Origin of the sequence: Scandinavium sp. (assembly GCF_036271055.1) — a bacterium.
Lineage (GTDB): Bacteria > Pseudomonadota > Gammaproteobacteria > Enterobacterales > Enterobacteriaceae > Scandinavium.
The window spans coordinates 1-57,671 of the sequence record NZ_DATBBJ010000059.1 but is presented as its reverse complement, the minus strand read 5'-3'; the positions used below and the strand labels follow the sequence as shown (position 1 = coordinate 57,671).

The following is a 57,671-nucleotide window of genomic DNA, read 5'->3' as shown; positions in this document are numbered from 1 at the left end:
CGACAAGCGATCGAGCGTGGCGGCCTGGCGTGCGGCAACGGTAGGGGAAATCACGCTCGGGCGAAGTGCGACTAAAAATTTGAGGCGCTGCGTCACCGGGATCATCGACGCGGCGACCAGCCAGGCGTCTTCGCAGGAGCGTCCGGTTGGGATCAGTACGCCAGTGAAGCCAAGTCGATCCGCAGTTTGGGCGATCTGCTGGAGATAACCGTGATCAACCGGGCGAGCGTTCTCTTCACTGCCAAGATAGTGACCGTCGCCGTGCGTCGGTAAAAACCAGAACATATTCAGGCTCATGATTTAGCTCCTTGTTGAGCGGTTGGCTGCCAGATGCGGCTTTTGATATCGACTTTTTTCGGCACCAGGCGGTTGTCATAAAACAGATCGGCGGTTTGCTGCTGACGGCGAGCGGTTTCAGCATTGACTGGGCCAATCACCGTCGGTGGGCGATGGCTCAGATAACTGGCGATCACCGCTTCCGGCAGTCCCATCGTTTTCGCCAGCAGTTCGGTGCTCTGTTGGCGCTGGCTGATGGTTAGCGCATCGGCCTCGCTAAAGGTGTTGAGAACACCTTCAATAAAGCTGCCGTTTTTCTCAGCGTAAGGCCGGGAGGCTAAATAGAAGGAACCGGTTTGTTGTAACTGGCTGCCATCGGCTAACACTCGCACCCCACCTTGCAATAACGCTGCGGAATAATAGGGATCCCAGATAGCCCATGCGTCGACGTCACCTTGCTGGAATGCCGCGCGAGCGTCGGCCGGTGTCAGATAAGTGGGTTGAATGTCCGTGAATTTCAGCCCTGCTTGCTGGAGCGCACGCAGTAAAAGATTGTGCGAACTGGAGCCTTTCTGGAACGCAACTTTATGGCCTTTCAGCTCGGCGACGGTTTTGATCGGGCTGTTCTCTGGCACCAAAATCACTTCCGCTTTTGGCTTAGGCGGTTCCGCACCGACATACACCAGGTCTGCACCCGCAGCCTGAGCAAAAATCGGAGGGATATCGCCAGTGCTGCCCAAATCGATACTGCCGACGTTCAGCGCTTCGAGCATCTGTGGGCCTGCGGGAAATTCGACCCACGAGATTTTGGTGTTCGGGTAGCGTTTTTCCAGCAGTGCATGACTCTTCGCCAGCACCATACTGACGCTGCCTTTCTGATAGCCAATACGTAGCGCGTCCGGTGCCGGTTCTGCGGCATGGCTCCACGCGGAAAGCGTCAGTAAACCGGTCAGCGCAAGTGTGCGAAAGTGAGGGCGGAACAGATTAAACATGGGCGGCTCCTTGCTTAAGGTGGAAAGCCGGAACACGGATGTCACGGCGATGCAGCGCTTGCCAGAATGTTTCCAGCGCGCTGTCGAGGCGTTTTTCAAGGTTTGGGCTGAACTGGGGTTTGTGCTGATAATCCTGAACCTGACTGTCATCGGCGAACACACCGTGGAGGATCTCCTGCGCTTTTAGCGCATTGAGCACAGGTTTCAACGCGTAATCCACGGCCAGCATGTGAGCCACCGTGCCGCCTGTTGCCAGCGGTAAAACAACTTTGCCTTCCAGCGCGCGTTCCGGTAACAGGTCGAGTAAGGTTTTTAACGCGCCAGAAAAAGAAGCTTTATAAATCGGAGTGGCGACAATCAGCCCATCGGCCTGGGCCAGTTGTTCGATGAGCGCTTGCAGGGCAGGGCTATCAAAACGGGCATACAGCAAATCTTCCGGTTCAAAGTTTTGCAGGTGCCAGTGGCAAACTTCAACATCCACCCGTGAGAGGGTTTCTCTGGCGTATTCCAGCAGGGCGCTGGAACGTGAAGGAAAACGTGGACTGCCCGCTAACGTAATGACACGCATAACCTCTCCTTATAACTAAATGTTTGCTATTATCTAACATTGATAACATTTGTCTGAAGTGTGTCAGAGGGTAAGGCGTTCGCTAAATGATTTTTCCGGCACTGGATTACCGAAAAGCGCAAATAAGTAAACGTTTGCGCTTTAATAGGCATTATTTGCGACAGGTCAATTCCCTTTCGTGACCGGATCGAACATAATACGGCCCCGGTTTGCTACCGGGAATCCAGGAGAGTTCATGTACTACCCCTTCGTTCGTAAAGCCCTTTTCCAGCTCGATCCAGAGCGCGCTCATGAAGTCACTTTTCAACAATTACGCCGTGTATCGGGTACGCCATTTGAAGCGCTAGTGCGCCAGAAAGTGCCGTCAAAACCGGTGACGTGCATGGGCCTGACGTTTAAAAACCCGCTGGGGTTAGCCGCCGGACTCGATAAGAACGGGGAGTGCATCGATGCGTTTGGCGCAATGGGCTTCGGTTCGATCGAAGTCGGCACCGTGACGCCACGCCCGCAGCCGGGGAATGACAAGCCGAGGATCTTCCGTCTGGTCGATGCCGAAGGTTTGATCAACCGTATGGGCTTTAACAACCTCGGCGTAGATAACCTGGTCGAGAATGTGAAAAAAGCCCATTTTGACGGCGTGCTTGGCATTAACATCGGTAAAAATAAAGATACACCCGTTGAACAAGGCAAAGATGACTATCTGATTTGTATGGAAAAAGTCTATGCCTATGCAGGTTATATCGCAGTGAATATATCCTCACCGAATACACCGGGTTTGCGTACGCTACAATATGGTGAAGCACTGGATGATTTATTGTCAGCGATTAAAAATAAGCAAAATGAACTGCAAGCGGTACACCATAAATATGTTCCTGTGGCGGTAAAGATCGCCCCGGATCTTTCACCTGAAGAATTGATCCAGGTGGCCGACAGTTTAGTTCGCCATAATATTGATGGTGTTATTGCGACCAATACCACACTCGATCGTTCTCTCGTCCAGGGAATGAAACATTGTGATGAAATCGGTGGATTAAGCGGTCGTCCATTACAGTTAAAAAGCACGGAAATTATCCGAATGCTGTCTGCCGAATTAAAAGATCGTTTACCGATTATCGGCGTGGGCGGCATTGATTCTGTGATCGCCGCACGTGAAAAAATGGCAGCCGGTGCGTCTCTGATTCAGATCTATTCTGGGTTTATTTTTAAAGGCCCACCACTGATTAAAGAAATCGTTACCCACCTCTAATCTTTCTTGCGCAATTTACAGCCAGGGCTTTATTTCTTGCCCTGGTTGTTTTATATTCCGTAAACGTTGCTAATTTAAACTTTATGGTCTTTTCTTAATTCAGGCAAATTAACGAAATGGAACCAGGTTGTTCCGGGCATGGAATGCTTAAAAGGACGGGGGAGAGAAATGCGAATTAAACCTGACGATAACTGGCGTTGGTATTTTGATGAAGAGCACGATCGTATGATGCTCGATTTAGCCAATGGCATGTTGTTTCGTTCTCGTTTCGCGCGCCGCATGTTAACGCCCGATGCCTTTGATCCTACAGGCTTTTGTGTCGATGACGCTGCACTCTATTTCTCCTTTGAAGACAAATGCCGTGACCTCGAATTATCGAAAGAACACCGCGCAGAGCTGATTCTTAACGCCCTGGTCGCGATTCGTTTTCTGAAACCGCAGATGCCAAAAAGCTGGCACTTTGTGGCGCATAGTGACAACTGGCAACCGGTAACTGGTGATGCTGCGGCTGTCTGGCTGAGTGATAGCGGCGAACGCGTCAACTTGCTGGTGGTGGAGCCTGGCGATAACGCAGCACTATGCTTGTTGGCACAACCGGGTTTGATGTTAGCCGGCCGTACCATGCAATTAGGCGATGCCATCAAGGTGATGAACGACCGCCTCCAGCCGCAGCCGATTTCGGCGGTGCTCAGTTACGGTCAGGCCGTTTAACGCGCAAGTCGCAGTGCGGTTTTTGGCACACAACTGCAGCAAAGAATGGTGCCATCTTCTGCCACGGCGCTTTTCTTCATCGGGCTGACTTCCCCTTCGACCAACGTGATTCTGCAACTCCCGCAAATTCCCGCCCGGCAAGAATAGGGCACACGAATGCCTTGTTGTTCCAGCTGTTCCAGTAAAACCTGCTGATTATTGCCTTTGAACACTTCGCCCTGCCAGTCAATCTCGACGACGGCATTTTGCTCAATTTCAACGTCCAGCGTTTCTTCTGTTTCGCCTGCACCGTAAATTTTACCTGGCCCGGTCGAGAGGATTTCGAGTTCGTCGCCCACACGCACGACGCCGCTATTGCGGGCAATCAGGTTCTGACCGAAATCGACATCACCGTTATCTTGCGCGGTGCGGAACGTCTGTAACGTTGCCAGCGGTTCACCTGACGGGTGTTTTTGCCCCCTCGCCGGACTGACAGTCGTGAAAATACAGCGGCTGCAAGGCTTGACCACATCAAAGACGACATCGCCGATGCGCACGACTTTCCAGCTATCTTCTTCCCATGCTTGAGTGCCGGTCACGACCAGATTAGGGCGAAACTGTTCCATCTGTACGCTCGCCGGGCAGCGATTTTGCAAGTCACGCAGCGAGGCTTCCGTGGTCAGCAAATAAGGGAAGCCATCGGCGAAGGAAAGCGGTACGGCATCAAAAAGCTTAACGCGGCGAGTGGGATCTGGCCCAACCCAACGCAACTGGACATCACGTTTGAAAAAGCCAGATAGCCACTGGTTGATAGCCGCAGGGGCAATAAGCGCGGTAAAATGCGCGCTCCAGACCTGAGTCGGTTCAGCGTTCACGGCAAAATCCGCAAAGCGTACGAGAGCGGTGCTGCCATCGGGCGCAGTGAGATGCAAACCGTCATGCATCGGAACCGGCGTGAATCGAACCATTTGCGGATACTGACGCGCGGTAATGAACGTCCCGTCGGGCTCAGTGACCATAAAAATACGGTCAAACGCCATGCCGCTGATGTTGGCCAGCGCGTGCGTTACACCGATCCCTCGCATCGATTTTACCGGGTGAATAAAGAGCCGTGATAACGTCGCCATTCCGTTGTCCTGTGCATTTGAAAAAAGTCGCTTATATGAAGCCCAGATTCGCTATAATGCGCAACAATTTTCTGCGAGTAATAAGTGACGATATGAATTCTCTGTTTGCCAGTACGGCCCGTGGGCTGGAAGAGCTGTTAAAAACTGAACTGGAAAACCTCGGCGCCACCGGCTGCCAGGTGGTTCAGGGTGGTGTCCATTTTGAAGGTGACACACGACTGCTGTACCAGAGCCTGATGTGGAGCCGCCTGGCGTCACGTATCATGATGCCGCTCACCGAGTGCAAGGTTTACAGTGATTTAGACCTGTACCTCGGCGTGCAAGCCATCAACTGGACAGAGATGTTCAACCAGGATGCGACCTTTGCGGTGCATTTTAGCGGTGTGAACGAAGAAATTCGTAACAGCCAGTACGGTGCGTTGAAAGTTAAAGATGCCATCGTCGATGCGTTTACGCGTAAAAACCTGCCGCGTCCTAATGTCGATAAAGAAAACCCGGACGTGCGTATCAACGTTCGCCTGAACAAAGAAGTCGCGCATATTTCTCTCGACCTGAGTGGCGAAGGTTTGCATCTGCGTGGCTACCGTGATGCCACGGGTATCGCGCCAATCAAAGAAACCCTCGCAGCAGCGATTGTGATGCGTTCCGGCTGGCAGCCTGGCACGCCGATGCTGGACCCAATGTGCGGCTCCGGTACGTTGCTGATTGAAGCGGCTATGCTGGCAACGGACAGAGCGCCGGGCCTGCATCGCGGTCACTGGGGCTTTAACGGCTGGGCGCAACATGATGAAGTCGTCTGGCAGGAAGTGAAAGCCGAAGCGCAAACCCGTGCGCGCGCTGGCCTTGCCGCCTATGAATCTCGTTTCTTCGGTTCAGATAACGACAGCCGTGTCATTGAACGTGCGCGTAGCAACGCTCGCCGCGCTGGTATAGCCGATCTCGTTACGTTTGAAGTGAAAGACGTTGCGAAGCTCGACAACCCGCTGCCAAAAGGACCTTACGGCACAGTTATCAGTAACCCGCCGTACGGTGAACGTCTTGATAGCGAACCTGCGCTGATTGCGCTGCATAACCTGTTGGGTCGCATCATGAAAACCCAGTTTGGCGGCTGGAACCTCTCGCTGTTCAGTGCTTCCCCTGAATTGCTGAGCTGCCTGCAGCTGCGCGCTGAGCGCCAGTTTAAAGCCAAAAACGGCCCGCTGGACTGCGTGCAGAAAAACTATCATCTCGCAGAAACAGATGGTTCTGCGACGGTCATGATGGCCGATGATTACGCCAACCGTCTGCGCAAAAATATTAAGAAGCTGGACAAATGGGCGCGTCAAGAAGGTATTGAATGCTACCGCGTATACGATGCAGACTTGCCGGACTACAACGTGGCGGTCGACAAATACGGTGAATGGGTAGTGGTACAGGAATACGCCCCGCCAAAAACGGTGGATGCCACCAAAGCCCGCCAGCGTCTGTTTGACGTGATTGCTGCTACCATTTCTGTATTGGGCATTGCGCCTAACAAGCTGGTGCTGAAAACCCGCGAACGTCAGAAAGGGAAAAACCAGTACGAGAAAATGAACGAGAAGGGCGATTTCATGCAGGTCAGCGAATATAACGCGCGCCTGTGGGTGAACCTGACTGATTATCTCGATACTGGCCTGTTCCTCGATCACCGCATTGCTCGTCGCATGCTCGGTCAGATGAGTAAAGGTAAAGATTTTCTTAACCTGTTCTCCTATACCGGCAGTGCCAGCGTTCACGCAGGCCTGGGCGGCGCACGCAGCACCACGACCGTGGATATGTCCCGTACTTATCTGGAGTGGGCAGAACGCAACCTGCGTCTCAATGGCCTGACCGGGCGTCCACATCGTCTGTTGCAGGCTGATGTGCTGGGCTGGTTGCGCGATGCGGATGAACAGTTTGACTTGATCTTTATCGATCCGCCGACATTCTCCAACTCTAAGCGCATGGAAGATACCTTCGACGTGCAGCGCGATCATCTGAAGCTGATGGCGGATCTGAAACGTCTGCTGCGTAAAGGCGGGACGATCATGTTCTCCAACAACAAACGCGGCTTCAAACTCGATACCGACGGCATGGCAAAACTTGGCCTGAAAGCAGAAGAAATTACTCAAAAAACGCTTTCAGCAGATTTCGCCCGTAACCGTCAGATCCATAACTGCTGGCTGATTACTGCAGCCTGAAGGAAAGAATAAATGTCTTTAATTAGTATGCATGGTGCCTGGCTGTCATTTAGCGATGCGCCACTTCTGGATAATACCGAACTGCACATCGAAGATAACGAACGCGTTTGTCTGGTGGGGCGTAACGGTGCCGGTAAATCGACCCTGATGAAGATCCTCAATCGCGAACAGGGTCTCGACGACGGTCGTATCATCTACGAACAGGATTTGGTTGTGGCCCGTCTGCAACAGGATCCCCCGCGCAACGTTCAAGGGAGCGTATACGATTTTATCGCCGAAGGGATTGAAGAGCAGGCGGAATATCTCAAGAGCTATCATGAGATTTCGCATTTGGTGATGACTGACCCGAGTGACCGCAATCTCAATGAAATGGCGAGACTGCAGGAACTGCTGGATCATCACGGCCTGTGGCAGATTGAAAGCCGCATTAACGAAGTGCTGGAACAGTTAGGACTGGAAGCGGATACCGCGCTGAGTTCTTTGTCCGGCGGCTGGCTGCGTAAAGCGGCACTTGGACGTGCGCTGGTCAGCGGCCCGCGCGTTCTGCTGCTTGATGAGCCGACGAACCACCTGGACATCGAAACCATCGACTGGCTGGAAGGGTTCCTGAAAAGCTTCAAAGGCACGATTATCTTCATTTCGCATGACCGTTCCTTCATCCGTAATATGGCGACCCGTATTGTCGATCTCGATCGCGGTAAGCTGGTGACTTATCCGGGCAGCTATGATCAGTATCTGCTGGAAAAAGAAGAGATGCTGCGCGTAGAAGAAATGCAGAACGCGGAGTTCGATCGCAAACTGGCGCAAGAAGAAGTCTGGATCCGTCAGGGCATCAAAGCGCGCCGTACGCGTAATGAAGGCCGTGTCCGTGCTCTGAAAGAGATGCGCCGTGAACGCAGTGAGCGCCGTGAAGTGCTGGGCAGCGCTCGTATGCAGGTGGAAGAGGCGAGCCGCTCAGGCAAGATCGTGTTTGAGCTGGAAAACGTCGATTACCAGGTTGACGGTAAAGTGTTGGTCAAAGATTTTTCTGTTCAGGTACAGCGTGGCGACAAGATTGCGCTTATTGGCCCGAACGGCTGCGGTAAAACTACGCTCCTCAAGCTGATGTTAGGTCAACTGGAAGCGGATAGCGGTCGCGTACATGTCGGCACCAAACTGGAAGTTGCTTATTTCGATCAGCATCGCGCAGAACTCGATCCGGACAGAACGGTGATGGACAACCTGGCGGAAGGGAAGCAAGAAGTGATGGTCAACGGGAAACCGCGCCATGTGCTCGGCTATCTGCAAGACTTCCTGTTCCATCCGAAACGTGCGATGACACCTGTGCGGGCGCTGTCCGGCGGTGAACGTAACCGTCTGCTGCTGGCGCGCTTGTTCCTCAAGCCAAGCAACTTGTTGATCCTCGATGAACCGACCAACGACCTGGATGTCGAAACACTGGAGCTGCTTGAAGAACTTATCGACGGCTATCAGGGGACCGTCATGCTGGTGAGCCACGATCGTCAATTCGTTGACAATACAGTGACAGATTGCTGGATCTTCGAAGGCAACGGCAAAATTGGTGCTTACGTTGGCGGCTATCACGATGCGCGAGGACAACAAGCGCAATCTCGTGAAAGAAAACAGAATGTCGACGCGAAGTCTCCTAAAGAGCAGGCGAAAGCAGGAACTGTCAAACGCGCGACTAGCAAACTAAGCTATAACCTGCAGCGCGAATTAGAGCAGCTTCCTCAACGTCTTGAAGAACTTGAAGCAAACCTGGAAGGTTTGCAGGCGCAAGTCGCGAGTCCTTCCTTCTTTAGTCAGTCTCATGACCACACCCAACAGGTGCTGGCGGACATGGCGCAGGCAGAGAAGTCACTGGAAGAAGCCTTTGAACGCTGGGAATATCTCGAAGCGTTGAAAAACGGCGGTTAATTAAGAGGAACGTTCATGTGCGAGCATCACCCTGCGGCAGGGCATATCCTGTGCCCCCAATGCGATATGCTGGTGGCGTTACCGCACCTTGAACACCGCCATAAAGCGTTGTGTCCTCGTTGCGGCACAACGCTGACCACCGAATGGGACGAGCCACGGCAGCGTCCCACCGCTTATGCGCTGGTAGCACTCTTTATGCTGCTACTGGCCAACCTTTTTCCCTTCATTTATATGAAAGTCGGCGGGATCAGCAGTGAAATCGAACTGCTGGAAATCCCGAACGTGCTGTTCACGGAAGACTATGCCAGCCTGGGCACTTTCTTCCTGCTGTTTGTGCAGCTGGTCCCGGCCTTTTGTTTGCTGACCATCATTGTTTTGGTCAACCGCGTCCCTTTGCCGGTCAAGGTCCAAATTTTCCTCGCGCGTATTTTGTTTCACCTAAAAACCTGGGGCATGGCTGAAATATTTCTTGCCGGGGTGCTGGTGAGCTTTGTGAAGCTCATGGCTTACGGCGATATTGGTGTCGGCAGCAGTTTCATCCCCTGGTGTATGTTCTGTCTGCTTCAACTGCGCGCATTCCAGTGTGTCGATCGCCGCTGGCTTTGGGATGACATCGAGCCAATGCCGACAATCGACCAGCCGTTGAAAGTGGGTGTGACAGGGATCCGGCAAAATCTGCGTTCCTGTTCATGCTGTACAGCGGTATTGCCCGCCGATTTGCCCGTTTGCCCGCGCTGCGGAACGAAAGGTTTCGTGCGCCGTAAGCACAGCCTGCAATGGACGCTGGCACTGTTGTTCACCTCGATTATTCTTTATCTCCCTGCCAATATCATGCCGATCATGATTACCGATCTGCTGGGAGAAAAAATGCCGTCGACCATTATTGCCGGCGTCGTTTTGCTCTGGAGCGAAGGATCCTATCCGGTGGCGATGGTGATTTTTATCGCCAGTATTATGGTGCCGACGCTAAAAATGATTGCGATTGGCTGGCTGTGCTGGAATGCCAACGGCAACGGGCAGCGTGATAATGAACGAATGCATTTGTTGTATGAAGTAGTTGAATTTGTTGGCCGCTGGTCAATGATTGATGTCTTTGTGATAGCAGTGCTGTCTGCGCTGGTACGCATGGGAGGGTTAATGAACATTTATCCGGCGATAGGCGCAGTGATGTTTGCGCTGGTGGTTGTTATGACGATGTTCTCCGCCATGACCTTCGATCCCCGTCTGTTGTGGGATCGTGAGCCAGAATTAAGCCATGAGGAAAAGTAACAACATGGAAAACAAGAGTGGAGAGGCCAAAGTGCAAAAGGTGAAGAACTGGTCGCCGGTGTGGATCTTTCCCATCGTTACCGCGCTCATCGGCGCATGGATCCTCTTTTATCACTACAGTCATCAGGGACCGGAAGTGACACTGATGACCACCAATGCTGAGGGGATTGAAGGCGGTAAAACCCGCATCAAGAGTCGCAGCGTGGATGTGGGTGTCGTGGAGAGCACAACCCTGACCGACGACCTGACGCACGTTGAAATTAAGGCGCGTCTGAATGCCGGTATGGAAAAACTGTTGCATGGCGATTCGGTGTTTTGGGTCGTGAAGCCGCAGGTAGGGCGTGAAGGCATCAGTGGCCTGGGAACACTTTTATCCGGTGCTTACATTGAACTTCAACCGGGCACGAAAGGCGCTGAACCGGCCCAATTCCAGTTACTGGATTCACCGCCGCTGGCACCGCCGGATGCAAAAGGTATCCACATTGTGCTCGAAAGCAATAAAGCGGGGCAGTTGTCTCCGGGCGATCCGGTACTGTTCCGTGGCTACCGTGTGGGGTCTGTCGAAACCAGCACGTTCAATGCTGATAAGCGTAGCATCAGCTACCAACTGTTTATCAACGCGCCGAACGATCGTCTGGTGACAACGAATGCACGCTTCTGGAAAGACAGTGGCATTGCCGTTGATCTGACGTCTGCCGGGATGCGTGTTGAAATGGGATCGTTATCCACTCTGTTTGGTGGAGGCGTAAGCTTTGATGTGCCTGATGGGCAAGATTTGGGTGAACCGGTCGCCAATAAAACGGCTTACCACTTGTTCGACGATCAACGCAGCATCCAGGACGCGATGTATACCCAGCACATTGACTATGTCATGTTCTTCAAGGATTCGGTACGCGGGCTTCAGCCTGGCGCGCCGGTCGAGTTCAGGGGCATTCGTTTGGGGACCGTGGGCAAAGTGCCGTTCTTTATTCCAGGGCTGCATCAGCGTCTGAATGATGACTACCGTATTCCGGTGCAAGTGCGTATCGAACCAGAACGTCTGATTAACCAGCTTGGCGGCGATCCAGATATTCGTGCGCACCTTGATCAACTGATCGATCGTGGTCTACGTGGCTCCTTAAAAACCGGTAACATTGTGACGGGCGCATTGTATGTCGATCTCGATTTCTATCCGAAAGCCGAACCTCGCGGTAAGTTCCGTGAATTCGGTGGTTTCGAGATCATCCCGACGGTCAGTGGTGGTTTCGCGCAAATTCAGCAACGCCTGATGGATGCGCTGGATAAGATTAATAATCTGCCAATTAATCCGTTGCTGGAGCAGGCGACAAATTCACTGGCTGAAAGCCAGCGAACCATGAAACGCGTGCAGACAACACTGGATAATCTGAACAAGATAACCGCGAGTCAGTCGATGCAGGATTTGCCATCCGATATGCAGAAAACATTGCGTGAGCTTAATCGTAGTATGCAGGGCTTCCAGCCTGGTTCCGCCGCCTATAACAAGATGGTGGGCGATATGCAGCGTCTGGATCAGGTACTCCGTGAACTGCAGCCGGTACTGAAAACACTCAACGATAAGAGCAATGCATTGGTGTTTGAAGCGAAGGATAAAAAGGATCCGCAGCCGAAGAGGGCAAAAGAATGAAAAAATGGCTACCCGTAGTAATGGCCTGCCTGCTGTCGGCATGCAGCAGCAGCGGCAGTGACAGCAAAACGTATTATCAATTGCCTCTTCCCCAGGCTGGCGTGCAGAGCACAGCCAGTCAGGGCAGCCGTCTGCTGTGGGTCGAGCAAGTGAGTATTCCTGACTACCTCGCCGGTAACGGCGTGGTTTATCAGACCAGCGATGTGCAGTACGTTATTGCCAATAATAATCTGTGGGCCAGCCCACTGGATCAGCAACTGCGAACGACACTTGTGGCGAACCTCAGCAATCAACTGCCAGGTTGGGTTGTAGCCTCCCAGCCTCTGGGTAGCGACCAGGACACGCTGAACGTCAACGTCAGCGGTTTTCATGGGCGTTATGATGGTACGGTCGTAGTAAGCGGTGAGTGGCTCCTGAACCATCAGGGGCAGCTCATCAAGCACCCATTCCACATTGAGGTTAAACAACAGCAAGACGGCTATGATGCGATGGTGAAGGTCCTGGCGCAGGCCTGGAGTCAGGAAGCCGCTTCTATTGCTCAGTCTATTAATCGCTTGCCATAAGTAAACATAAGTAAAATTCATCACCCAAAAAACCGTAGCAGAGGCATTTCTGTTGCGGTTTTTTTGTTTTTGGTCTCAGGCGGTTAGTTGTTCGGGCTCACATTTTTTGTACAAATGAACTTCTGAGTAGCTCACAAATATGACACTGGCGTGAATTTTGCGCATTGACGCTGTCGCCGATTCAGGTTATCCCTAATATGTGGTCGCATATTTAGTGACCATTGTTTTCTTTTCCACCAGATCAAAAAATGAGGGAAACGAGGCATGAAGAGACAAAAACGTGATCGCCTGGAACGGGCACATCAACGTGGGTACCAGGCTGGCATCGCTGGCAAATCAAAAGAAATCTGTCCTTATCAGACCTTAAACCAAAGGTCACACTGGCTGGGAGGCTGGCGAGAAGCCATGGAGGACAGGGCAGTAATCGCCTGATGCTGTCTCTTTAAAACAAAGAAGCCTCTGCATGCAGAGGCTTCGCCGTATCAGGTGCCTTTAAAGGCAACGCAACGGATTAGAACGTAGAGGTGTCCTGGAACAGGCCCACTTTCAGGTCGGTTGCTTCATAAATTTTATGACCGTCAACCAGCACTTCACCATCAGCGATACCCAGAATCAGACGACGGTTGATCACGCGTTTGAAGTGAATACGATAAGTTACTTTTTTCGCCGTTGGCAGGATTTGCCCGGTGAATTTCACTTCGCCCACGCCCAGTGCGCGGCCTTTGCCTTCACCACCGAGCCAGCCGAGATAGAAACCAACCAACTGCCACATGGCGTCCAGGCCGAGACAGCCAGGCATGACTGGGTCGCCAATGAAGTGGCAACCGAAGAACCACAGGTCCGGATTGATATCCAGCTCTGCTTCCACGTAGCCTTTATCGTAGTTGCCGCCCGTTTCGGTCATTTTGATGACACGGTCCATCATCAGCATGTTCGCTGACGGCAGCTGTGGGCCTTTTTCGCCAAACAGTTCACCGCGTCCGGAGGCAAGAAGATCTTCTTTTGAATAGGATTCGCGCTTATCTACCATGTTTTCAGTATGCCTTATTTTGAGTTCGCGACGCAGGATAGCTAACACGTGTACGCTGAACAAGTCCGATCAGTTTGAATGAAACCAGTTTAACCAACGCATTGCCCATGGGCGATGACGGATATCTTGCTGATTTGCCTGAGCAATACGCTCCTGAATGGTCTGGAGGAGCGTCGTTTGACCTTCGCCGTCCCAAACCAACTGGGTAAGCAGCGGTAACGCATCGGTCACATTATCGATAGCCCACAGGGAAAATTCTCCGGCTTCAACTGCCTGCTGAACATCCTGCGCCAGACTAAGGTGACGGACGTTAGCCGCCGGGATGATAATCCCCTGTTTACCGGTCAACCCACGCTGTTGGCAGATAGCGAAGAAGCCTTCGATTTTCTCATTTAAGCCACCAACGGGTTGTGCCCGGCCGAACTGGTCGACAGAACCCGTGATAGCCAGGCTCTGAGTGACGGGAACATTCGACAGAGCGCTTATCAATGCGCAGAGTTCGGCCATAGAAGCACTGTCACCGTCTACTTCACTATAGGACTGTTCGAAAGTCAGTGAGGCAGAAAATGGAATTTGTTGGTCCAGACCCAGTTCAGACATCAGGAATGCCTGCATGATCATCATGCCTTTAGCATGAATGTTGCCCCCGAGTTCGGCTTTACGCTCGATATCAGTGAACTCACCGTCGCCAATGTGAACCACGCAACTGATACGTGAGGGTTCCCCAAAGGCCCGCGGGTGACCCGGGAATTCGACCACGGAAAGGGCGTTAATCTGACCAATTTGCTCACCCTCCGTTTCAATCAGGATCTGCTCGAGCAGGATTTCGTCCTGCATGCGTTCGGCGAGATAACCTTCACGCCACTGGCGCTGATTGAGCATGGTGGTCAGTTGCTCTGCGGTAAAGCTTTCACCTTCACAGAAGGCGGCAACTTCGCGTAGTTGACGGGCAATCCACAACACAGAGAGCGGTAAAGCTTGTTGGTCACCGGTATATCGAGCGCCTTCCTGAATAAGAAGGGGCCACGCATCAGCATCCGGACCCGGTAAATTCAAACCGCGGGCGATGTGCCACACCCACTGACACCAGAGTTTCTGCGAGTCTTCATCCACGACTTGCAGGTTATCCTCATATTCGCTGTAGAGCGCTTTTTCACACAGCTCCGGCTCCATTTCCTGGAAATCTGCCAGTGATTCGCGTTCACCCACAAGCAAGACCTTCAGCGACAGCGGCATTGAAGGAATAGTGACGGGCAGGGGGCGGGAATCATCAAAAGTGAGCCAATCAAAACGCTGACGAGAGACGATATTCTTCAGGCGCATCCACAGCAGCGGCTGAGATAACAGGCTGCGAAGAGAGAGGATCAGTACGCCGCCGTTGGCTTGATGAACAAGACCCGGCTGTAGCGTGATTTCGCCATTGAATTGACGAACACAACCAAATAGCTGCTCAGCCTCTACCCAGTCGGCGTGGATGACCGGGCCCAGGCTTGCGAAATTGTCGTCAGGTTGTGTTGCCGCGGCCATGCTGATTTCATTCGCGTTGACGGCATAGCGAACCCCACAAAGCGTTTTTGGTTTTTCCCTGCGCTCAGTGGTGGCATCAGCCAATAATTGCAAATATTCTGGTTCTTCTGGTGCTTTGACCAGCAAGAAGTCGGAGATGGCCTGCGGGTAAAGGAATTGGTCCAGCGCATAGTGCAGACGTGCCTGCAATTCGCCAGGTAAGGAATCGGTCTCGGTTGCCAAATCAGGCTGGGTAAACAGCGTTTGATAAGCCTCGAGATCCGGGGCTAAATCGCGCTGTGAAAGTTTTGTAATCGTCAAAGTCGCTGTTTTTTAGTCAGATGTAAAGCGGGTGATTATACCTCAAGGCGCCAGTCAGCACACGGGGATTAGCGGGCAACTTTCAGGATAGGCTTAGCCTTACGTGTTGTCAGTGATTTCTTCTCAGCACATCAGCAAAAACCTGTTATCCTGAAATGAGTTACACGGTCACATTGAGATCGCAATGAAATATCAACAACTGGAAAACCTTGAAAGCGGCTGGAAATGGAAGTACCTGGTAAAAAAACACCGGGAAGGTGAGTTTATCACCCGCTACATTGAGACCAGCGCTGCACAGGACGCGGTAGAAACCTTGTTGACGCTCGAAAACGAACCTGTACAGGTTAATGACTGGATTGAGCAGCACATGAATCCGGCATTGTTCAACCGTATGAAGCAGACGATTCGAGCACGACGTAAGCGTCATTTTAACGCTGAACATCAGCATACCCGTAAGAAGTCTATCGACCTGGAATTTATTGTCTGGCAACGTTTGGCTGGTCTGGCACAGCGTCGCGGTAAAACACTGTCAGAAACGATAGTGCAGCTGATTGAAGATGCGGAAAATAAAGAAAAATACGCCAGCAAGATGACAACGCTCAAGCAGGATTTACAGGCGATGTTAGGGAAAGAGTAGCGTAACGCGTTATTTCAGAATAAAAAAAAACCCCGCGATGCGGGGTTTTTTATTAGACGATAACTTAAGCCTGTGGCTGAGTTACAACGTCTTTGATACCTTTAACTTCGATCTCAACGCGACGATCCGGAGCCAGGCAATCGATCAGTGCAGCACGAGCTTTCACGCTGTCACAGGTGTTGCCAGTAACTGGGTTGGATTCGCCCATACCACGTGGGGAGATCTTGTTAGCCGGGATACCTTTAGATACGAGGTAATCGACAACAGACTGTGCACGCTGCTCAGACAGTTTCTGGTTGTAGGCGTCAGAACCGATACGGTCGGTGTAGCCCAGAACCACTGCGGAACCGTCTTTAGGATCCATGTTGCTCAGCTGGGTGTACAGCTGATCCAGAGCCTGCTGACCTTCTGGTTTCAGGGTAGATTTGTTGAAGTTAAACAGAACGTCAGACTTCAGAGTGAAGTGCTTGGTCTGTACTTCTGGAGCTGGAGCTGGAGCTGGTGCGATAACTGGAGCTGGAGTTTCCTGACCGAAACGGTAAGAAACACCTACGCTCAGCATGCCGTTGTCTGGACGAACGCCAACAGTGCCTGCATCGCCGATATTGTTAACCCACTGGTATTCCAGACGGGTAGCGATATCACGAGTCATTGCCCACTCAACACCGCCAGCGAATACTGGAGAAACGCCAGTGTCGTGGTTGTCACCAACACCAGGGGTGTTGTTGCTGGAGTCAGCGCGCCATACCATGCCGCCCAGACGGGTGTAGATGTCCAGATCGTCGGTTACCGGGTAACCCAGTTTAGCAGTCAGCTGAACGCCCTGAGCTTTGAATGCGCCGTTGATAGCATCGCCTTTATAAGGCATGCGGCCCAACCAGTCATAACCCATTTCGAAACCAACATACGGGTTTACCTGGTAACCACCGAAAGCACCAGCGCCAAGCTGACTTTCGTGGGTTGGACCGTTGTTGTTCAGGGAGCTGTTATACCAGCCAGTATCATGGAACTGAGACCAGCCCAATTTACCACCAGCATACCAGGTGTTGTCCATCGGAGCGGCCTGCGCTACGGTAGCGAAGCCTGCCAGTGCCACTGCAATCGCGATAGCTGTCTTTTTCATTTTTTGCGCCTCGTTATCATCCAAAAATCGCCATGAAAATCCATTTAGAAGTTCACGGTTAAATCCTTCACCGGGGGCGGGACCTAATATAAGTACGCCATAATCTGTGGCTTAAGCCGATCACCCCTGGCGATGTAAAGTCTACAACGTAGTTGAAAACTTACAAGTGTGAACTCTGTCAGGCATATGAAAAAAAAAGAGTTGTATACACAATATTTAACATTTATGTTGAATTTTTGTTCCGAGGAAAATGCTGAGAACCGCACCACACAAGCACTTTCCTAAAATAGCCCGTATGAAATAGCGGGTTATCGTTCAGGTAAAAAAAATACCAGGAAAAATCCCAATTTTACTCAATGATACAAATTTGAATGAATTTTTAGGCCAGATAGCTGTCTCGTGAGCTGAGAACTTGCACTAACGGGACGCATAATAAAGCCCATCGCGTTCCCTTCTTCTGCCGCATTTGCCAACCGGAGTTGATCAACTTCACTCAATTCTTCCGCCATCCAGCCGATCACGACACTGTAGTTTCCAGTCCGTAATGCACGAATCATGGATTCAAGTGCCGCCCCTGGCAGCATCTGGTTCACTTGCATGACTTTGGAAAGGGGTAGACCTGATGACTGAACCCACTGGCGACTCAATTTCTGCCGAGGCGTTAGCCACAGCTGCCAGCGTTCCTGCTGACCTAACTGCTGTAAAAGAGGGAGCAACAGCAATTGCGTCATCATTGGCTGATCCTCACGATACAGCACTTCGCTGATTAGCCCAGTTGAACTGTGCTGTGGTTGGTCAGCTGTCGCTGCAGTGGCCATTAATTTGCGATTTGCATAACCTGAAGTGTACATAGTGAATCCCGCCCTGTGGGTTACTGTATGAATATACAGTATACCTGGTGAGACTAAAGATCAACCTCATTTTCTGAAAGCTCCTCGCAAAATTGCACAGAACTGGCGGCCAGAGAAAAGAACCACTTGCCCCCGGAAATGAAGTTCCCTATGTTCCTCATTAACGGATCCGCTACCAAAACCCTTTCATCTAACTGCATGATTACAGGATATAATCATGGGAAAACTATCATATAAACGGATCTATCAGTGTGAAGAATGTTTATCCTCTTTAGGGAGGGTTCATCACCGCGCATTATTTGGAGGATACAGTCTTTCAATTGATGACACGGTGTTTGCAATGGTGGCTCATGGGGAGCTTTATCTCAGGGTTTGTGAGGAAAGTGCTGTCTATGACACCTCTAAACCTCAACGGTTACTGACCTTAAATAAGCGTGGCCGTCCGGTTTCGCTCAATTATTATCTGGTCGATGACGGTCTTTGGCAGGATCAATCTTTATTGTTGCGGATGTCTACGATCGCTTTGCGCGGAGCTCAAAACGAAAAGTTACAGCGGTGCAACGCTCAACGGATGCGCAATTTGCCCAATATTACATTCCAGTTGGAGCTATTGCTTTCTGAGGCGGGTATTCATGATTTGGATACACTGCGGGGTTTGGGCGCGGCGACCGCCTGGTGCCGACTTCGTTCTATCCGCAAAGATCTCAGTATGAATGTATTGTTTGCCCTGGAGGGCGCGATTCTGGGTATGCATGCGGCCATCATACCGCTGCAACGCCGTCAGCATCTCCAGGAGTGGGCGGAGATGCTGATGGAGAAAACAAAAATTATGCCGGCTGAGGAGTAACCTGCTGTTGCAGGCGGCAAAATTCCGGTAACAGACTCACCATTAATCCAATCTGCTGTAGGACCAGCGGCGCTTTACTTTCAGAACCGGGTTCAAGATGGCGGATCCGTTCCATCAGCCCTGCCAACGCCCTTTGCACGCGTAATTCGTCAGAGGGCGTGTGGTGGAAGGCATCATCGACGTAACAGACGGCATCATCCAGTAAAGTAAGGATGTCAGCATTCGTGAGCCTTTCCCGATGGGCACCGAGCGCGGAAATGTAACTGGTGAAAGTGTGATTGAGGCACAGCAGGCGGAAAGCTTTCTCGCGCATTTCATCCGTGACACGCGGTTCCGTCGACATATTAGACACAACGGAGGCCAGTTCTGCATCACGGTTGTGTGCATCACGGCGAGCAATTCGATAAGCCAGACGGTTATCGCGGCCCTGATGATATTGCTCCAGAATCGCATCCAGATAACGACAGTTCGCGTCGACAGCCTTTGCCATTACTGTTGGGAGATTGCGGAATTTCCAGTCAGGCCAAATAAAGCTGACAGCCCCCCAGGCGATAGCACAGCCAATGAGCGTGTCGATAATGCGCGGCAAAGCGACCTCAAACCCTTCTCCCAACAGGTTGAAGCACAGCAATACCAGCAGAGTAATGAACATGGTGGCATGGGCATACTGAATATTGCGGAAGGCAAAAAACAGTACACCTGTCAGGACAATCAGTACCAGTTGTCCTTCCACCGACGGCACCAGGAGCAATACGGGCAGGCCAATCGCTACACCCACTAATGTGCCGATCACACGCAGAGCCAGTCGATGACGGGTGGCATTATAGTTCGGCTGGCAGACGAACAGGCTGGTCAGCAAGATCCAATAGCCGTGATGCATCCCGGTGAACTGGATAAACGCATAGCCCGCGCACAGAACAATGGACATCCTCACTGCGTGGCGGAAAAGCGCGGAATCCGGTGAGAAATTGCGGCTCAAACGCAGCCAGACATCGCTGAATCCGTGCAGACGATCGTCCGCCAGTTGGGTTTCTGTCTCACTCTGCGGCATCTCCAGTTGCTGTTCTGACTCAATCGTCGCGAGCTGTGCGTCAATGGCGCGCAGATTATTGAGCAAAAAACCGAGGGCTTTCATCTGTTCTTTATCTGCTCCATTGGCACTCACGCGATCCAGTGCAGCATCCAGATGCGCAAACGCGCGTTCAAAACGCGAATCGTGCTGATACGGCGTGCGGAGTAAAATAGAGCGAGAGAGCTGTTGGCAGGCTTGCGATTGCATTGAGAGCAGGCGCTGGAAACGGAACATCACGTCGCTGTAGCGGAAGTTATCGCGCAACGGCTGATATTGCACGTGCGATGAACTGGCGCGTTCATGAATATCCTGCGCCGCAAAATAATAATGCAGTGTGCGGCGAGTACCACGTTGACCACGGTCGCCACGAAGGCGCGTCAGTAATGAAGCTTTTGTCTGGTTCAGTGTGGCGACCAGTTGCCCATTAGCCATTGCCAGTTCAACCATTGGCGCCTGAGTTTCATTTTCAATATCGGGGTCAAACAGGCGAGATTTTAATTCAAGGTAATGCGACAACTGTTCATAGCTACGGGCGAGATTATCCTGCAATGGACGAATGGGAAAAATCAGATGTCCCGTGAGGGTCAGCAGGTTGTACCACACGGCACCGGCTATCAATAGTAAGGGTTGCTGATACCAGTGCTCATAAAGCGAAACGCCGAGCATGGTGTAGATGGCGATGAGCAGCGCGCCAAACGCGATTGTGGCATAGCGTTGCCCAAGACCGCCGAGCAAAATAAAGCCACTGGTTGAAACCGTCAGACCCAGTGCAAACGCCCATGGCCAGGGGAACAACAGTTCTACAGATGCCGATGCGATAAAAAAGCAGATCAACGTGATCAATAGGTTTCGCAGGCGTCCTGCCAGTCTGTCATCGAGATCCGCAAGTGCAGCGGCAACCACCCCAAGCGTCAGGGGGATAGTCAGTTTGACTTCGCCCAGCCACCAGGGCAGGGCCGCGGTGCCACACAAAGCAATAAAGATGCGCGCGTTATAGAGCCACGCGCTGTTCCAGGTATAGCGGCGTAAAAGAGGACTCAACATGTGTTATTCAGTCCCGATCACTGAAAGCGACGACGAGCATTGGCTTCGCGCGCGGCACGGGCCGTTTCAACGGAAACCACACGGCGGCCCACCGGCCAAAGGGCGATGGCTGCAATCTTGAAGTTAGCAATGCCGACCGGAATACCGATAATAGTGATGCATTGCGCAATGCCCGCGACGATATGCGTTAAACACAACCACCAGCCAAACAGCACGAACCAGAGAATGTTGAGCACGGCGCCGCCGGTATTCATCAGGCCATTTTTTTCACCAGGGTTCAGTTCATCGACATGAACGGCCTCATTGCCAAACGGCAGCAGAGAAAGTTTGGTGATTTCCCAGCACGAGCGAGTCAGGGGTAAGGTGATGATCAGCACCATACTGACAACCGTTGCCAGCAACCAGCCGAGGGTAGTGACAAAGCCACCTAACACAAAATTCAAAATATTCAGAACGGTACGCATATGATCTCTGTTCAGTCCTGTGAAAAGAAAGACCTGACGATTGTAACGTTTTTTAGCGCTGGAGCACCTGTAATCTGACGGTTACACTGTCATAGATAAGTCTACATCCGGGATTTGGCAAGACATGGAACTAAAAGCAACAGCCCTCGGCAAGCGAATGGCCCAACACCCTTATGATCGGGTGGAACTCCTTAATGCAGGCGTAAAGGTTTCCGGCGATCGCCATGAATACCTGATCCCTTTCAATCAGTTGACGGCGATCCACTGCAAACGCGGTCTGGTATGGGGCGAACTGGAATTTGTCCTGCCGGATGACAAAGTTGTACGTTTGCACGGCACCGAATGGGCCGATACCCAACGCTTCCATCATCATTTGCAAAGCCGCTGGCAACAGTGGAGCGACGAGATGAGCACTATCGCCGCCGAAGTGCTGACGCAGCAGTTGACGGTGATTTCCCGCTATAGCGCGGAAGGTAAATGGTTGACCCGTGATGCTATCGCGCAGTTAAAGCAAAAAATACGCGGTGCGCTTGAAGGGCTCCCGGTTCCCGTGAGCCGTCTTGAGAGCTTCGATAACTGCCGTGAACTTTGGCAGCAATGCCAGGCATGGTTGAAAGATATTGAAGCCAGTCGTCTGAAGCACAATCAGGCGTTTACGGAAACCATGCTGAACCAGTATTCGGCTTTCTTCCAGGGGATTGAATCTTCACCGCTTAACAGTGCCCAGGCTCGCGCAGTGGTGAATGGTGAGCGTTCGTTGTTGGTACTTGCTGGTGCGGGAAGTGGCAAAACATCTGTGCTGGTGGCCCGAGCGGGCTGGTTGTTGACCCGAGGCGAAGCGAGCGCTGACCAAATTCTGCTGTTGGCGTTTGGTCGTAAAGCCGCGCAGGAGATGGACGAACGTATTCAGTCCCGCCTTAACACCGACGCCATCAGCGCTAAAACCTTCCATGCTTTGGCTTTGCATATTATTGAGCAAGGCAGCAAAAAAGTGCCGATCATCAGTCAGCTCGAAAATGACGCTCAGGCCCGCCAGAAATTGCTCACCGACTGCTGGCAGCAACAGTGTCAGGAGAAAAAAGCTCAAGCTAAAGGATGGCGACAGTGGCTTGAGGAAGAGATGGAATGGGATGTTCCGGAAGAAGAGTACTGGCACGACCCGAAAATTCTGCGCCGTATGGGCACCCGACTTGATCGTTGGGTGAGTCTGATGCGTTCGCACGGTGGTTCGCAAGCAGAGATGATCGACAGCGCGCCAGAAGAAGTCCGCGAGCTGTTTGGCAAACGCGTCAAATTAATGGCGCCGCTGTTGAAAGCCTGGAAAACGGCGTTGAAAGACGAAGGCGCGGTCGATTTTTCCGGATTGATTCATCAGGCCATCAACGTGCTGGAAAAAGGCCGGTTTGTCAGCCCGTGGAAACATATTCTGGTTGACGAATTTCAGGATATCTCGCCGCAGCGCGCGAGTTTACTGGCCGCGCTACGTAAACAGAATTCGCAAACGACGTTGTTTGCCGTGGGTGATGACTGGCAGGCGATTTATCGCTTTAGCGGCGCTCAGTTGTCACTGACGACCGCTTTTAGCGAGAACTTTGGCGAAGGCGACTGCTGTGCGCTGGACACTACGTATCGCTTTAACAGTCGAATCGGTGAGGTTGCGAATCGCTTCATCCAGCAGAACCCGCATCAGCTTAGTAAGCCTCTGAACAGTCTCACCGTCGGCGACAAAAAGGCGGTGACATTACTGCCGGACGATCAACTCGATGCGTTGCTCGATAAGCTCAGCGGTTTTGCGAAACCGGAACAGCGTATTTTAATCATGGCGCGTTATCACCATCTGAAACCTGCTGCGCTGGAAAAAGCTGCAACGCGCTGGCCGAAATTGCAGATTGATTTTATGACCATTCATGCCAGTAAAGGCCAGCAGGCCGATTACGCGATAGTGCTAGGATTGCAAGAAGGGCAGGACGCATTTCCGGCACCGGCACGTGAATCGATTATGGAACAGGCACTGCTGCCACAACCGGAAGACTTCCAGGATGCGGAAGAACGGCGCTTGTTGTATGTCGCGATGACGCGAGCCCGCCAGCGCGTCTGGCTGCTGTTCAACAAACAACAGCCATCAGCGTTTGTGGATGTGCTGAAAAATTTGGATATACCCGTCGTACGTAAGCCGTAACAAAAACCCCTCTGACGAGGGGTTTGAATTTTTACTTCAGGCGTTCAGCCAGATAACGCTGGTAGTCGGGAATCTGGATTTCTACCGGGGCATTGAAATTCGGTGACTGGATGATGAAATCCGCCGTGGCCACGTTGGTGGCGACCGGAATGTTCCACACGGTTGCCAGACGCAGCAGGGCTTTAACATCAGGATCGTGCGGGACAGCATTCAGCGGATCCCAGAAGAAAATCAGCACATCAATTTTGCCTTCGGCGATCATCGCCCCGACTTGCTGATCGCCACCCATCGGGCCGCTCAACATCGCCGTCACGTCCAGGCCCGTCGCGCGCTGAACCAAATTCCCGGTGGTGCCTGTGCCGTAAAGTTCATGCTGCGCCAACAATGGCTGGTGACGTTCAACCCAGGCTTTCAGCATCTGTTTGCAGTGATCGTGTGCGACCAGGGCGATATGTTTGCGGCCTGGCAGGGTTCGGGTGGTCTGTTCCATAATCATTTTCCACTATTCAACATGCGGACAGATTACTGGAAGTGACTGTCGCTGCAAGCGGCAACGGTGATTTTTCCTGCGCTATATCATTATTCAGGAAGAAGGCTGCGATTTAGCCCACTCAAGAAAACGGTGGCGAGTCTGCGGATCGGCTAACTGAAACCAGTATTTGAGGCGCTGTTCGGTCAGTGTTTGGGATTGATATGCCGGGTTATCCAGCTCATTGGTTTTCGATAACAGCGTGCTGTCGTCAGGTACAGGTGCGCTGAACTGGGTGCCCGAAGCCTCTTTATTTGCCAAATTATAGGCCTCAGTCGCCTTTTCATAATCAATGTTGCTACCTACCTGGGTGATAGCGAGAATATTGAGTTTGACCGGGATCGGCATGGCATTGCCATCAAGGAGGCTGACGTGCGGAGTGCTGGTGAAGGCCTGGGTTTCTTCCAGCGTTTCCAGCCGAGGCAAGTCAAAGTTAAGCTGACCCACTAACTGAGAATTAAAGTTGGCGATAAGCGGGGGCGAGACGTACAACTGACGATTCTGATCCGGCAAAATAATCATTTTTTCCACGCGAAACACCACCTGATGTGGCCCATTATCCACCTCAAGGCTTTCTGCCCCACGCAGCAACAGGCTTGACACTTTTTTACCGTCCAGTACCAGTAAATCAATATCACCCGAAAGCCGAAGCGTCGTGGCTAATACGCTGACAGGCATCAGAAGCAACAGACATACAAAGACCATCCCCGTTTTCATCGCTATCTCCTGATAACATCCTGCCTGTAGAGTGTATCAAAATTTTACGAAATTGCTTTTCATTAACATATAGACATAATCCATGATTCTGCCCTCATACTCTGGTATGACTGAATGGCTGGCTTGTCAGGATTGTCGTACACTTTGCAAAATTGCCCGGAGGACATCATGAGCGAAAACGAAATTGCAGGCATTTTGAACGAGACTAAGGTCATCGCGCTGGTGGGCGCCAGTGACAAACCGGATCGCCCGAGTTATCGCGTGATGAAATACCTGTTGGATCAGGGTTATCGCGTTATTCCGGTTTCACCGAAAGTAGCAGGTAAAACGCTGCTGGGACAACCGGGCTACGGCACATTGGCCGAGGTGCCTGAAAAAGTCGACATGGTTGATGTTTTCCGTAACTCTGAGGCTGCCTGGGGTGTGGCGCAGGAAGCCATAGCCATTGGCGCAAAAACACTGTGGATGCAACTGGGTGTGATCAACGAACAGGCGGCCGTGCTGGCGAGCGAAGCGGGGTTGAAAGTGGTGATGGACCGCTGCCCGGCGATTGAAATACCGCGGCTAGGTTTGGCCAAATAGAGTAAGCCCCGCATTTGCGGGGTTTTGTCTTTTAGTTGCGCAGGTGAGGGGCCTGAAGCTGTTGCCGGATGGATTGCGCGAGTTCATCCAGAGACGGTTGCTCCGGATGCTCGTCGAAACCTTCACTTTTCAGTTGGGCCTCCGCGAGGTAAGTATGAACGGGTTCGCCGTCATCATCTTCCATCACTACGTGATACCACGGAGAAGTACGCAGCTCATCATTCACCGCAACGTCGTCTTCATCGGGATCGTCCAGAGAATATTCTGGATCGATATCGACAATCACACCAAGATACCCTAACAGGGAATGGCGGACCTGCTGGCCGATACCGAATTTGCTGGCAATCATCATAGTTACCTCCCGGGAAACATTACTTACAGAGAATATGTGGGCAATGTTTCGCTTTTCAACTTACATGACGCGACAGGCAAACCCTTTCAGATAAAGCCCTTCCGGGTAGGTCACGATCACCGGATGATCGGCTGCCTGACGGAACTGCTCTATAAATTGTACATCACGTCCGGCATCAATAGCGGCATCGGCGATGATTTTCTGAAATAAATCGGTGGTCATCAGGCCGGAGCAAGAGTAAGTCATCAGCACGCCACCTGGGTTGAGCAACTGGATGGCCAACATATTGATATCTTTATAACCGCGGCATGCGCCCTGCAACTGGTTCTTGTTTTCCACGAATTTCGGTGGATCCATGACGATCACATCGAACTTCTCGCCCTGCTCACGATATTTGCGCAGCAGTTTGAACACGTCGTCGCGCACGAACTCGGCTTTGTTCAGGTCGAGCTTGTTGAGCTCAACGTTCTGTTTCGCCACGTCCAGCGCTTCTTGCGAGGTATCCACGCTTATCACCTGGCGGCAACCGCCCATCAGCGCCGATACGGCAAAACCGCCAGTGTAAGAGAAGCAGTTAAGCACACGTTTGTCGGCAACATAACGACGTGTAGCCAGACGACTGTCGCGCTGATCAAGGTAATAGCCCGTTTTGTGGCCGCCCTGAATATCGACCAGCAGCTTCATGCCGTGTTCTTCAATCGGCAGCAGGGCTGGTGGCATTTCACCCGTCACCGGCCCTTGGGTCAGTTCCATGCCTTCTTTTTTACGGACCGCAACGTCGCTGCGATCGTAAATGGCGCATTCTGGATAGCAGGATTGCAGTGCGCTAATCAGTGCCGCACGTTGATATTCGGCCCCTGCACTGAGCAGTTGCAGGACAAGGAAATTGCCGAAACGGTCGATGGTCACGCCCGGCAGGCCATCCGACTCACCAGCAATCAGGCGGTAGCTATCAAGCCCGTCTTTTTGTGCCAGCCAGTCACGCCAGGTTTGTGCTCGCTGTAAGCGGCGTTCAAAGAAGGCGATGTCGATGCTTTCCTGTGGGTCAAACGTCCAAACGCGCGCACGAATTTGTGAGGAAGGAGAGTACGCGCCACGTGCCAGCCATTTCCCCTGATGGTCAACAATATCCACGGTTTCACCGAGAGAGGCTTTCCCTTCCATACGCGCGACTGCACCGGAGAAGATCCACGGGTGGCGGCGAAGTAAGGATTTTTCGCGGCCTTTGGCTAACACTAAACGTACGCTCATAATTTGCTATTCTGTTGATTCAAAGAAAATGGGCGCCATTTTCCCACGTCAGCGGGGAAATGCAATGGATAACGGGGGAACAGTCATGGCACAAGTGTGCACAATAGCCTGGGTTCACGGAATGGTGCAGGGCGTCGGGTTTCGCTACAGCACTCAGCGCGAGGCGCTTAAACTCAGTTTAACGGGGTATGCGCGGAATCTGGATGACGGCAGTGTCGAAGTGCTGGCATGTGGTGAAGCGGAAAAAGTGGAACAGCTTATAACGTGGCTGAAAGCGGGAGGGCCACGCAGCGCTCGGGTGGACAAGGTGCTGACCGAACCGAACCAGCCTGATAAAAGCTGGAACGATTTCGGTATTCGCTACTAAATGCACTTCACCGGCTTAGGCAGGCCCGCGATTTTGGTGGCCTGTTTGGCCGGGCCTTTCGGGAACAGGCGATACAGATAGCGGCTGTTACCTTTCTCTTCGCCAAACTTTTTCGCCATGGCTTTCACCAGCATACGGATGGCGGGAGAGGTATTGAATTCGAGATAGAAATCGCGCACAAAGCGCACTACTTCCCAGTGCTCCGCAGAGAGGACAATGGCCTCTTTTTCGGCAATCACGTCTGCCAGACCTTCACTCCACTGGCTGCTTTCTTTGAGATAACCGTCGTTATCGGTCTCTATTTCTTTGCCTTCAAAGTTCAACATAGTCATTCAGTGCCGTTATCAGAAACCGTCGCAGTGTAGCAAAAAACAAAGCCCCGCATAAGCGGGGCCTGATCTGTTGCCAATGCCGTTTTAGTCTTTGCTGGCGAAACCGAGAATGCTCAGCAGGCTGACAAAGATGTTGTACAGCGAGACATACAGGCTGACGGTGGCGCGAATATAGTTCGTTTCGCCGCCATGAATGATGTTGCTGGTCTCATACAAAATGGCGCCAGAAGAGATCAGGATGAACACCGCGCTAATAGCCAGGTGCAACGCAGGCAATTGCAGGAAGATGTTCGCCACCATACCGATCAGCACCACCACGATGCCCGCCATCAGCATACCGCCGAGGAAGTTCATGTTTTTGCGCGTGGTCAGTACATAAGCCGAGCAGCAGAAGAACACCAACGCGGTACCGCCCAGCGCCATGCCAATCACATCGCCCATGCCGGCAGAAAGATAAGCGTTCAGCATTGGGCCCAGGATATAACCCAGGAAGCCGGTGAAGGCGAATGCGGACAAAATACCGACCGGTTTGTCAGCGGTTTTGTACGTCAGGAACATTAAGCCGTACATCCCAACCAGCGTCAGGATCAGACCCGGCGATGGCAACATCAGTACGGTACTTGCCGTCGCCGTTATGGCGGAAAACGCCAGCGTCAGGCTCAGCAGAAAATAGGTATTACGCAGAACTTTGTGCGTGCTCAGTAGCGATGTACGGTCACGCGAGGAGGTAATAATGCGATCCATAGTCACTCTCTATATTGATGACAGGGGTATTAACTATCGAGAATATGTAAATAAAGTCCAAAGCTCTAGTGCTTTTACCCATCTTTACCGACTCGTTACGGCCCCTCTACAGAAGAATATATCGACGAAAAAATCTGAGGCAGCAGGTTCGTTGCTTTTGTTCCATAAGCCAGATCGAGCTCTTATAGGTCACTGAAAAATATTGCCTTATTACAAAACCGCCGCTAAGACTGGAAATGGTGTCAACAATAATGAAATCAATAAGGCAATGGATATGAAACCACAAAAGCGCAATCACATTACGCGGGCTTTGCTCGCCGCAGGGCTTCTGAGTTCAGCTTCAATGGTCTGGGCGGCTCAGGTTCCCGAAGGCACTCAGCTTGCGGATAAGCAGGAACTGGTCAGAAATAACGGCAACGAACCCGCGTCGCTCGATCCGCATAAAGTGGAAAGCGACGTTGAATACAACATTATTAGCGATATGTTTGACGGGCTGGTGGCAGTAAAACCGGATGGCACCATTGAGCCACGTCTGGCAGCCTCCTGGGACAATAAAGACAACACGGTGTGGACGTTCCATTTGCGTCCGGGGATCACCTGGTCTGACGGCTCGGCGATTACCGCGCAGGATATTGTCTGGAGTTGGCAACGCCTGATATCACCGAAAACCGCGTCGCCCTACGCGAGTTATCCCGCAAACATGCATATCGTGAATGCCGATGATATCGCACTGGGCAAGAAAACAGCGGATACCCTTGGTGTGAAGGCGCTGGATGATAATACCTTACAGGTGACGTTGAGCCAGCCGACGGCTTCCTTCCTCGCCATGTTGGCGCATCCGTCGCTGGTGCCTGTCGACCCGGTACTGATTAAGCGTTTTGGAGATAAGTGGACTCTGCCAGAGCATTTCGTTAGCAGCGGGGCTTACAAACTTTCGCAGTGGGTGGTGAACGAGCGGATCATCGGCGTGCGAAACGAAAAGTATTGGGATAATGCACACACGGTTATCGAGAAAGTCACCTATCTGCCGATCCACTCTGAGGCTGCGGACGTTAATCGCTACAAGGCGGGTGAAATAGATATCGCCTATACCTTGCCGATAAACCAGTTTGCAATGCTCAAGAAAACAATGGGCGACGAGGTAGATGTCTCGCCACAGCTTGCGACCTATTATTACGAGTTCAATACCACGAAAGCGCCGTTCAATGACGCGAGAGTGCGTCGGGCGCTGAATATGGCGTTGGACAAAAATATCATTGCCGACAAAGTGCTGGGGCAGGGGCAACGTGCGGCCTGGCTTATCAGCCAGCCAGAGATTGGCGGGGTGACGCTTCACGCGCCGGATTACGCCAGTTGGCCGCAGGAGAAACGCATTGCCGAAGCTAAAAAGCTGCTCGCCGAAGCAGGGTTCGGGGAAAATCATCCGCTTTCATTTAATCTGCTCTACAACACGTCTGAATCACATCAGCGCATTGCTATCGCCGTCAGCTCCATGTGGAAGAAAAATCTCGGCGTAGAAGCGAAGCTGCAAAATCAGGAGTGGAAAACGATGCTTGATGCCATGCACACCGGGAATTTCGATGTGGTGCGTTATGCGTGGATCGCTGATTATGATGACGCCGCGACCTTCCTGAATAACTTCCGTATCGGCGACAGCCAGAACACCAGCCAATACAAAAATCCCGCTTACGATGAAGCGTTACGCCATGCCGCTCAGGCCACGGACAGCGCCGAACGTGGCAAATACTATCAACAGGCAGAAGATATGTTAGGGCAGGATGTACCGGCAATTCCGGTGTATCACTATGTCCGAACCCATCTGGTGAAGCCGTGGGTCGGTGGCTTTACGCCCGACAGACTCGGCTACTACTACACCAAAGATATGTACATCAAAAAACATTAAGCGCGTTATCACGAAAAAACTGCTGCATTACTGTTCAATCTGTTGTTCTTTCAGCCAATTAACGCCGATTTGACTTTTTTTTAGGCAAACGAACAAGGTGGGGCTTTACAGAGTGTTCGGGGATGTTTATAGTGCGCCTCACTTAGGAAGCGTGGCCGAGCGGTTGAAGGCACCGGTCTTGAAAACCGGCGACCCGAAAGGGTTCTAGAGTTCGAATCTCTACGCTTCCGCCAAATTCGAAGCCCAAGTCGTTATGCGACTTGGGCTTTTTCTTTTGTGCAAATATTTGCTTTGACGTTAGACAAACCGACAAGCATTTGACGACTCAGACCAGTCCGCGTCGACATTTCCTCACATATCGTAATTTGAAGCTTCACGCCTACCGGGCAATTACTCAAGCCACATAAGAGAGTGGCACTAATCTTGCTTGATGACAGGACCTTTCCTTTTATCAGGTTCTTTTATGGTGCTTTCAGCTCTCAGCTTCGTCTATGAATCGAAAAAAAGTGAAATCGCCAGCCTGCAGCAATTATTGCAATTAGGCAGGCTGGTGGGTGCCATCAGTCATATGGTGCATATGCTGCAACGCGAGCGAGGAACGGCAAACATCTACTTGTGCTCTCACCGGCAAATGGGGGGAGAGCAACTCAGCGAGCGGGCATTGCAGGTGCAAACGGCAGAAGATTCAATGAATCAGTTGCTTACTTCATCGGAATTCGTGAGGCAAAACATTGTTAATGCCGCGCGCCTGTTTAGTCGCATCGCTATGGTCTTGCACAGTCTCGGCACATTACCGCTGTTACGTCAGCAGGTTCAGGCGCTGAGCATTAGCCAGCCGGAAGCCATGAAACAGTACAACGACGTGATTCGTGCCCATCTGGCGTTGGTGTTTGAGACGGCAGATATTTCGAGTGACCCGCTCATTTCGCGGGCGCTCCTGGCGCTGTGCAGCTTTATGCAGGGCAAAGAGTTGGCGGGCCAGGAACGCGCTACGGCAGCAGCCGGTTTCGCCGCCCGGCAATTTGATGAGAGCACGCATCTGCAGCTAATGGATTTGATTGATAGCCAGGATCGCTGTTTCCAGACCTTTAAAGAGTTTGCAGACAGCCCGTGCAGGCTGGTGTGGCAGCAACAGATGAGTCAGCAAAGCAGCGATTTTGAACGTTACAGGCGCATTGCCTGTACCCGTCTCAGCGTAGATGAAGGCGGAAGCGACATGGCGCTACGCTGGTTTGACATTGCGACCGCGCGCATGGATGGCATGAAGATCGTTGAAAATGAACTCGAAGAGGCGCTGATGACGTGTTGCCGTCAGCGTATTAGTGAAGCGCAAGCGTCACTTGCCCTGCAGCAGCAGAGTGTTGAACACCTTCCGCAGCCCGAGGAACATTATCCTGCTCTGCTGCCTGCCCAGCTCAGCCGTTCCGTTCTCGAACTTGTCGAGCAGCAATCCCGCCAGTTGCAGGCGCTGGATACGGAGCTCGCCAGGCTTCGTGTCACGCTGGCCGAGCGCAAGTTAGTGGAACGTGCCAAAAGCGTATTGATACAGCAACACGGCTTCACGGAACCGCAGGCGCACAAGACGCTGCGGGAGATGGCAATGAATCAGAATAAGAAACTGTCTGAAGTTGCCGAGGCGATGCTCGCCGTGTCCGCTGTCCTCAACAATGAGAGCAAAGCGGGGCCGTAGCTGCACCGTCCGTGTGCAATTGCGCAGTGCGAAGTGTGCAGTTGCGGTGCACAAAATGAGCCAACTGCTTAAGCCAACGCTTTAAGCCACTGATTTATGATGATCTATAAAATTGGCACACTAGCTGCATTATTTTTAGTCACAAGCACTAAGCCAATGGCGGTTTAGTCAGGATTACGGATAAAGGCGTCCGTTAGCGTTCAGACCACTGAGCGCTAACTGGACGCTTTTTTTTTGCTCATTTTTCAACGTTACAGGAAGCCGGAATGACACAGGGCGAAAAACAACATCTGGGGCAATTATCCCGCCGCCGCTTTCTTGTGGGGAGCGCGGCACTGGGCGGCAGCATCGTCATGTCCGGCTTGATGAACAACGTCTGGGCAGCCGGTTCAGATGCGCCAGAAAAGAAAGAGATCCGCGTCGGGTTCATTCCACTCACCGATTGTTCCTCCGTTGTGATGGCGGCGGTAAAGAAATTTGACGAGAAGTACGGCATTAAAATCGTCCTCAGCAAAGAGTCGAGCTGGGCCTCGGTGCGCGACAAGCTGGTGTCTGGCGAACTGGATGCGGCGCATGTGCTTTACGGTCTGGTGTATGGCCTTCAACTCGGCGTATCTGGCCCACAGCATGACATGGCGATGCTGATGTCGCTCAACAACAACGGGCAGGCGATCACCCTTTCAAATCAGTTGAAACAGGCTGGAGTGATCGATGGGACATCGTTGAAAAAAGTGGTCGGCGCCAGCGAGAAGGGCACTTACACCTTTGCGCAAACATTCCCAACCGGTACGCACGCCATGTGGCTCTACTACTGGCTGGCGAACGCGGGTATCCATCCGTTCAACGATGTGCGCAACGTAGTGGTGCCCCCGCCACAAATGGTGATGAACATGAAAATCGGCAACATGAGCGGCTTTTGTGTGGGCGAACCCTGGAACCAACGCGCGATCAAAGACGACATCGGCTTTACCGCGGTTACTTCTCAGGAGATCTGGCCAGATCATCCGGAAAAAATTCTCGGCACCACGTCTGCCTGGGTCGCCGCCAATCCCAATGCGGCCCGTGCTCTGACCGCTGCGGTGCTGGATGCGTCCCGCTGGATAGACACCTCCGACGCCAACCGTATCGAAACCGCAAGCGTTGTGGCGGCACGCGCCTACATCAACACGCCAGTAGAGACGATTCAGGGACGAATGTTGGGCGAGTACGAAAACGGTCTGGGGAGAAAATGGAAAGACGCTCACAGCATGCGTTTTTTCAACGATGGCGAAGTCAATTATCCCTGGCTCTCTGATGGCATGTGGTTCCTGACCCAGCACAAACGCTGGGGCCTGCTCGACAAAGATCCTGACTATCTTGGTGTCGCCCAAAAAATTAACCGCATCGACATCTACAAACAGGCGGCCACCGCCGTGGGAGGGATCAATTTACCCTCCAGCGACATGCGCCGTAGCACATTAATGGACGGCAGCGTCTGGGATGGCACTCGTCCTGTTGAATACGCTAACAGTTTTGCAATGAAACGCTAAGTGAGGCCGCAGATGTCTACGAATTTGAAAACTAATATTGTCACGCTGACCGAGCCCACGTCGGTCAGTGCCGAGGTTGTCACGCTTAAAACGCCGGCTCCTGTTAACACCCGCGGATCTTCCTTCGCCCGGTTTCGTGCGGTTTCACGCCGTGTCGTGCAAAAAATGATCCCCGCTATTCTCGGGGCGTTTGTCCTGCTCGCGTTCTGGCAGATTGCCGCCATTACCAGCAAAGGCTTCCCGACCCCTGAGAAAACCTGGGAGGCAGCGAAGGTCATTTTTGCTGACCCGTTTTACGTCGCCGGGCCAAATGACATGGGGATTGGCTGGAACGTACTGGCCTCGCTCCAGCGCGTTGCTATCGGCTTCGGGCTGGCGGCGCTAATCGGTATCCCGGCGGGTTTCCTGATTGGTCGCTTCCGTTTTATCGCAAGCATGTTCAACCCCATCATCTCGCTGCTGCGTCCTGTCAGCCCGCTGGCATGGCTGCCCATTGGCCTGCTGCTGTTTCAGCGTGCAGAGCCCGCCTCGGCCTGGACCATTTTCATCTGCTCAATCTGGCCAATGATCCTCAACACCGCAGAAGGCGTGATGCGTATTCCGCAGGACTATCTCAACGTGGCGCACGTTTTGAAACTCAGTGAATTCACCGTGATGCGCAAAATCCTCTTGCCCGCCGTGCTGCCGTACATCCTGACCGGGGTGCGTCTGTCGATAGGCATCGCATGGCTGGTGATCGTCGCCGCCGAAATGCTGACCGGTGGCGTGGGGATCGGGTTCTGGATCTGGAACGAATGGAACAACCTCAACGTGGAAAACATCATCATCGCCATCCTGTTGATTGGCGTCGTGGGGATGTTACTGGAGCAAGGGCTGATGGCCATTGCTCGCCGACTCAGTTACGACAGCCGTCCAGGAGCCTGAGATGAAAAAAGAAAAAGCCATTATCAGCGTGCAGAACGTCAGTCAGCGTTTCCCGACGGCGAAAACTTCGTTTCTGGCGCTCGACAACGTCAGTTTTGATATCGCCGAAGGCGAAACGGTGAGCTTGATCGGTCACTCCGGCTGCGGGAAATCGACCTTGCTGAATCTGATTGCCGGATTGAGTCGCCCAACGGACGGCGTGTTGCTGTGCGATAACACAGAAATTACCGGTCCGGGCCCGGAGCGTGGCGTGGTGTTCCAGAACCATTCTCTGCTGCCGTGGTTAACCGCCTTTGAGAATGTCGCACTGGCGGTTCACCAGGTCTTCAAAGACCAGATGAGTAAAAGCGAAATGCACGACTGGATTTTGCACAACCTCGAACTGGTGCACATGGAGCACGCAGCTGACAAACGTCCGGGTGCCATTTCCGGCGGCATGAAACAGCGGGTCGGCATTGCCCGTGCGCTGGCGATGAAACCGAAAGTTCTGCTGATGGATGAGCCTTTTGGTGCACTGGATGCATTAACGCGCGCACATTTGCAGGATGCCGTGATGGACATTCAGGCGCGCCTCAAAACCACCATTTTGCTCATCACCCACGATGTAGACGAAGCGGTGCTGCTGTCCGATCGCGTAATGATGATGACCAACGGTCCCGCCGCGAAAGTCGGCGAAGTGATGCACGTTGAGCTGCCAAGACCGCGTCATCGTCTGGCGCTGGCAAACGATCCCCGGTTCCACCAGTACCGCCAGCAGGTGCTGCATTTCCTTTATGAAAAACACAAGGCCGTGGCCTGATTCAGGCGGGGGAGAAGCGTAATGGCAAAACCGACGCTGATCGTTATCGGTAATGGCATGGCAGGCATACGGCTGGTGGAACGGCTGTGCGAGCTTGCGCCCGAACGCTATCGCATTGTGGTAATCGGTGATGAAAAGCACGGTGCGTACAACCGTATTCTGCTCACGCCCGTCCTCAGCGGTGAAAAAGCATTTGATCAGATAGTCACGCACGATGCGCAGTGGTATGCCGACCACCACATCACGTTGATGGCGGGCAACCCTGTGACGGCAATTGATCGTCAAGCTCGCAGCGTTACTGTCGGCGGGCAGTGTTTCCATTATGACCATCTGGCGATTGCCACTGGATCGCAACCTTTTCTACCGTCTTTGCCGGGTATGGCGTTGCCAGGTGTTCATGGGTTCCGCACGCAGAAAGATGTGGAAAATATTCTTCGTGAAACTTATGCCGGGCAACCAATCGCGGTGATTGGCGGCGGGGTGTTGGGCGTAGAGGCCGCAGCCGCGCTGGCTCTGCGAGGGATGACGGTGAGCCTGCTCCACCGTGGCGATTATTTGATGGAGAAACAGCTTGATGAACAGGCCGGGGCGCTGCTTCGCGACAGACTGACATCGCGCGGCATCACCCTCATTTTACAGGCAGAGATCGTGTCATTCGCCGCTAGTGACAAGGATTGTGTTTGTGCGGTGACGCTGTGTGATGGACGCGAAATCGCCGCAGAGCGCATTGTTGTCGCCGTCGGCGTTCGTCCGGAAATTGCATTGGCGCAGGCGGCTGGTCTGGCGTGTGATCGCGGCATTCTGGTGAATGCTTATCTGCAAACTTCTGACCCGCATATTTCGGCGCTCGGCGAATGTTGTCAGCTCGGTGACCTGACGTTTGGGCTGGTGGCCCCGTGCTGGCAGCAGGCAGACGTGCTGGCATCATGGCTGGCAGATGAGCGGGAAACGCTGCCGTTCGACGTTCAAAATGTGCCGCTGCGCCTCAAAGTCACCGGCATTGATTTGTTCTGCGCGGGGGAATTGCTCACCGAAGATGAGGCGCATATTCACAGCACGTATGACCCGTTTGAGGGGCATTACCGCCGTCTGCACCTTCGCGACAACCAATTGCAAGGCGTGTTGCTGTGGGGAGACATCAGCGATGGACCCGATTATCTCGCACGTATCAGCCATCCCGCTCTTCAGCAGGCGCGACTGAGCGTCTTTAGTCCCGGCGTTGAGCCGGATATCTCTGCTTTTCCGCCCGTTAAATCTGAACCGTTACCCGTAGAGGTAATGAGGAGTCATGCAATGTCGAAACCCGTATTGGTCATGGCCGGACACGGCATGGTGGGCCACCATTTTTTACAACAGCTGGTTGAGCGCGAACTGCACCTGCAATACCAGGTGATTGTGTTCGCCGAAGAAAAATCACCCGCGTATGACCGCGTACATTTATCGGAATACTTTTCCGGCCGAAGTGCGGAATCGCTCTCGATGGTGGAAGAGGGATTCTTTGAATCGACCGGCATTGAGCTGCGTCTCGGACACAGCATCGGGCACATTGATACCCAACATCGCTATGTGGTCGATCATCAGGGACGGCAGACGGCCTACGATTTGCTGGTGCTGGCGACAGGATCTTACCCTTTTGTGCCTCCCATTCCGGGGAATGATGCACCGGGTTGTCTGGTGTATCGCACGCTGGACGATCTCGCCGCTATTCAGGCCTGTGCGGATAGCGGGAAAACTGGTGTGGTGGTCGGGGGCGGTTTGCTCGGGCTGGAAGCCGCCAACGCGTTGAAACAACTGGGGCTGGAAACGCATGTGGTGGAATTTGCGCCCCGGTTGATGGGCGTTCAGCTCGATGAAGGCGGCGCGCAAATGCTGCGTCGTAAAATTGAAGCACTGGACGTTCAGGTTCATACCGGCAAAGCGACTCAGGCCATCGTTACGGGCGAAACCAGCCAGTACCGTATGACGTTTGCAGATGGCAGCCATCTTGAAACTGACCTGGTGTTGTTCTCGGCAGGTATCCGCCCACGCGATCAACTGGCCCGGGAGTGTGGACTGGAAGTCGGGCCGCGCGGAGGCATTGTGATCAACGACCAGTGCAGCACCTCCGATCCGGCTATCTACGCGATTGGCGAATGCGCGCTGTGGAACGGGCAGATTTTCGGGTTGGTGGCACCCGGTTATCAGATGGCCCGCACGCTGGCAGACACGCTGGCTGGCAGTGAAGTGGCGTTTAAAGGCGCGGACATGAGCACCAAACTGAAACTGCTGGGCGTGGAAGTGGCGTCTGTCGGTGATGCGCATGGCACCACGCCGGGAAGTCAAAGCTATAGCTGGGTCGACGGCCCGGCGGAAGTGTACAAAAAAATCGTGGTTTCGCAGGACAGTAAACGCCTGCTGGGCGCCGTGTTGGTGGGTGATAGCAGTGAATACAGCACCCTGTTGCAGATGATGCTCAACGACATGCCGCTGCCCGCTCATCCGGAAACGCTGATTTTGCCCGCCAGCGCAGGGGCCGAGCCTCAGACGCTGGGCATTGCTGCTCTGCCGGATAGCGCGCAAATTTGCTCCTGTCACAACGTCAGCAAAGGCGATATCTGTGAGGCCGTGAACAATAATTGCCTCGACATGGCGGCGATAAAAACCTGCACCAAAGCCGCCACCGGCTGCGGGGGCTGCGCGGCATTGACCAAACAGGTAATGGAATTTGCGCTATCCGAAATGGGTGTCGAGGTGAAAAAAGACATCTGTGAGCATTTCGCCTGGTCACGCCAGGAGATTTATCACTTAGTACGCGTGGGCAATATTCGCACCTTCGGAGAACTGATTGAAAAGCACGGTCAGGGGAGCGGGTGTGAAATCTGCAAACCGTTGGTCGGCTCTGTACTGGCGTCGTGCTGGAATGACTACTTGCTGAAACCACAACATTTACCACTGCAGGACACCAACGACCGTTATTTTGCCAACATCCAGAAAGACGGCACCTATTCCGTCGTGCCGCGCGTTCCGGCGGGCGAGATAACCCCGGAAGGGCTCATCGCCATCGGCGAAGTGGCGAAACGCTACCGACTCTACACCAAAATAACCGGAGGACAGCGTATCGATTTGTTCGGCGCGCGCCTGGAACAGCTACCGGAAATTTGGCAGCAGCTGGTGGAGGCCGGTTTTGAAACCGGTCATGCGTATGGCAAATCCTTACGCACGGTGAAATCCTGTGTGGGGTCAAGCTGGTGTCGCTACGGCGTACAGGATTCCACCTCACTGGCGCTGCAACTTGAGCACCGTTACAAAGGGTTGCGTTCACCGCACAAAATCAAAATGGCGGTTTCCGGCTGCACCCGCGAGTGTGCCGAAGCCCAAAGTAAAGATGTGGGGGTCATTGCCACCGACAAGGGCTGGAATCTGTACGTCTGCGGTAACGGGGGCATGAAACCACGCCATGCAGATTTGCTGGCGCAGGACATGAGCACCGACGATTTAATCCGTACCGTTGACCGTTTCCTGATGTTCTACATCCGCACGGCAGACCGACTGCAACGCACCAGCACCTGGATGAATAATCTCGAGGGCGGCCTGGATTATCTGCGCCAGGTGGTGCTGGAAGATAGCCTGCATATCGGCGATGAACTCGACCGTGAAATGCGCGCGGTGGTGGAGACCTACCAATGTGAATGGCAAACCACGCTGGCATCCCCGGACCGCCTGGCGCTGTTCAAACCGTTTGTTAACAGTCATGAACCGGACGAAGGGGTGGTCATGGTCTCCGAGCGAGATCAGTTGCGGCCCGCGACGCGTAAGGAACGTGACACAATGCCCGCGCACGCTGTGGAACAAGCAGAAGAAACAGTCCAGGGCTGGGTGGATGTGTGCGAGCTGAGCGCTATTCCGGCAAATGCAGGTATGGCAGCACGGCTGATGAACCAGCAGATTGCGCTGTTCTATTTGCCAGGTCATCCGCAGCAGGTTTTTGCGCTGAGCAACCATGAACCGGAAAGCGATGCCAACGTGTTGGCGCGTGGGCTGGTGGGCGATGTACAAGGCGAACCGGTGGTGATTTCACCGCTCTACAAACAGCGTTTTCGCTTACAGGATGGGCACAGTCTGGAAAATTCGTCGTTAGCCCTACGGACCTGGAAGGTGAAAGTGGAAGAGGGCCGGGTCTGGGTTCAGGCGCATGCGCTGGGTATCGCACCCGCCAAAATCATTGAGACGCTCAGCCTATGAAAAAAAAAATCCCGGCGGTTGAAACCACCTGCGCCTATTGCGGCGTAGGGTGTGGCGTCACTATGCAGTCGCAGGCTGACGGTTTTGTTGCTAACGGCAGCCCGACACATCCGGCAAACAATGGACGGTTGTGTGTGAAAGGCAGCGCGTTAGGTGAAACGCTGGGGTTAGAGGGACGTTTGCTCCAGCCGGAAATTGATCATCAACCCGTGAGTTGGTCACAGGCACTGGATGCTGTTGCTGAGGGAATACAGGCGGTAATTGCCGAGCACGGGCCACAGGCCGTTGCGTTCTATGGTTCGGGGCAATTGCTGACAGAAGATTATTATGTCGCGAACAAGCTAATGAAGGGCTTTATTGGCGCAGGCAATATGGATACAAACTCGCGGCTGTGCATGGCTTCCGCTGTGGCAGGTTACAAGCGAGCGTTCGGTGCCGATGCCGTTCCCTGTAATTATGAAGATCTGGAACAGGCCGATTGCGTCATTCTGGTGGGATCGAATACCGCCTGGGCGCATCCGGTGGTGTATCAACGGCTGGTAAAAGCCAAAGCGGATCGGCCAGATATGCGGATCGTGGTTATCGACCCACGTAAGACGGCCACCTGTGATCTCGCTGATTTGCATCTGGCCTTGCGCCCGGGCAGTGATGCGGCGCTGTTCTGTGGTGCGTTGCATGCCATGGCAGAGAGCGGAAAGCTCGACGCGGATTTCCTGCAACATCACACTCAGGGCGCTGACGAAACGTTGCAGGCAGCGAGGAGCTGGACGCCCGACAAAACGGCAGACTACTGTGGACTTTCATTGCCGGAACTAGAGGCGTTTTATCAGCTGATTGCTAACAGCCAACGGCTGGTCACGTTGTATTCGATGGGGATCAATCAATCCACTTCAGGCGTGGACAAATGCAACGCTATCATCAACCTGCATCTGGCAACCGGCCAGATTGGGCGAGCAGGCTGCGGGCCATTCTCCATAACGGGCCAGCCTAATGCGATGGGTGGGCGTGAAGTCGGTGGGCTGGCGAACCAACTGGCCTGCCATATGGGATTCACGCCCACGGACATTGAACGCGTCGGGCGATTCTGGAACAGTAAAACCGTCGCGCAAACCGCTGGCCTCAACGCGGTGGATCTGTTCCGTGCCATCGAAAACGGAGAGATAAAAGCCGTCTGGATCATGGGCACCAATCCATTAGTGTCTTTGCCTGATGCCGATCGCGTGCGAGCCGGTCTGGCGCGCTGTCCGCTGGTTATTGTGTCCGATATTCTGCGGGAGACTGATACCACTCGTATGGCGCATATTCTGCTACCCGCGCTAGGTTGGGGGGAGAAAAATGGGACGGTGACAAATTCCGAACGCTGTATTTCCCGTCAGCGCGCATTTTTACCTGCACTAGGCGAAGCTAAACCCGACTGGTGGATACTCAGCCAGGTCGCAAAACGCTTAGGGTTTGGCGAGGCGTTCGGCTGGCAGCATCCGGCAGAAATCTTCCGCGAGCATGCGGCGCTTTCTGGTTTTGAAAATTCCGGTTCGCGGGCGTTTGATATCAGCGGTCTGGCACATCTTTCCAACGAACAGTGGGACGCTTTGCAGCCCATTCAGTGGCCGGTGAACGCGGCAAACCCGCAGGGTACCGCTCGCCTGTTTACGGACCGTATTTTCTATCATGCCGACGGCAAGGCGCGGCTGATCGCGATCGCGCCTCGATTGCCTGCCACTCAGCCCACAAGCGCGTATCCGCTGGTGATGAACACGGGCCGGGTGCGGGATCAGTGGCATACCATGACGCGCACCGGGAAATCCGCGCGCTTGATGCAGCACATCAGCGAACCCTATTGTCAGTTTCATCCCGACGACGCGCCGGATATTGAGGCAGGTGACGTCGTCCGCGTTGCCTCTTCTCATGGCTGGCTGTTGTTACGGGCACAACCCGACCGCCTTCAGCCACGCGGTAGCGTTTTCGTGCCTATTCACTGGAACAGTCGGTTCAGTCAGCAGGCCCGCGTTGACGCGCTGATCGCCTCGGAGACGGACCCTCTCTCCGGGCAGCCGGAAAGCAAGCATATGCCGGTCAGTCTGAAAAAATGGAAAGCCGCATGGTACGCCGAACTGTTTATCCGGGGAGACAATTTTGCGCCGCCTGCTGTCGCGTACTGGAGTCTCATCACTCAACCGGACGTCGCGCATTTTACGCTAGCCGACTCCTCGCGGCCCGATGACTGGCTGGCCTGGCTAAAGGAACAGTACGCGATAGACGGCAATATCTGCCAAAGCGCCCGTTTGGGCGACGATGGATTTAATCTGTTGGTGTGGGCGCAGGGGGAACTGCGGCTGGCATTCTACGCCAGCCGCAGCCCTCAGCAGCCAGAAAGGCAGGCGGTGTTGTCGGCCTTCATCAACCCGCCGACCACGGCCCAACAGCGGTTGGCATTACTGGCAGGGGTTGTCAGACAAGATGCCACGCCAACCGGTGCCATGATTTGTAGCTGCTTTTCTGTGGGCGAAGCGCAGATTGTTGAGGCTATCGGTCAGGGATGCCACAACGTGCAGCAGCTCGGTATGAAGCTGAAATGTGGCACTAATTGCGGATCCTGCATTCCTGAACTTAAAAATATAATTGCTGATCGGATTAGCCTGCAGGCCACGGGAGCGCGCTAACGCATATCGTTATCCACATTGAGTGGCCTTCACTTTGAAAACGCATAAATAACAAATTGAGACAACCGTTTTCAAGCTGTTTAGCCCTTTTTAATTTATTTAAAATGATATAAAAGGCCTGATAATCCAGTAAGCATCGTTATGTTATAGTTATTATCCGGTGAAATAGATGTAATGGATAATATGGCAGGCAATCTGGATCTAAAAGTTCTACGAGCAATTCACGTTCTTTGTGAGGCTGGCAGTGTCACTAAAGCGGCTAATATCCTCAATGTCACTCCGGGCGCGATTAGCTACCTCATTAATAAAGCTCGTAAAGAGACAGGATCTATATTGTTCATCCGCACCCAAACAGGGATGGCACCGGATACCATTGCCAGGGAATTGAGCGCGCGTTACCTCAGTATTTCTCAGGAGCTTTCACGTAGTGAAGAGGGGCCTGCAAATCACAGGCCGATGGTCGTTAGCGCCTACACGTTGGTGGAGCTTTTGCTTTCGCTTGCAGTCCTTAATGAGGAGAGCCAATATCCTGAGCTTATCTTCAACCGGCAAAAATCTAATGATCACCAACGACTTATTAAATTGCGAAACCGTGAAGTGGACCTGGATATTGGAACACGACTGCCTGTGGATAGTTCGATAACACAGCTTCGTTTCTATGCAGGCAATGCGGGTGTGCTGGTCCGTAAAAATCATCCGACAGTCACAGACAAAGTCACGTTAGAAGACTGGCGAGCAAACAAGCATGTGGCGTGGCTGCGTGGAATGCATTTTATCAATGATGATTTTTCTGATACGCATAAATTTAATGAGCTCGCAAATGACAGGGACATCGCCTTTACGTCCAGCAGCTCTCTCAACCTGGTCACAGTATGCATGCTGAGCGATGTTATGGTGCTGATTCCAGAGGTTGTCGGGCGGAAACTGGCTTCAATCATGGCGGTGAACTGGTTCAAACCGCCTGAGGAGATCGATATGCGCTACGAATGTTACCTCCATTATCACCGCGCGATGTCAGGCAACGAAAGTATGAAAAAGCTGGTGGCGCTATTTGACAGGGTCTTTGATATTGAATCCTCATCTTGATTCATGGGAGAATGTGAGTGGATTCGGGGCGCATAAGATACGGCGATTACCCGCGATGATCAGGTTCAAAGTGAACTTCAAAAAGGAAAGGGATCTCCGAGACGAGGCCCTATTTAAGGAATAGTTATGTTTATCAATTCAAAACGAATCTTTCATACAATCACCCTGTCTGGTTTGATTGCACTGAGTCTGACCGCTTGCGACCAGGCAGGAACAGCTCAGCAAAAAATCGCTTATGTTGATATGTCTACCGTGTTGAAAGACTCGGTCCTCGGAAAGCAAGAAACCGAACATAATCAGAAAGTAAAAGAGCGCCTCCTGAGTGCCAGCAAAGCCGCTGAAACACAGTATAAAGAGATGCCGGTCGCTCAGCAGGAAGAAAGCCGGAGAGCCGATGCGGTGATTATTAACCGCCAGTGGCAGGCAGAGCAGCAGCACGCAAGATTTGTCAGCATCAAAGCAATCAGAGATGCGGTAGAGGCATATCGTCAAAAAAATAAAATTGATATGGTCCTGACTGCGGATCAGGTGCTTTCGGCGAATAAAGAAAGCGATATTACTAAGCAAATTATTGGTCAATTGGCCGACTCTCATATTGATTATGGCCGCTTGCCAGAGATTACTACTAAAGATGTTAAGCAGCCTGCCACGCAAAACGATAATGCAGCGCAGGACGAAAAGTCTCAACCGAAAAAAGGTTGATTGAGAACAGAACTAAAAACGGGCATATTTGCCCGTTTTTTTATGCCATTAATTTGAGCTGCATGAGTGAGGGGGGAGTGAAAACTCGTCTATTTACTTACTCCGTGCAATTAGGATTTATCGCCTTGTTTCATTTGTCCCTGAAAAATAGAGTAATAGCCGGACACTATTAAAAAGGAATATCAAATGAAAAAGACAGCTATCGCAATGTCCCTTCTCTTTATCGCCTCGGGTGCAATGGCACAGGGCGAAATTCAGCATGCTACAGATGACACCGTTCAGGCCGCCCACGCGGGGGCTGACACAGCTAAAGAAAAACTGCATCAAACTGAGCACCGCACTCAGGAACAGATGGATAAAGCGAAAAGTGATGGTTCTGCGACCGATAAAATGAAGCAGGACGGTCAGAAAGCATGGAATCAAACTAAAGAAGGTAGCGAAAAAGCCTGGGATAAAACCAAGCAAGGCTCTGAAAAAGCCTGGAATGGCACCAAAGAAGGTAGCCAGAAAGCATGGGACAAAACCAAAGACGGCAGCGCGAAAGCGTGGGATGCCACCAAAGAGGGCAGCAGCAAGGCTTGGGATAAAACCAAGTCCGGTGCGGAAGACCTGAAAAATAGCGTCTCTAACTAATCGTTACACATCGCTATCAATAAAGAAGCCCGCATGTATTGCGGGCTTTTTACGTTTTGGCTTAAACCGTTTTATCGTGTAATGGTTTGCGGTCTTCAGCACAAAATCGTTAATGCCCATCCTGGAACAGCAGATCCATCAGATTACCGGTATCCATATTTTCGCCACTTAGCTTACGCAGCAGCATTTCACTGGCCAGGGTTTGCAGAGAGAAGACGATGTCTGGCTGCACGCGTTTAATCTTGCTCAAATTTTTATCCGAATTGACCAGCGCCAGGATTTTGGTGTCTGCACTCACGACTTCTTTCGCTGCCAGCACGATAAACGCGTTATCGGAATCATCATTGCGCAGCACCAAAATATAACGCGCTTTGTCAGCCCCTGCGTCACGCAGGGTTTTATCGGAAGAGGGATCCTCAATCAACACGTCAGCTTCTGGCGGATATTCATGGGCGATACCTGGCGGCACAATCACGGTAACGGTTTCATCCCGCTCGGTCAGTCCGTTATAAACACTCAGCGCCAGCGGTGTCGCGCCGATAATAATCATATGGTTCTTTCGCATGGCGTGTGAAATTCTTCCTTTAATCAATCGTTTGAGATTACCGCCTATCATCGGGCCAATAATGGCGCTGATGGACGTGGCGAAAACGGTAATGCCGAGAATAATGATCGAAACGGTAAACAGTCGTGCCGATGCCGTCACCGGCACAATATCGCCGAAACCGACAGTCGACATACTCACCGTCGAGAAATAAAGCGCCGTGGAAAGCTCATCAATCGCTGGATGGAACTCATCCCCCAGATACAACGAGCCGCTCAGCGCGTAAGTCAGCAGTGAGGCAAAGCTTATCAGCGCAAACAGCGTACCTGCAGCGAGGCTCGACTGGCTGAATTCACGCCAGAACCACAGCAAACACAGGCAATCCAACAACGACAGATAGCCAATATGATGGCTGCCCGTCGGAAGAAGAAGATCGAACAGCGCGACGGCGATAAGCAAAATCAGTGAGAATGACCAGGCAACGCGAGCGCGCAAAAAGAGGCCAATACTCATCAATACTATCGCAATCCCAAGCACGACTTTGGGCAGCGTCAGCAGGCCAAATGTTGTGATTAAGTCCTTCCAGTCGGTAAATGCGCCTCTCGCCTGTGGGATGAAATGGTAAATATTCAGCAGGAGCGGCTTGAGGAAGATACTGCCGATCAACAGGGTGAGCATGCCGAGAACGCGATGCGGCCTGAATACAGATTTAATCGTGGTGATTTTGCTGGCGAATGTTTTCATAAATTCCATTTTCGTCGGGGCGTTGATTGACGAAACTGCACGTTCCGGTCGAACCCATACTACCGCTCTTTACAACAAGACCGAAATGCTGGAATGCACAAGTAACTTCTGAATTCATGAGAAATGCCTGAACGGGAAGAGAGAAAAATTCCCCGTTTGCGGTCCGCTTCCCGGTTAATTGTCATAATTCTGTCACACTCAATTTACTTTATGAACGCATGAGGGTGAGTGATGAGAAAAAGTCTATTGGCCGCAGTGATTATCGGCACGCTGACGGCAGGTTTTGGCGCGCAGGCAGAAACAACGCCTCAGGGCTATCAGCTTCAACAGGTGTTGATCATGAGTCGGCATAATCTGCGCGCACCGCTCGCCAATAATGGCAGCGTGCTTGAGCAATCTACGCCGAATAAATGGCCGGAATGGGATGTCCCGGGCGGGCAGCTCACCACCAAAGGCGGCGTGCTGGAAGTCTACATGGGCCATTACATGCGTGAATGGCTGGCAGAGCAGGGGATGGTGACGACTGGTGAGTGCCCGCCGCCAAATACCGTTTATGCTTATGCCAACAGTTTGCAGCGTACCGTCGCGACGGCGCAGTTCTTCATCACGGGCGCGTTTCCGGGCTGTGATGTGCCAGTTCATCACCAGGACAAAATGGGCACCATGGACCCGACCTTCAACCCGGTGGTCACTGACTCCTCCGCTGCGTTCAGTGAGAAGGCGGTGAAGGCGATGGACGAAGAGCGGCAGAAAATGAAACTCGACGACAGCTATAAACTGCTGGAGCAAATCGTCGACTACAAAGATTCGCCGTCCTGCAAAGAGAAACAGGCGTGCTCACTCATCGATGCAAAAGATACGTTCAGCGCACCGTTTGAAAAAGAACCGGGCGTTTCCGGGCCGTTGAAAGTCGGTAACTCACTGGTGGATGCGTTTACGTTGCAATATTACCAAGGCTTCCCGCTCGACCAGGTTGCGTGGGGGGAAATCAAAACAGATCAGCAGTGGCGTGTGTTGTCCGAACTGAAAAATGGTTATCAGGACAGCCTGTTTACCTCGCCGGACGTGGCGCGAAACGTAGCGGCTCCGCTGGTAAAATACATCGATAAGGCGCTGGTGACCGACGCGGCGAAAGCGCCAAAAGTCACGCTGCTGGTGGGGCACGACTCCAATATTGCCTCGTTGCTGATGGCGCTGGATTTCAAGCCGTATCAACTGCATGACCAATACGAACGCACGCCGATTGGCGGCAAAATTGTGTTCCAGCGCTGGCATGACACGTCCGGCAATCGTGAATTGATGAAAATCGAATATGTGTACCAGAGTACGGAACAGTTGCGTAACGCGGATGTGTTGACGCTCAAAGCCCCGCCACAGCGCGTGACACTTGAACTGAAAGGCTGTCCGGTAGATGCCGACGGTTTCTGTCCGGTGGATAAATTTAATGCGGTGTTGAATAACGCAGTGAAGCAATAGCAGGCAGGCTCCCCCGCGCAGAGCGGGGGAGAGATTCTCAGACGTTTTTACGTTCGATAGTTTGTTCGCCCCAAAACAGCGAATCTTTATCGGTTTTGCCAAAGGCCAGCGACAGCACTTCATCGTTGCCCTCTTCCCATATTTTCTCAGCCAGTTTTTCGTCGTATTTCGCGACTTCAAAAATGGCCTCCGCAATTTCCGGTGAGGTATTACGCAAGCTGGCCCATTCGCCGACGTGATGCGCTTTGGATTCCTGAGTTGGCATATTACGCCTCCTTCTGACTGAAATTAGGCTTTGAATTTCACGGCAAGATTGGCGACGTGCTGCCCTTGATAGCGGGCAATCGACAACTCTTCCTGGCTGGGTTGGCGAGAGCCATCGCCACCGGCAATCGTGGTCGCGCCATAAGGCGTGCCGCCGCGTACCTGGGACACATCAAACAGTTCCTGGGCCGCATAACCGATAGGCACAATAATCATGCCGTGATGGGCAAGGGTCGTCCAGGTTGAGGTAATGGTTTGTTCCTGACCGCCACCGGTTCCGGTGGAACTAAAGACGCTGGCGAGTTTGCCGTACAGTGCGCCGGATGCCCACAGGCCGCCGGTTTGATCGAGGAAGGTACGCATCTGTCCGGCCATATTGCCGAAACGGGTCGGGGTGCCGAAGATAATCGCATCGTAATCTGCCAGCTCCTGCGGCGTGGCGACCGGGGCGGTATGGGTTTTGCCCCCGGCTTTGGCGAACACCTCAGCTGACATGGTTTCCGGCACGCGTTTGACGGTAACTTCCACGCCCTCGACCTGATTTGCGCCTTCTTCCACGGCTTTAGCCATCGTTTCGATGTGTCCGTACATGGAATAGTAGAGAACCAGAATTTTAGCCTTTCCACTCATAGCGTTACTCTCCGTTTTGACACTGTGTTTACCCAAGATACTCCTGAAAGTGTTGGTCACATACCCCGTCTGGTCAACTTTATGCGAGGATCTTCATAAAATTTGCTGGAAGTGAGTGTGCATAAATTCATTATTATTCAATTGATTAGCGAGATATGTTTAAGCGTGTTCTCTGTAGCAAAATGACACACTTTCCTCGCTGGTTATTTCGTAAGCGATAAGAAGCGCTTATGGACCACGCAGCGGCAAGATCATGCTTTCGGCCTGGCGCATGTTGCAGAATATTACCGTTCGCTGGAGGATTAAGCCGCTTCCACTAAGCTTAGTTCCACGCGATGCAAAACAGGGCTCTGGCCCGCGTCGTAGCGTAGAAGTATCCGTATTCACGTAATGCAATATGATGTCTGAACAACGGGAGGTCCGTAATGGCAAACCATCGTGGCGGTTCGGGGAATTTTGCCGAAGACCGCGAAAGAGCATCAGAAGCAGGTCGTAAAGGTGGCCAGCACAGCGGGGGGAACTTTAAAAACGATCCTCAACGCGCCTCTGAAGCGGGCAAAAAAGGGGGTAAAAACAGCCACGGCAGTAATCGTAATAGCTAGTGGGCTGTCGCAGTAAAGATGTGACGAAAGCAGCCACATCACCATACCCCGCCGCCGGGCCTTCCCGGCGGTTTTTTTGTTTCTGGCAGTTGCAGGCACTAGCCGGAATCTGCACACTGATGGGCTGAATGTCATCCCGGCGGTGCTATGTCCTTTCTTTCTCGCTATCAATTTTCTGTCAAGCCTCAGGAAGCGCTCCTGATCGTCATCACCATGTTCTGGGGCGGCACGTTTCTCGCCGTACAATATGCCGTCACGCTCAGCGATCCGTTCTTTTTTGTCGGCCTGCGTTTTGCCACAGCGGCGATAGCGGTCGGGCTGTTGTCGTTGCGTTCACTGCGTGGCTTAACGTTGCTGGAACTGAAAGCGGGTGTGGCGATCGGTATTGCTATCGCTTTCGGCTACAGCTTGCAAACGTGGGGATTGCAGTCCATTTCCAGCAGCAAATCAGCCTTTATTACCGCCATGTACGTGCCGTTGGTGCCGCTATTACAGTGGCTGTGCCTGGGACGAATACCGGGGTTGATGTCCTGCGTCGGGATTGCGTTAGCGTTTATCGGCCTTATTTTACTCGCCGGGCCAGATGGCAATGTGTTGGCACTGGGCGCGGGTGAGTTAATTACGCTAGTGGGCGCCCTGGCAATTGCCGCCGAAATTATCCTGATCAGCGCCTGGGCCGGAAAAGTTGATGTGCGCCGGGTGACGGTTGTGCAGTTAGCAACGGCATCGCTGGTGGCCTTCACCATGATGATCCCCGCCGGGGAATCGGTGCCGTCGTTCTCACCCGGTTTGCTGGTGGTCGCGCTGGGGCTGGGGATTTTCAGCGCCATCATTCAGGTGGTGATGAACTGGGCGCAGCGCAGCGTGTCGCCCACCCGAGCGACCGTCATTTATACCGGTGAACCCGTTTGGGCGGGCATTTTTGGTCGTATGGCCGGGGAAAAATTACCAATGCTGGCATTACTCGGCGCGGCGTTTATTGTGGCGGGCGTATTAGTCAGCGAATTGAAATTTAAAAAGAAAAAAGTCCTCCCATTGACGGTAGAAGAGTCAGAAAATAAATGCACGGCGCAGGAATAAGGAGAGGCGGATGACACAGACTCCAGGGAAAAAAACGGGTAAGCGCAGCCTGGCGGTGAGCGCCAAAAAAGAAGCGATTTTGACGGCGGCGTTAAATACATTTTCACATTACGGCATTCACGGCACGCGACTGGAGCAGGTAGCGGAACTGGCTGGCGTGTCGAAAACCAATCTGCTTTATTACTACCCGTCGAAAGAAGCGCTGTATGTGGCGGTGATGCGCAACATCCTCGATATCTGGCTCGCGCCACTGCGTGCGTTTCGTGAGGAATTCACCCCGTTGGTGGCGATTGGGGAATACATTCGCCTCAAGCTTGAGGTATCACGTGATTATCCCGAAGCGTCGCGGTTGTTCTGCCTGGAAATGTTGCAGGGTGCGCCATTGTTGATGGCTGAACTGACGGGGGATTTAAAACCGCTGGTTGCAGAAAAATCGGCGATTATTTCAGGCTGGGTGGAAGAGGGCAAACTCGCGCCCATTGACCCGCATCATCTGATCTTCATGATTTGGGCCGCCACGCAACATTACGCGGATTTTTCCACGCAGGTGGAGGCGGTGACCGGCAAAACGCTGCGCGATGAAACGTTCTTCCAGCAAACGGTGGAGAACGTGCAGCGGATGATTATCGAAGGGATCCGTCTGCGTTAACGCGCGGGCGGTAACGGGCAGCTCAGGTCGCCTTCTTCGCAATTAAGTAGCGATTCAAGCCACGCGGTGCGTTCCACGGTTTTGTCCGTCAGGCACTGGCTGTTGATCATCGGTTGAATGCTGCCGCCTTCTGTACCGGAACTGATCAGCGCGCAATCGGCATCCCGCAGGGCGATCCATTTTTGCTGGGCGGTTTTTAGCAGTGTTTTCGTCGCTTCCGGCGCGCGTTTCATGGCCGTGCCGTAAGTCTCATTCAGCTTCGTATCAGCCTCTTTCAACTGCTTCGCAGCGCAGGTATTCATTTCCATCTGATTGCTGGCGTTGCCACAGTCATCTGCCAATGCGTTAGCGCTGACGAGCAGCGTCATCGCGGCAAGAATGCTCAATTTCATGATGTTCTCCAAATAAAAAAGGCCCCGTTTCCGGAGCCTTAATTACCACAGCCTTAGCCGATTGTCATCAGGCTGGCGTTGCCTCCCGCTGCGGCGGTGTTCACGCTCAGCGAACGTTCAACGTACAACCGTTCCAGCAACAGATTGGTTTCACCTCGGGCGAAGCCTTGCACCGAGATAATCGCGCCGTCGCGGGCTGCCACCTGCTGGCAAAGCTCGCGCAACTGATCGGAATCACCGTGGTAAATCACCGCGTCGAAATCTTCTCCTGCAATCTGTTCACACTTAGCGAAGCGAATACGGTCGCTGACGGCTTTCGGCAACTGTTTTGCGAGGGTGTGATGCAGCGTTTCATCCGGCCACAACACTTCGCTCCCGACCGCTGTAACGGCTGTGAGCTGCGTCAGCGCGTCTTCTTCGTTATCGGCCAGACACAACACGCGTTCGCGTGGCATCAGCGTCCAGGTGTTGCGCTCGCCAGTTGGCCCCGGAAGCAGACGCTGCGTTCCGGCCTGAGCCAGCTCGCCATAACGGCGGCACAGCGTTTGCAATGCGGGGCGGTTGGAAGCCCATTCATTCAGCGCAACCAGCGGTTGTTCCAGCAGCGTTTTCATCTGTGCATCTACAGGTCGTTCCGCATCCTGACGGTTCAGCGTAGTCAACAGCGCATCGTCTGGACGGCTGCAAAGCAGGCGATACAGATACATCGGGCCACCGGCTTTCGGACCGGTTCCGGACAACCCTTCGCCACCAAACGGCTGCACGCCAACCACTGCGCCAACCATATTGCGGTTCACGTACAGGTTGCCAACGTTCGCGCTGCCGGTCACTTTAGCGATGGTTTCGTCGATACGGGTATGAACGCCGAGCGTCAGACCGTAGCCGGAAGCGTTGATTTGCTCGACCAGACTTTCCAGTTCGTTGCGGTTGTAGCGCACGACGTGCAGTACCGGGCCGAACACTTCTTTTTGCAGCTCATCAAAACTTTCAAGCTCTATAAGCGTCGGTGGCACGAAGGTGCCGCTGGCCCACTCGCGGCGGTCATCGCTGTTTTCACGCGCGGCCTGGAACACCGCACGACCTTTGGCGCGCAGCGTTTGAATATGACGCTCAATATTGCCTTTGGCTTCGGCATCGATCACCGGACCGATGTCCGTAGACATACGACCAGGGTTGCCCATACGGCACTCTGCCATCGCACCTTTCAGCATCGTCAGCGTGTGGTCGGCAATGTCATCTTGCAAACAAAGCACGCGCAGGGCGGAGCAGCGTTGCCCGGCGCTGTCGAAAGCGGATGCCAGCACGTCAACGACAACCTGTTCGGTCAGCGCGGAAGAGTCGACGATCATCGCGTTCATTCCGCCCGTTTCGGCGATAAGCGGTGTCGGACGGCCCTGCGGATCGAGGCGGCTGGCGATATTGCGTTGCAGCAGCGTCGCCACTTCGGTTGAACCGGTAAACATCACGCCACGCACACGGTTATCGGAGGTCAGTTGCGCACCAACGGTTTCACCGCGACCCGGCAGCAGTTGCACCACGCCAGGCGGCACACCGGCTTCCAGCAGAATGGCAATACCTTGCGCGGCGATTAACGGCGTTTGCTCTGCCGGTTTTGCCAGCACGCTGTTGCCTGCGGCAAGGGCGGCGGCAATTTGTCCGGTAAAGATAGCCAGCGGGAAGTTCCACGGGCTGATACAGACCACCGGGCCGAGTGGGCGATGGGTTTCGTTGTCGAAATCATCACGGACTTGTCCGGCGTAGTAATGCAGGAAATCGACCGCTTCACGCACTTCGGCAATGGCGTTGCTGAAGGTTTTTCCGGCTTCGCGCACCAGAATCCCCATCAGTTGCTGCATCTGGCCTTCCATCAAAATGGCGGCGCGTTCGAGGATGGCGGCACGTTCCTGCGGCGGTGTCGCGAACCAGATTGGCGCACTGTTGACCGCGCTGGTCAGCGCTTGCTCCACTTCACGCTCTGATGCATCACGCGTATAGCCGACAATATCTTTTGGCTCAGCCGGGTTAATCACTGGCTGCATATCGCCATCTTCAACCGCGTTTTCCAGCATTGGCAATGCGCGCCACTTTTGCAGTGCGCTGTTGAGCAGGGAAGAGGAGAGCGACGCCAGGCGGTGTTCGTTAGCGAGATCCAGCCCGGACGAGTTGTCACGGCCTTCACCGTACAGTGCGCGCGGCAGTGGGATCTTCGGATGCGGCAGCCCGACCAGCCCTTCCTGCTGTGCCAGTTTTTCAACGGCGGTGACCGGATCGGCAACCAGTTCATCCAGCGGCAATGTGCTGTCCGCGATACGGTTAACGAAGGAGGTGTTGGCCCCGTTTTCCAGCAGACGACGCACCAGATACGCCAGCAGCGTTTCATGGGTGCCGACCGGCGCATAAATACGGCACGGGCGGTTCAGTTTACCGTCGGCAATTTTGCCCACCACTTGTTCATACAGCGGTTCACCCATGCCGTGCAGGCACTGGAATTCATACTGGCCCGGATAGTAGTTCTGACCTGCCAGTTGATAAATGGCCGCTAAAGTGTGGGCGTTGTGCGTAGCGAACTGCGGATAAATCAGATTCGGCACGGCCAGCAGTTTTTTCGCACAGGCGAGGTAAGACACATCGGTATAAACCTTGCGGGTATAAACCGGATAGCCCTCGAGCCCTTCGGTCTGCGCGCGTTTGATTTCGCTGTCCCAATACGCGCCTTTTACCAGACGGATCATCAGACGACGACGGCTACGGCTGGCGAGGTCGGTCAGGTAATCGATCACAAACGGACAGCGCTTCATATAAGCCTGAATGACAAAACCGATGCCGTTCCAGCCGGCGAGCTCTGGCTCGAAGCACAGTTTTTCCAGCAGATCGAGGGAGATTTCCAGACGATCGGCTTCTTCTGCGTCGATGTTGATGCCAATGTCGTACTGGCGCGCTAACAACGTCAGCGATTTCAGTCGCGGATACAATTCGTCCATCACGCGGTCGTACTGCGCGCGGCTGTAGCGCGGATGCAGCGCCGACAGTTTGATCGAAATCCCCGGGCCTTCATAAATGCCGCGCCCGTTCGAGGCTTTACCAATCGAGTGGATCGCCTGCTGGTAAGAAACCATGTACGCCTGTGCATCGGCGGCGGTCAGCGCTGCTTCGCCGAGCATGTCGTAGGAGTAGCGGAACCCTTTATCTTCATGCTTACGGGCGTTTGCCAGCGCTTCAGAGATGGTTTCGCCAGTGACGAACTGCTCGCCCATCAGGCGCATCGCCATGTCCACGCCTTTGCGGATCAAGGGTTCACCGCTCTTGCCGATAATACGGTTCAGGGAACGCGACAGGCTGGTTTCGTTGTGCGTTGATACCAGTTTACCGGTGAACAGCAGGCCCCAGGTGGCGGCGTTAACGAACAGTGACGGGCTGCGGCCAATGTGCGACTGCCAGTTACCGTTGCTGATTTTGTCGCGGATCAGCGCATCGCGAGTGGCTTTGTCCGGAATACGCAGCAGCGCTTCCGCCAGGCACATCAGCGCCACGCCTTCCTGCGAAGAGAGGGAAAACTCCTGCAACAGACTCTGTACCATGCCCGCGCGACCGCTGGCGGTCTTCTGATTACGCAGTTTTTCCGCCAGTTGATACGCCAGTTTGTGTGCCTGCTCAGCGATATTTTGCGGCAGACGCGCTTGTTCCAGCAGCATTGGCACGGCGTCGGTTTCGGCACGGCGCCAGGCGGCGGTGATCGCCGAACGGCTGACCGACTGCGGCAGGATCTGCTCGGCAAAATCGAGGAACGGCTGGTGCGACTCTTCAGCCTGAATAACGCCTTCATCGCTTTCATTCGCCGCGCCGGAAAGCAGGGCAGGCAATTCTGGCAACGCTTCGTCGTTTTCCAGTTTTTCCAGATAATTGAAAATGGCCTGTTTAATCAGCCAGTGCGGCGTACGGTCAATGCGGGTCGCTGCGCTTTTAATGCGTTCGCGCGTGGCGTCGTCAAGTTTTACGCCCATGGTTGTGCTGCCCATGCAGGAACTCCTGTTGTTCTGTTACTGCTACTTTAGTTGCACAGAAATATCTACCATGTTGCAACTTTGTGCAACCGTGTTAAGTGTGACCTCGCCAGCAATCAGAAAAAGCAATGGCTTGTTAAAAGGACGTAACCGCAAAAAAGACGCGAGAAATATGCTGAATGTGCCAGTTTCATGCGGCGCTTAACATTTTTTAAAGGTGCAACCGACTAAAGCGTGAGCGAGTGCAACCTATAAGAAATTGATCGTGTTGATGGGATGTTTTATCTGTAAATGCAGTGTTAAATCGTTTGTGAATAAATTCCGCTTACGGCAGGATACGCTCCGCCCGTAACAATTAATCTGGTTCTACGTTCCGGAATCAGGGATAAAAAAGCGTTTTACCCCGAAATAATTCGAGCGGAGCTCACGCACCTGCGGCTCGAAACAGGACGGGGAATTTATGGAGAATTATTGATGGCTATCAGCACACCGATGATGGTGACGTTTTGTATTTACATCCTGGGGATGATCCTGATTGGGTTTATTGCCTGGCGAAACACCAAAAACTTTGACGACTATATTTTGGGTGGTCGCAGCCTTGGGCCATTCGTGACCGCGCTGTCAGCGGGCGCATCCGACATGAGCGGCTGGCTGCTGATGGGGCTGCCGGGCGCCATTTTTATTTCCGGTATCTCTGAAAGCTGGATTGCTATCGGCCTGTGCGTCGGGGCATGGATTAACTGGAAACTGGTGGCCGGGCGTCTGCGTGTGCACACCGAAGTGAACAATAACGCACTGACTCTGCCGGATTACTTCACTGGCCGTTTTGAGGATAACAGCCGCGTGCTGCGTATTATTTCCGCGCTGGTTATTCTGCTGTTCTTCACTATCTATTGTGCATCCGGCATTGTGGCGGGGGCGCGTCTGTTCGAAAGCACTTTCGGCATGAGCTATGAAACCGCACTGTGGGCGGGTGCTGCTGCAACCATTATCTACACCTTTATTGGTGGCTTCCTGGCTGTAAGCTGGACCGACACCGTGCAGGCGAGCCTAATGATTTTCGCCCTGATCCTGACCCCGGTGATTGTGATTATCACCGTCGGCGGCTTTGGCGATTCGCTGGAAGTCATCAAGCAAAAGAGCATTGAAAACATCGACATGCTCAAAGGGCTGAACTTTGTGGCGATTATCTCGCTGATGGGCTGGGGGCTGGGCTACTTTGGTCAGCCACACATTCTGGCGCGTTTCATGGCGGCAGATTCCCATCACAGCATCGTTAAGGCGCGCCGTATCGGCATGACCTGGATGATCCTGTGTCTGGCGGGTGCGGTCGCGGTGGGCTTCTTCGGTATCGCTTTCTTCAATACTCACGCCGATCTGGCCGGTGCGGTGAATCAGAACTCAGAGCGCGTGTTTATCGAACTGGCGCAAATTCTGTTTAACCCGTGGGTAGCAGGCATTCTGCTGTCGGCGATTCTGGCGGCTGTGATGTCTACGCTGAGCTGCCAGTTGCTGGTGTGCTCCAGCGCTATTACCGAAGACTTGTACAAAGCCTTCCTGCGTAAAGGCGCGAGCCAGAAAGAGCTGGTATGGGTGGGTCGTTGCATGGTGCTGGTGGTGGCCTTAGTCGCGATTGCGCTGGCTTCGAACCCGGAAAACCGTGTGCTAGGACTGGTAAGCTACGCGTGGGCCGGTTTCGGTGCTGCGTTTGGCCCAGTGGTGCTGTTCTCGGTGCTGTGGTCACGCATGACCCGCAACGGCGCGCTGGCAGGCATGGTTATCGGTGCTGTGACCGTTATCGTCTGGAAACAGTTTGGCTGGCTGGGTCTGTATGAAATCATCCCAGGCTTCATTTTCGGCAGTATCGGGATTGTCGCGTTCAGCCTGCTGGGTAAAGCGCCTTCTGCTTCGATGCAGAAACGCTTTGCCGAAGCGGATGCGCATTATCACTCCGCGCCGCCGTCCAGCTTGCAGGTTGAATAAGCCTTATCGTCTGATGAACACTAGCCCGCTTATGCGGGCTTTTTTCTTGCTAATCGCCTGAAAATGCGCTGATATCTTCCGGCAAAAAAACAATGAGGATAGCAGGCAATGAATATAAAAATGGGGTATGCCGCCATCGCTTTGGCGTTCGCGCTGAGCGGTTGTACAGCTACATCGCAAAAAACCACCGCAGACACGCAAAGCTGCAAAGCCGATAACCAGATGCAGCAGACCACCCTGTATTTCGGTTTAAGTCGTCCGGCGGGGAAAGACATCACGCCGCAGGAGTGGCAGCAGTTTGTTGATAACGACGTTACCCCGCGTTTTCGCGATGGCCTGACGGTATTTGATGCGCGTGGGCAGTGGCTCGGCAACGACGGTAAAGTCGCGCGTGAGCAAAGCAAAGCGCTGATGCTGATCCACGGCAAAGATACGCAGAGCGAAAGCAATATTGAAGCATTGCGGGGCGTGTATAAATCCCGCTTTGCGCAGGAATCGGTGATGCGGGTCGATCAGCCGGTGTGCGTTCAGTTTTAATAAAAAACGGCGGGGAATGCCCGCCGTTATACGGATTTGATTTTGTAGATACTGTTATGCCACGCAAGCATTTTCCATATGCAGAGTGGCATCGAACGGCTGTCCTGATTTCAGGACGCCGTACGCCACCTGCGCCAGTTTGCGCATCATTGCCCCGATTATCAGCTTCGCGCTCTTCCCGTT

50 protein-coding genes and 1 tRNA gene (1 of these 51 running past the window's edge) are annotated in these 57,671 nt (G+C 53.1%); 30 read left to right on the top strand and 21 right to left on the bottom strand.

Annotated elements, in window-relative coordinates:
* The 3 genes in view from ssuD to ssuE are tightly spaced (each overlapping or abutting the next) and all read right to left on the bottom strand, a layout consistent with a single transcriptional unit that may run on beyond the window.
* On the bottom strand, positions 1-297 hold the 5' portion of the coding sequence (gene ssuD / locus VH187_RS08345) for an FMNH2-dependent alkanesulfonate monooxygenase (protein WP_329700994.1). The gene continues 849 nt to the left of window position 1, outside the view; only the first 297 of its 1,146 coding nucleotides appear in the window; it begins with the start codon at positions 295-297; the stop codon falls past the left edge of the window.
* Positions 294-1,268, bottom strand: coding sequence for a sulfonate ABC transporter substrate-binding protein (locus tag VH187_RS08340; RefSeq protein ID WP_414713916.1), 975 nt, complete (start codon positions 1,266-1,268; stop codon positions 294-296). Before VH187_RS08340 ends, ssuD begins: the two co-directional genes overlap by 4 nt.
* A complete protein-coding gene (gene ssuE / locus VH187_RS08335) occupies positions 1,261-1,836 on the bottom strand; it encodes an NADPH-dependent FMN reductase (protein ID WP_329700993.1) in 576 nt (191 codons plus the stop codon). The genes VH187_RS08340 and ssuE overlap by 8 nt, the downstream gene beginning before the upstream one ends.
* Before the next feature lie 235 nt (positions 1,837-2,071).
* On the opposite strand from ssuE, the gene pyrD reads away from it, so the two are divergent.
* Positions 2,072-3,082 carry a quinone-dependent dihydroorotate dehydrogenase gene (pyrD, locus tag VH187_RS08330; RefSeq protein WP_329700992.1) on the top strand — a complete coding sequence of 337 codons (1,011 nt, stop codon included), beginning with the start codon at positions 2,072-2,074 and terminating at the stop codon, positions 3,080-3,082.
* A 168-nt stretch (positions 3,083-3,250) separates the two neighbouring features.
* Positions 3,251-3,793: a cell division protein ZapC gene (zapC, locus tag VH187_RS08325; RefSeq protein ID WP_329700991.1), complete on the top strand. Its 543-nt coding sequence runs from the start codon at positions 3,251-3,253 to the stop codon at positions 3,791-3,793.
* Here the strand turns inward: zapC and VH187_RS08320 are convergent.
* Positions 3,790-4,899, bottom strand: coding sequence for a YcbX family protein (locus VH187_RS08320; RefSeq protein WP_329700990.1), 1,110 nt, complete (start codon positions 4,897-4,899; stop codon positions 3,790-3,792). The two genes, zapC and VH187_RS08320, sit on opposite strands and share 4 nt — an antisense overlap.
* A gap of 92 nt (positions 4,900-4,991) precedes the next feature.
* Between VH187_RS08320 and rlmKL the strand changes: the two genes are divergently transcribed.
* From rlmKL to rmf, 6 genes are all read left to right on the top strand, one after another.
* On the top strand, positions 4,992-7,097 hold the full coding sequence (rlmKL, locus tag VH187_RS08315; RefSeq protein WP_329700989.1) for a bifunctional 23S rRNA (guanine(2069)-N(7))-methyltransferase RlmK/23S rRNA (guanine(2445)-N(2))-methyltransferase RlmL: 2,106 nt from the start codon (positions 4,992-4,994) through the stop codon (positions 7,095-7,097).
* A 12-nt stretch (positions 7,098-7,109) separates the two neighbouring features.
* On the top strand, positions 7,110-9,014 hold the full coding sequence (locus VH187_RS08310; RefSeq protein ID WP_329700988.1) for an ABC transporter ATP-binding protein: 1,905 nt from the start codon (positions 7,110-7,112) through the stop codon (positions 9,012-9,014).
* A 15-nt stretch (positions 9,015-9,029) separates the two neighbouring features.
* Positions 9,030-10,283, top strand: coding sequence for a membrane integrity-associated transporter subunit PqiA (pqiA, locus tag VH187_RS08305; RefSeq protein WP_329700987.1), 1,254 nt, complete (start codon positions 9,030-9,032; stop codon positions 10,281-10,283).
* Between the two features lie 4 nt (positions 10,284-10,287).
* Positions 10,288-11,928: an intermembrane transport protein PqiB gene (gene pqiB / locus VH187_RS08300; protein ID WP_329700986.1), complete on the top strand. Its 1,641-nt coding sequence runs from the start codon at positions 10,288-10,290 to the stop codon at positions 11,926-11,928.
* Complete coding sequence (gene pqiC, locus VH187_RS08295) at positions 11,925-12,491, top strand: membrane integrity-associated transporter subunit PqiC (protein WP_329700985.1); 567 nt, start codon at positions 11,925-11,927, stop codon at positions 12,489-12,491. Before pqiB ends, pqiC begins: the two co-directional genes overlap by 4 nt.
* A gap of 264 nt (positions 12,492-12,755) precedes the next feature.
* Positions 12,756-12,923: a ribosome modulation factor gene (gene rmf / locus VH187_RS08290; protein WP_054179110.1), complete on the top strand. Its 168-nt coding sequence runs from the start codon at positions 12,756-12,758 to the stop codon at positions 12,921-12,923.
* A 79-nt stretch (positions 12,924-13,002) separates the two neighbouring features.
* Here the strand turns inward: rmf and fabA are convergent, their stop codons facing one another.
* Both fabA and VH187_RS08280 read right to left on the bottom strand, forming a co-directional pair.
* Positions 13,003-13,521: a bifunctional 3-hydroxydecanoyl-ACP dehydratase/trans-2-decenoyl-ACP isomerase gene (gene fabA, locus VH187_RS08285; RefSeq protein ID WP_329700984.1), complete on the bottom strand. Its 519-nt coding sequence runs from the start codon at positions 13,519-13,521 to the stop codon at positions 13,003-13,005.
* A gap of 69 nt (positions 13,522-13,590) precedes the next feature.
* On the bottom strand, positions 13,591-15,348 hold the full coding sequence (locus VH187_RS08280) for a Lon protease family protein (protein ID WP_329700983.1): 1,758 nt from the start codon (positions 15,346-15,348) through the stop codon (positions 13,591-13,593).
* Positions 15,349-15,532: 184 nt separating this feature from the next.
* On the opposite strand from VH187_RS08280, the gene matP reads away from it, so the two are divergent.
* On the top strand, positions 15,533-15,985 hold the full coding sequence (gene matP, locus VH187_RS08275; RefSeq protein WP_329700982.1) for a macrodomain Ter protein MatP: 453 nt from the start codon (positions 15,533-15,535) through the stop codon (positions 15,983-15,985).
* A 64-nt stretch (positions 15,986-16,049) separates the two neighbouring features.
* Here the strand turns inward: matP and ompA are convergent, their stop codons facing one another.
* Positions 16,050-17,108, bottom strand: coding sequence for a porin OmpA (gene ompA, locus VH187_RS08270; protein WP_329700981.1), 1,059 nt, complete (start codon positions 17,106-17,108; stop codon positions 16,050-16,052).
* A gap of 353 nt (positions 17,109-17,461) precedes the next feature.
* On the bottom strand, positions 17,462-17,959 hold the full coding sequence (gene sulA, locus VH187_RS08265; protein ID WP_329700980.1) for an SOS-induced cell division inhibitor SulA: 498 nt from the start codon (positions 17,957-17,959) through the stop codon (positions 17,462-17,464).
* Positions 17,960-18,176: 217 nt separating this feature from the next.
* On the opposite strand from sulA, the gene VH187_RS08260 reads away from it, so the two are divergent.
* Positions 18,177-18,806: a TfoX/Sxy family DNA transformation protein gene (locus tag VH187_RS08260; protein ID WP_329700979.1), complete on the top strand. Its 630-nt coding sequence runs from the start codon at positions 18,177-18,179 to the stop codon at positions 18,804-18,806.
* On the opposite strand, the gene yccS is transcribed toward VH187_RS08260, so the two are convergent.
* Both yccS and VH187_RS08250 read right to left on the bottom strand, forming a co-directional pair.
* Positions 18,787-20,922, bottom strand: coding sequence for a YccS family putative transporter (gene yccS / locus VH187_RS08255; RefSeq protein ID WP_329700978.1), 2,136 nt, complete (start codon positions 20,920-20,922; stop codon positions 18,787-18,789). The genes VH187_RS08260 and yccS overlap by 20 nt on opposite strands.
* A 17-nt stretch (positions 20,923-20,939) precedes the next feature.
* Positions 20,940-21,386 carry a YccF domain-containing protein gene (locus VH187_RS08250; protein WP_329700977.1) on the bottom strand — a complete coding sequence of 149 codons (447 nt, stop codon included), beginning with the start codon at positions 21,384-21,386 and terminating at the stop codon, positions 20,940-20,942.
* Positions 21,387-21,510: 124 nt separating this feature from the next.
* Between VH187_RS08250 and helD the strand changes: the two genes are divergently transcribed.
* On the top strand, positions 21,511-23,565 hold the full coding sequence (helD, locus tag VH187_RS08245) for a DNA helicase IV (protein ID WP_329700976.1): 2,055 nt from the start codon (positions 21,511-21,513) through the stop codon (positions 23,563-23,565).
* Positions 23,566-23,596: 31 nt separating this feature from the next.
* Here the strand turns inward: helD and mgsA are convergent, their stop codons facing one another.
* Together mgsA and csgI are read right to left on the bottom strand one after the other, a co-directional pair.
* A complete protein-coding gene (mgsA, locus tag VH187_RS08240) occupies positions 23,597-24,055 on the bottom strand; it encodes a methylglyoxal synthase (RefSeq protein ID WP_329700975.1) in 459 nt (152 codons plus the stop codon).
* 93 nt (positions 24,056-24,148) lie between these two features.
* Positions 24,149-24,811 carry a curli synthesis inhibitor gene (gene csgI, locus VH187_RS08235; protein WP_329700974.1) on the bottom strand — a complete coding sequence of 221 codons (663 nt, stop codon included), beginning with the start codon at positions 24,809-24,811 and terminating at the stop codon, positions 24,149-24,151.
* 168 nt (positions 24,812-24,979) lie between these two features.
* Here csgI and VH187_RS08230 point away from each other — a divergent pair, with 168 nt between their 5' ends.
* Entirely contained in the window at positions 24,980-25,393 is a 414-nt protein-coding gene (locus tag VH187_RS08230; RefSeq protein WP_329700973.1) for a CoA-binding protein, read from the top strand.
* Between the two features lie 31 nt (positions 25,394-25,424).
* Here VH187_RS08230 and hspQ read toward each other — a convergent pair whose 3' ends face one another.
* Together hspQ and rlmI are read right to left on the bottom strand one after the other, a co-directional pair.
* On the bottom strand, positions 25,425-25,742 hold the full coding sequence (gene hspQ, locus VH187_RS08225; protein ID WP_329701337.1) for a heat shock protein HspQ: 318 nt from the start codon (positions 25,740-25,742) through the stop codon (positions 25,425-25,427).
* Positions 25,743-25,805: 63 nt separating this feature from the next.
* On the bottom strand, positions 25,806-26,996 hold the full coding sequence (gene rlmI / locus VH187_RS08220) for a 23S rRNA (cytosine(1962)-C(5))-methyltransferase RlmI (protein ID WP_329700972.1): 1,191 nt from the start codon (positions 26,994-26,996) through the stop codon (positions 25,806-25,808).
* Between the two features lie 85 nt (positions 26,997-27,081).
* Here rlmI and yccX point away from each other — a divergent pair, with 85 nt between their 5' ends.
* Positions 27,082-27,363 (top strand): acylphosphatase, encoded by a 282-nt coding sequence (yccX, locus tag VH187_RS08215; RefSeq protein ID WP_329700971.1) that lies wholly within the window; start codon positions 27,082-27,084, stop codon positions 27,361-27,363.
* Here the strand turns inward: yccX and tusE are convergent.
* Positions 27,360-27,689, bottom strand: a complete 330-nt coding sequence (gene tusE / locus VH187_RS08210; protein ID WP_329701336.1) for a sulfurtransferase TusE — start codon at positions 27,687-27,689, stop codon at positions 27,360-27,362. The two genes, yccX and tusE, sit on opposite strands and share 4 nt — an antisense overlap.
* A gap of 90 nt (positions 27,690-27,779) precedes the next feature.
* Positions 27,780-28,439: an FtsH protease modulator YccA gene (gene yccA, locus VH187_RS08205; RefSeq protein ID WP_329700970.1), complete on the bottom strand. Its 660-nt coding sequence runs from the start codon at positions 28,437-28,439 to the stop codon at positions 27,780-27,782.
* A gap of 274 nt (positions 28,440-28,713) precedes the next feature.
* Here yccA and VH187_RS08200 point away from each other — a divergent pair, with 274 nt between their 5' ends.
* From VH187_RS08200 to VH187_RS08150, 11 genes are all read left to right on the top strand, one after another.
* Positions 28,714-30,342, top strand: coding sequence for an ABC transporter substrate-binding protein (locus VH187_RS08200; RefSeq protein WP_329700969.1), 1,629 nt, complete (start codon positions 28,714-28,716; stop codon positions 30,340-30,342).
* A 145-nt stretch (positions 30,343-30,487) separates the two neighbouring features.
* A tRNA-Ser gene (locus VH187_RS08195) sits at positions 30,488-30,575 on the top strand.
* A gap of 230 nt (positions 30,576-30,805) precedes the next feature.
* Positions 30,806-32,032, top strand: coding sequence for a nitrate- and nitrite sensing domain-containing protein (locus VH187_RS08190; RefSeq protein WP_329700968.1), 1,227 nt, complete (start codon positions 30,806-30,808; stop codon positions 32,030-32,032).
* A 266-nt stretch (positions 32,033-32,298) separates the two neighbouring features.
* Complete coding sequence (locus VH187_RS08185; protein WP_329700967.1) at positions 32,299-33,561, top strand: CmpA/NrtA family ABC transporter substrate-binding protein; 1,263 nt, start codon at positions 32,299-32,301, stop codon at positions 33,559-33,561.
* A gap of 12 nt (positions 33,562-33,573) precedes the next feature.
* On the top strand, positions 33,574-34,485 hold the full coding sequence (gene ntrB, locus VH187_RS08180; protein WP_329700966.1) for a nitrate ABC transporter permease: 912 nt from the start codon (positions 33,574-33,576) through the stop codon (positions 34,483-34,485).
* A gap of 1 nt (position 34,486) precedes the next feature.
* Positions 34,487-35,284, top strand: coding sequence for an ABC transporter ATP-binding protein (locus tag VH187_RS08175; RefSeq protein WP_329700965.1), 798 nt, complete (start codon positions 34,487-34,489; stop codon positions 35,282-35,284).
* A 21-nt stretch (positions 35,285-35,305) separates the two neighbouring features.
* Positions 35,306-39,505: a nitrite reductase large subunit NirB gene (gene nirB, locus VH187_RS08170; RefSeq protein WP_329700964.1), complete on the top strand. Its 4,200-nt coding sequence runs from the start codon at positions 35,306-35,308 to the stop codon at positions 39,503-39,505.
* Positions 39,502-42,165, top strand: a complete 2,664-nt coding sequence (locus VH187_RS08165) for a nitrate reductase (protein WP_329700963.1) — start codon at positions 39,502-39,504, stop codon at positions 42,163-42,165. The genes nirB and VH187_RS08165 overlap by 4 nt, the downstream gene beginning before the upstream one ends.
* 174 nt (positions 42,166-42,339) lie before the next feature.
* Positions 42,340-43,251, top strand: coding sequence for a LysR family transcriptional regulator (locus tag VH187_RS08160; RefSeq protein WP_329700962.1), 912 nt, complete (start codon positions 42,340-42,342; stop codon positions 43,249-43,251).
* Positions 43,252-43,377: 126 nt separating this feature from the next.
* Complete coding sequence (locus VH187_RS08155; protein ID WP_329700961.1) at positions 43,378-43,953, top strand: OmpH/Skp family outer membrane protein; 576 nt, start codon at positions 43,378-43,380, stop codon at positions 43,951-43,953.
* A 186-nt stretch (positions 43,954-44,139) separates the two neighbouring features.
* On the top strand, positions 44,140-44,586 hold the full coding sequence (locus VH187_RS08150) for a hypothetical protein (protein WP_329700960.1): 447 nt from the start codon (positions 44,140-44,142) through the stop codon (positions 44,584-44,586).
* Between the two features lie 109 nt (positions 44,587-44,695).
* Here VH187_RS08150 and kch read toward each other — a convergent pair whose 3' ends face one another.
* The gene (kch, locus tag VH187_RS08145; RefSeq protein ID WP_329700959.1) at positions 44,696-45,874 is read right to left on the bottom strand and encodes a voltage-gated potassium channel protein; all 1,179 of its coding nucleotides are present in this window, start codon (positions 45,872-45,874) and stop codon (positions 44,696-44,698) included.
* Between the two features lie 231 nt (positions 45,875-46,105).
* Here kch and agp point away from each other — a divergent pair, with 231 nt between their 5' ends.
* Positions 46,106-47,350, top strand: a complete 1,245-nt coding sequence (agp, locus tag VH187_RS08140) for a bifunctional glucose-1-phosphatase/inositol phosphatase (protein ID WP_329701335.1) — start codon at positions 46,106-46,108, stop codon at positions 47,348-47,350.
* 37 nt (positions 47,351-47,387) lie between these two features.
* Here agp and VH187_RS08135 read toward each other — a convergent pair whose 3' ends face one another.
* A complete protein-coding gene (locus tag VH187_RS08135) occupies positions 47,388-47,615 on the bottom strand; it encodes a YccJ family protein (RefSeq protein WP_329700958.1) in 228 nt (75 codons plus the stop codon).
* Between the two features lie 23 nt (positions 47,616-47,638).
* Positions 47,639-48,244 (bottom strand): NAD(P)H:quinone oxidoreductase, encoded by a 606-nt coding sequence (wrbA, locus tag VH187_RS08130; protein WP_329700957.1) that lies wholly within the window; start codon positions 48,242-48,244, stop codon positions 47,639-47,641.
* 425 nt (positions 48,245-48,669) lie between these two features.
* On the opposite strand from wrbA, the gene VH187_RS08125 reads away from it, so the two are divergent.
* The 3 genes from VH187_RS08125 (at position 48,670) to rutR (ending at position 50,575) form a co-directional block, all read left to right on the top strand.
* A complete protein-coding gene (locus VH187_RS08125; RefSeq protein ID WP_097164821.1) occupies positions 48,670-48,846 on the top strand; it encodes a con-10 family general stress protein in 177 nt (58 codons plus the stop codon).
* A 147-nt stretch (positions 48,847-48,993) separates the two neighbouring features.
* Positions 48,994-49,926 carry a DMT family transporter gene (locus tag VH187_RS08120; RefSeq protein WP_329700956.1) on the top strand — a complete coding sequence of 311 codons (933 nt, stop codon included), beginning with the start codon at positions 48,994-48,996 and terminating at the stop codon, positions 49,924-49,926.
* A 10-nt stretch (positions 49,927-49,936) separates the two neighbouring features.
* Positions 49,937-50,575 (top strand): HTH-type transcriptional regulator RutR, encoded by a 639-nt coding sequence (gene rutR / locus VH187_RS08115; RefSeq protein ID WP_329700955.1) that lies wholly within the window; start codon positions 49,937-49,939, stop codon positions 50,573-50,575.
* Here rutR and VH187_RS08110 read toward each other — a convergent pair.
* The gene (locus VH187_RS08110) at positions 50,572-50,967 is read right to left on the bottom strand and encodes a lysozyme inhibitor LprI family protein (protein ID WP_329700954.1); all 396 of its coding nucleotides are present in this window, start codon (positions 50,965-50,967) and stop codon (positions 50,572-50,574) included. The two genes, rutR and VH187_RS08110, sit on opposite strands and share 4 nt — an antisense overlap.
* A gap of 53 nt (positions 50,968-51,020) precedes the next feature.
* Positions 51,021-54,983 carry a trifunctional transcriptional regulator/proline dehydrogenase/L-glutamate gamma-semialdehyde dehydrogenase gene (gene putA, locus VH187_RS08105; RefSeq protein WP_329700953.1) on the bottom strand — a complete coding sequence of 1,321 codons (3,963 nt, stop codon included), beginning with the start codon at positions 54,981-54,983 and terminating at the stop codon, positions 51,021-51,023.
* 459 nt (positions 54,984-55,442) lie between these two features.
* On the opposite strand from putA, the gene putP reads away from it, so the two are divergent.
* Entirely contained in the window at positions 55,443-56,951 is a 1,509-nt protein-coding gene (gene putP, locus VH187_RS08100) for a sodium/proline symporter PutP (protein WP_329700952.1), read from the top strand.
* Between the two features lie 108 nt (positions 56,952-57,059).
* Complete coding sequence (locus tag VH187_RS08095; RefSeq protein WP_329700951.1) at positions 57,060-57,488, top strand: DUF3574 domain-containing protein; 429 nt, start codon at positions 57,060-57,062, stop codon at positions 57,486-57,488.
* Positions 57,489-57,671 lie beyond the last annotated feature (183 nt).

Coding starts and splice junctions, on each gene's coding strand:
- sulA (WP_329700980.1), bottom strand. CDS start 17,959: ATGTACACTTCAGGTTATGCAAATCGCAAATTAATGGCCACTGCAGCG.
- fabA (WP_329700984.1), bottom strand. CDS start 13,521: ATGGTAGATAAGCGCGAATCCTATTCAAAAGAAGATCTTCTTGCCTCC.
- pqiC (WP_329700985.1), top strand. CDS start 11,925: ATGAAAAAATGGCTACCCGTAGTAATGGCCTGCCTGCTGTCGGCATGC.
- agp (WP_329701335.1), top strand. CDS start 46,106: ATGAGAAAAAGTCTATTGGCCGCAGTGATTATCGGCACGCTGACGGCA.
- ompA (WP_329700981.1), bottom strand. CDS start 17,108: ATGAAAAAGACAGCTATCGCGATTGCAGTGGCACTGGCAGGCTTCGCT.
- matP (WP_329700982.1), top strand. CDS start 15,533: ATGAAATATCAACAACTGGAAAACCTTGAAAGCGGCTGGAAATGGAAG.
- VH187_RS08135 (WP_329700958.1), bottom strand. CDS start 47,615: ATGCCAACTCAGGAATCCAAAGCGCATCACGTCGGCGAATGGGCCAGC.
- rmf (WP_054179110.1), top strand. CDS start 12,756: ATGAAGAGACAAAAACGTGATCGCCTGGAACGGGCACATCAACGTGGG.
- pqiA (WP_329700987.1), top strand. CDS start 9,030: ATGTGCGAGCATCACCCTGCGGCAGGGCATATCCTGTGCCCCCAATGC.
- pqiB (WP_329700986.1), top strand. CDS start 10,288: ATGGAAAACAAGAGTGGAGAGGCCAAAGTGCAAAAGGTGAAGAACTGG.
- VH187_RS08125 (WP_097164821.1), top strand. CDS start 48,670: ATGGCAAACCATCGTGGCGGTTCGGGGAATTTTGCCGAAGACCGCGAA.
- VH187_RS08160 (WP_329700962.1), top strand. CDS start 42,340: ATGGATAATATGGCAGGCAATCTGGATCTAAAAGTTCTACGAGCAATT.
- VH187_RS08230 (WP_329700973.1), top strand. CDS start 24,980: ATGAGCGAAAACGAAATTGCAGGCATTTTGAACGAGACTAAGGTCATC.
- VH187_RS08185 (WP_329700967.1), top strand. CDS start 32,299: ATGACACAGGGCGAAAAACAACATCTGGGGCAATTATCCCGCCGCCGC.
- pyrD (WP_329700992.1), top strand. CDS start 2,072: ATGTACTACCCCTTCGTTCGTAAAGCCCTTTTCCAGCTCGATCCAGAG.
- helD (WP_329700976.1), top strand. CDS start 21,511: ATGGAACTAAAAGCAACAGCCCTCGGCAAGCGAATGGCCCAACACCCT.
- nirB (WP_329700964.1), top strand. CDS start 35,306: ATGGCAAAACCGACGCTGATCGTTATCGGTAATGGCATGGCAGGCATA.
- VH187_RS08175 (WP_329700965.1), top strand. CDS start 34,487: ATGAAAAAAGAAAAAGCCATTATCAGCGTGCAGAACGTCAGTCAGCGT.
- hspQ (WP_329701337.1), bottom strand. CDS start 25,742: ATGATTGCCAGCAAATTCGGTATCGGCCAGCAGGTCCGCCATTCCCTG.
- VH187_RS08320 (WP_329700990.1), bottom strand. CDS start 4,899: ATGGCGACGTTATCACGGCTCTTTATTCACCCGGTAAAATCGATGCGA.
- wrbA (WP_329700957.1), bottom strand. CDS start 48,244: ATGAGTGGAAAGGCTAAAATTCTGGTTCTCTACTATTCCATGTACGGA.
- rlmKL (WP_329700989.1), top strand. CDS start 4,992: ATGAATTCTCTGTTTGCCAGTACGGCCCGTGGGCTGGAAGAGCTGTTA.
- ssuE (WP_329700993.1), bottom strand. CDS start 1,836: ATGCGTGTCATTACGTTAGCGGGCAGTCCACGTTTTCCTTCACGTTCC.
- ntrB (WP_329700966.1), top strand. CDS start 33,574: ATGTCTACGAATTTGAAAACTAATATTGTCACGCTGACCGAGCCCACG.
- yccA (WP_329700970.1), bottom strand. CDS start 28,439: ATGGATCGCATTATTACCTCCTCGCGTGACCGTACATCGCTACTGAGC.
- csgI (WP_329700974.1), bottom strand. CDS start 24,811: ATGAAAACGGGGATGGTCTTTGTATGTCTGTTGCTTCTGATGCCTGTC.
- VH187_RS08155 (WP_329700961.1), top strand. CDS start 43,378: ATGTTTATCAATTCAAAACGAATCTTTCATACAATCACCCTGTCTGGT.
- VH187_RS08190 (WP_329700968.1), top strand. CDS start 30,806: ATGGTGCTTTCAGCTCTCAGCTTCGTCTATGAATCGAAAAAAAGTGAA.
- VH187_RS08260 (WP_329700979.1), top strand. CDS start 18,177: ATGGGAAAACTATCATATAAACGGATCTATCAGTGTGAAGAATGTTTA.
- yccS (WP_329700978.1), bottom strand. CDS start 20,922: ATGTTGAGTCCTCTTTTACGCCGCTATACCTGGAACAGCGCGTGGCTC.
- kch (WP_329700959.1), bottom strand. CDS start 45,874: ATGAAAACATTCGCCAGCAAAATCACCACGATTAAATCTGTATTCAGG.
- VH187_RS08150 (WP_329700960.1), top strand. CDS start 44,140: ATGAAAAAGACAGCTATCGCAATGTCCCTTCTCTTTATCGCCTCGGGT.
- yccX (WP_329700971.1), top strand. CDS start 27,082: ATGGCACAAGTGTGCACAATAGCCTGGGTTCACGGAATGGTGCAGGGC.
- rutR (WP_329700955.1), top strand. CDS start 49,937: ATGACACAGACTCCAGGGAAAAAAACGGGTAAGCGCAGCCTGGCGGTG.
- VH187_RS08095 (WP_329700951.1), top strand. CDS start 57,060: ATGAATATAAAAATGGGGTATGCCGCCATCGCTTTGGCGTTCGCGCTG.
- putP (WP_329700952.1), top strand. CDS start 55,443: ATGGCTATCAGCACACCGATGATGGTGACGTTTTGTATTTACATCCTG.
- VH187_RS08200 (WP_329700969.1), top strand. CDS start 28,714: ATGAAACCACAAAAGCGCAATCACATTACGCGGGCTTTGCTCGCCGCA.
- VH187_RS08340 (WP_414713916.1), bottom strand. CDS start 1,268: ATGTTTAATCTGTTCCGCCCTCACTTTCGCACACTTGCGCTGACCGGT.
- zapC (WP_329700991.1), top strand. CDS start 3,251: ATGCGAATTAAACCTGACGATAACTGGCGTTGGTATTTTGATGAAGAG.
- rlmI (WP_329700972.1), bottom strand. CDS start 26,996: ATGAGCGTACGTTTAGTGTTAGCCAAAGGCCGCGAAAAATCCTTACTT.
- putA (WP_329700953.1), bottom strand. CDS start 54,983: ATGGGCAGCACAACCATGGGCGTAAAACTTGACGACGCCACGCGCGAA.
- VH187_RS08250 (WP_329700977.1), bottom strand. CDS start 21,386: ATGCGTACCGTTCTGAATATTTTGAATTTTGTGTTAGGTGGCTTTGTC.
- VH187_RS08310 (WP_329700988.1), top strand. CDS start 7,110: ATGTCTTTAATTAGTATGCATGGTGCCTGGCTGTCATTTAGCGATGCG.
- mgsA (WP_329700975.1), bottom strand. CDS start 24,055: ATGGAACAGACCACCCGAACCCTGCCAGGCCGCAAACATATCGCCCTG.
- VH187_RS08165 (WP_329700963.1), top strand. CDS start 39,502: ATGAAAAAAAAAATCCCGGCGGTTGAAACCACCTGCGCCTATTGCGGC.
- VH187_RS08120 (WP_329700956.1), top strand. CDS start 48,994: ATGTCCTTTCTTTCTCGCTATCAATTTTCTGTCAAGCCTCAGGAAGCG.
- VH187_RS08110 (WP_329700954.1), bottom strand. CDS start 50,967: ATGAAATTGAGCATTCTTGCCGCGATGACGCTGCTCGTCAGCGCTAAC.
- tusE (WP_329701336.1), bottom strand. CDS start 27,689: ATGTTGAACTTTGAAGGCAAAGAAATAGAGACCGATAACGACGGTTAT.